The organism is Streptomyces sp. NPDC020958, from assembly GCF_055562175.1.
In genome coordinates, this window is the sequence record NZ_JBVHFU010000009.1 from 115,344 (window position 1) to 173,014 (window position 57,671).

The window sequence follows — 57,671 nt, forward strand, 5'->3', positions numbered from 1 at the left end:
CCAGGTGTCACGACTTAGCATCGCTGAGCCGTATCGGGTCACGCACAGCAATCGGAATGCACTGTGCAGTTACTCACAGCGAATTCACGGAACTTCCCCGGACGGCCGACGGGCGGCACCCGTCACCAGCGGTGCAAGATGAATGAAAGGTTGCGGGTACATATGCGGTGGACGGCGCTCACCTTGCACAGCGGTTACCGGAAGTGGGACCATTTCCAGGTTCCCTGATGCCCCGAGGTAGGTCACCTGTGTCCCAGCGCATAGCCAAGCCCCGAACCACCGCAGTGATCCTGGCCGGTGGCACCGGCCAGCGGGTGGGTCTGTCGATCCCCAAGCAGCTGCTGAAGATCGCCGGCAAGGCAGTCATCGAGCACACCCTGGCCACCTTCGAGAAGGCCGACTCGATCGACGACATCATCGTGCTGATGGCCCCGGGCTACGTCGCGGACATCGAGAAGATCGTGGCGAAGGCCGGCTTCACCAAGGTCAAGAAGGTCATCGAGGGCGGCAACACGCGGAACGAGACCACCGAGCGCGCCATCGAGGCCCTCGGCGAGGGACTGGCCGCCGGAGAGGACCTCAACGTCCTCTTCCACGACGCCGTGCGCCCCCTGCTGTCGCAGCGCGTCATCGACGACTGCGTGGCCGCGCTGGACCGCTACCAGGCCGTCGACGTCGCCATCCCCTCCGCCGACACCATCATCGTCACGCGCACGCACGGCGAGGACGGCGAGTTCATCACCGAGATCCCGGACCGCTCCCGGCTGCGCCGCGGCCAGACCCCGCAGGCGTTCAAGCTGTCCACGATCAAGCGGGCCTACGAGGTCGCCGCCGGCGACCCCAACTTCCAGGCCACCGACGACTGCTCCGTCGTGCTCAAGTACCTGCCGGACGTGCCGATCCACGTCGTCGCCGGCGACGAGTACAACATGAAGGTCACCCAGCCCGTCGACGTCTTCATCGCCGACAAGCTCTTCCAGCTCGCCTCCACCGCCGCCCCCGTGCAGAACGGCGAAGACGCCTACCGCGAACTGCTCACCGGCAAGACCGTCGTGATCTTCGGCGGTTCGTACGGCATCGGCAAGGACATCGCCGAACTCGCCGAGTCCTACGGCGCCACCGTCTACGCCCTCGGCCGCTCCACCACCGGCACCCACGTGGAGAACCCGGAAGAGGTCGACGACGCCCTGTCCAAGGCCTACGCCGAGACCGGCCGCATCGACTACGTCGTCAACACCGCGGGCGTCCTGCGCATCGGCAAGCTCGCCGAGACCGACAACGCCACCATCGAAGAGGCCCTGAAGGTCAACTACCTGGCCCCCGTGCAGATCGCCCGCTCCAGCTACAAGTACCTCGCCGAGACCAACGGTCAGCTGCTCCTCTACACCTCCAGCAGCTACACCCGCGGCCGCGCCGAGTACAGCCTCTACTCCTCGACCAAGGCCGCCATGGTGAACCTCACCCAGGCCCTGTCCGACGAGTGGGCCGGTGACTCCATCCGGGTCAACTGCATCAACCCCGAGCGCACCGCCACCCCCATGCGCACCAAGGCCTTCGGCCAGGAACCGGCGGGCTCCCTGCTCTCCTCCGAAGCCGTCGCCCGCACCTCCCTCGACGTGCTGCTCTCCGAACTCACCGGCCACGTCATCGACGTCCGCCAGCAGGACCCGACGGCCGCCGCCGGCCAGGCCTCCGGCTTCGAACAGGCGCTGGCCAGTGTCCTGGACCGGCAGGACGGCGTGGCATAATCAACTTCCAATAGTTATCTGTAATTCAGGCCTCTGTGGTTGCGTGTTCCTAGAGCATTCACAGGGGCCTGAACCGTAAAAACTTCAGATCGACTACCACGCCAGATCGTCCGCAAGGTCAAATACAGGCCTTTTTGTCAGCAAAAGGTTCTCCGTGATATCCACCGCTATTCGCGTCGCCCGGGTGGGCAGCGCGGCCGAGCTGGCCGCGGCGGCACTCATGATGCTGGGCTTCCCGGTGCTCATGATCGCCGCGCTCGTCCCGAGCGTCTACGCCTTCGCGGCCGCGGCCGCCGTCACGTACCTGGCGGACCACTACCTGCACCGCAAGGGCAGCTACCTCATCAGCCGTCTGAGCAAGGTCCGGGCCGGCCTGTCGATCCGCTTCCTGATCCGGCAGCTGCTGCTGATCCTGCTGCTGGCCCGCATGGACCTCTCGAACGGTCTGATCTTCTACGGCGCCATCGCCTGCTTCATCGCCTTCTACGGCCTGCAGGCCCCGCACGGCGCCCTGGTCCAGCTGATCCGCAACCGACGCCGGATGCCGGTCGCCACCCGCAACGTCGACCTCAAATCCCGCATCCGCATCCCGGACGCCCCGCCGCAGGGCCTGCTGGACCGCTCCGCCGAGAAGATGCTCCACGTCGACCTCGCGGCCGTCGTCGGCCTGCTGATCTCGGCAGTCACCAAAAGCGCCGTCGCCGCAGGCATCGGCGTCGGCCTCACCCTCGGCCTCGGCTCCCTGTACGTGCTGGTACTGATGCCCTACGTACGCGGCCGCAAGACCCCGCCGGACGCCGACACCGTCCTGGCCGCCGTCGACGACTGGCTCGGCGAGTACAAGCCCGAGACCGTCCTGTACTTCTCCGGCTCCAAGGACTCCGCCTACCAGGTCAACATGTGGCTGGAGACCATGGAGCAGCTGGACTCCCGCCCGCTGATCCTGCTGCGCGAACGGGTCATCCTGCAGAGCCTCGCCCCGACCACGGTCCCCGTCATCTGCGTGCCCGGCGGTGTGCACCTGATGAACATGGACCTGGCCACGGTCCGCGTCGCCCTCTACGCGGCCAACGTCGGCAAGAACATCCACCTGCTGCGCGTCCCCACGATGAAGCACGTCTTCATCGGCCACGGCGACAGTGACAAGCTGGCCAGCGTCAACCCGTTCAGCAAGGTGTACGACGAGGTGTGGACCGCGGGCCGCGCGGGCCGCGACCGCTACGCCATCGCCGACGTCGGGGTCCGCGACGAGGACATCGTCGAGGTCGGCCGTCCGCAACTGGCCCCCATCCAGCACTGGCAGGGCGTACCCGACGGCCGGATCCCCACCGTTCTCTACGCGCCCACCTGGGAAGGCTGGGACGGCAACCCCGGCAACACCTCCCTCGTGCTCGCCGGCGAGAACATCGTGAAGAAGCTGGTCAAGGCGGACCCGCCGGTCCGCGTCCTGTACAAGCCGCACCCCTTCACCGGCACGGTCAGCCCCGAGGCGGGCGCCGCCCACCGGCGGGTCACCGCCCTCATCGAGAAGGCCGCCGCCCAGCGCGCCACCGACCCTCGCTTCACCACCGACCCGGCCGCCCAGGCGGCGGCCCGGGCCGAGCTCACCCGTATCGAGGCCCGCCTGGTCGAGCTGACCGGCACGGGCGACGAGAAGCGCGACGAGGCCGAGGCCAGCCGGGACGACGTCGTCGACCTGAAGAAGCACGAAGAGGTCGCCCGGCTGCGCGCCGAGTGGAACGACGCTCTGTGGCGTTCCTTCCCCACACACCAGCACCGGGTGATCACGGGCGCCGAACCGCGCCTGTACGACTGCTTCAACGTCTCCGACGCCATGGTCTCCGACATCTCCAGCGTGGTCTCCGACTTCATCGCGAGCGGCAAGCCGTACGCCGTCACCGACTCCGCCGGCGTCGGAGTGGAGGAGTTCAAGCAGGCCAACACCGCGGTGCGGGCCGCCGTGATCCTGTCCAACAGTGCCAAGGAACTCAGCGCCCTGCTCGACGCCGTCCGCGATCCCTCCGCCGATCCGCTGGCCGCGGACCGCGAAGAACTCAAGCGCTACCTGCTGGGCCCCGACGAGCCGACCTCCATCGAGCAGTTCAACGACGCGGTGGCCGCCCTCGCCCGCAAGGCCGAGACCCGCAACCTGGGCCAGCAGGCCCGCATCGCGGCCGGTGACGCGGAAGCGGCCGACATCGCCGAGGCGCTGCCGGGAGACACACTGAAGGCCGCCAGCGAGGCGGAAGGCACCACCACCGCCGGCTGACACACTCACCCGCGCGCCACACACCGAACGGGCTCGGTCCCGGGGACTCCTCTCCGGGACCGAGCCCGTTCGGCATTCCCCAAAATCGTCTTCTTACCTTTGCTTAGTGATTCCGGGTGTGTCTTCTTACCAGCGCTTCGCGGTATCCGATGAGTGGCTCTTACTGCGCATCCGTACTGTCCGACGTAACCCGCCGTACACCGTCCGGCCGCATTCCTGCCATGTGAGCTGGGTCACTCAAGGGATGTTCCTGGGCAACCAGTCGCGTCGATCAGCCATCTAGAACGTTGCGACTGAGTCGACGCCGGGGGAACGCACCATTGACTAGGGAGAAACGTGACCGTCGTTGCGCAGCCTGATGTGACCGTCATCATCGGGGCGTACGAAGCGATGCCGTACCTCGTCGAATGCCTGGCTTCCGTGGAGCGTCAGACCCTCGACCCGGCACGCATGGAGGTCATCGCCGTCGACGACGGATCGGCCGACGGCACGGGGGAGTGCCTGGAGGAGTTCGCGGCCCGCGCCCCCATGCCCGTGACCGTGATCCGCCAGGAGAACTCCGGCGGCCCCAGCGGCCCCCGCAACGTCGGCCTCGCCAGGGCCACCGGCCGCTACGTGTTCTTCCTGGACGCCGACGACCGCCTCGGCGACGAGGCCCTTGAGCGCATGGTCGCCATGGCGGACAAGAACGGCACCGACGTCGTCCTCGGCAAGGTCGAGGGAATCAACCGCAAACCCCCCGCGTCGATGTGGGGCAAGACCCTCGACCGTACCGACGTCTTCTCCTCCAACATCAAGTTCACGCTCAGCGCCCAGAAACTCTTCCGCCGCGCGCTCCTGGAACGGCACGGCATGCGTTTCGACGAGTCCCTGTGGACCGGCGAGGACGCGCTGTTCACCATGGAGGCCTATCTCCGCGCCGACGGCGTCTCCGTCGTCGCCGACTACCCCTGCTACTACCTGGTCGGCCGCGACGACGGGAAACACGTCACCAAGAGCGGCAGCTACACCCTGCGCTTCGACTCCGCGCGCGCCCTGATGAAACTGATCGCCGACATGGTTCCGGCAGGACCGCGTCGCGACACCCTCATGGTCCGGCCGTTCCTGGTCACCCTGCTCCCTCAGTTCGGCCCCAAGTTCCTCAAGGACGACGACGAGGTGCGGCGGCACAAGATGGAGTTGGCCGGGCCGCTGATGGACGCCCACTGGAACCCGGAAGTCGCCCGCCGGCTCAGAGTGCACGAACGGCTGAGACTTCACCTGGTCGCCGAACGGCGCCCCGATCTCCTTCCCGACGTCATCGAGTTCGTCCGCGCCAAGAAGCAGCCCGATGCCGTCCTGGAGAAGCGCGGTACCGCCGTCTACCTGGCCTACCCGTACTTCCGCTCGAAGTCGGTCGGTGTCCCCGACCGGATCTACCTCGCGGAACCCCGGGAGGCCCGCTCCGTCGAGGGCTACCGCGAGGACGCCGCCAACACCTTCCTGCGGCGTGCCATGCGCAAGGTCCGGCGATCGCTGCCCGCACGGGGAGTCAAGGCCGCCGCCGCCTGACCGGGATCCGGGGCACCCGGACCCGCCGCCCTACAGGCCCGACCCCAGCGCCCGGCGGATCGGCCGGCCCACGGCCCGCCGGGCCCGCCGGTAGACCGACGCCGGCTGCGCGCCGACGGACTTGATCCTGGCCCCGGAACGCGCCAGTTCCTTCTGCAGACGGGCGTTGTCCAGCGACAGTTCGTCGATCCGGGTGTGCAGCCAGCCGAACCGCGAGGTGAGCGAGGCCGGGTCCGCGTCGTTCCAGGGGCGCACGCTCGCGGGGAACGTCAGCGCGCCCATCCGTTCCTCAAAGGCCACCCCGCTGTCGCCGTGTGTGAACGTGTTCTGCAGCCCGTTCCTGTCCAGGAACCCGGTGAACCGGTCGAAACGCTCCCGGTGGCCGCCGAGCAGGCCGCCGAAGTCGGCCTCCGCGTACAGCTTCGCCGGGTCCGCCGAGGCCGGGTCCTTGACCGCCTGATCCAGCCGCCGGTGCGGAATTTCGAAGTACCGGCACAGCTCCAGCGTCCGCGAGTCACCGCACAGCACGGTGGCCGGCGTGCCCGCGAGCAGCGCCGCGATGTTGCCGTGGATGCGCGAACCGAAGGAGAAGTCGAAGGAACGCAGGTCATTGATCCAGGTGACCGGATCGACGTAGACCCGGACCTTGTCCTCGCGGTACATCGGATGGTCCGGGTGGGTCGGCATCGCGGTCACCGCGGCGTTCGGGTCCGACAGGTCCCGCCAGTGCAACTGGCGGGCGTCGCTGAGGTTCTGGCCGATGAAGCACAGATTCGGGTAGTCCTGGTGGGTGCGCGTGATGATCCGGTCCAGCCCCTGGGTGCGTACGGCACTGTGCGAACCGTTGATCGCGATCCGGGAGCGGGGCGTCAACTCCGGTGCTCGCTTGTGCACGGACAGCCGATCGCCGTACATGAACATCGAGGGGCAGCCGATGATCTCGACGTCCTTGAAGCCCATCTTCTTCAGGTACTGCTCGGTGAACTCGCCGCGCACACCGATCGACGCGCTGCGCTCCAGCACCGCGGAACAGAACTCCCGCACGGTCGGCTCCATGCGCTTGAGCCGTTCCGGGTTGTAGCTGACTCCGGTCTGGGCTCCCACTCCGAGGACGACGACCGGTATGCGCAACTTCGAGATCAGCCGGGTCATCCGCTTCAACGAGCCTTCGAAGGACGGGCGGAAGGCGTTGGCGAGCGGGATGACGAACGCGTCGTACTCGTCGTTGATGCGTCCGGCTGCGGAGACGTCGGAGGGTATGCCGTTCGAGACGACTTCGGTGTCCGGCGTCGTAAGGATCTTGTGCGCGGCGTCGCTGAAGATCAGGTTGCCCGAGTTGGTGGCGATGACGTCCCGGTGCAGGGCCTCCTCGAGGGTGACGACGTCGTAGGGGTTCTTGCCCGACCTGAGCAGGATGCGCTTCACGCTGCGAACTTTAGATGACACAAACTTCAAATTAACTTTGCGTTCTCTTCGATTTCTATAAGGAGTCAAGGCAACCTTTTTGCCGTGAGCGGAACGTGATCGGCCGGTTACCGACGACCTGTTCGTGTCGCTGTCCGTGTCGCTGTCCGTGGCGCTGTCCGGAGGCTGGACGGAAGCGTCCCGCGCAGATCCGCTTCGCGTAGATTGCTGCCAGACGCGAGGAAGTGGGGACGGGACGTGGCAAGGGCAAGGCAGGCCGTGGGCGAGGCCCGCAGGATCGTCGTCAAGGTGGGGTCCTCCTCGCTCACCACCGCCTCCGGCGGCCTGGACGCCGACCGCGTCGACGCACTCGTCGACGTCCTCGCCAAGAGCCGCGGTGGCGGGGAGCGGGAGATCGTCCTCGTCTCCTCCGGCGCGATCGCCGCCGGTCTCGCCCCGCTGGGTCTGCGCCGCCGCCCCCGGGACCTGGCCCGCCAGCAGGCGGCCGCCAGCGTCGGCCAGGGCCTGCTCGTCGCCCGCTACACCGCCTCCTTCGCCCGCTACGGCGTCCGGGTCGGCCAAGTGCTGCTCACCTCCGACGACATGAGCCGGCGCGCCCACCACCGCAACGCCTCGCGCACCCTGGACAAGCTGCTCGCGATGGGCGCCTTCCCGATCGTCAACGAGAACGACACCGTCGCCACCGACGAGATCCGCTTCGGCGACAACGACCGCCTCGCCGCCCTCGTCGCCCACCTCGTCCACGCGGACCTCCTGGTCCTCCTCTCCGACGTCGACGGCGTCTACGACGGCGACCCCAGCAGGCCCGGCACGGCGCGGATAGCGGAGGTGAAGGGACCGAAGGACCTCGCCGGCGTCGAGATCGGCAGCGCCGGAAAGGCCGGTGTCGGCACCGGCGGCATGGTCACCAAGGTCGAAGCTGCCCGTATCGCCGCGGCCGCCGGCATCCCCGTCGTCCTCACCAGCGCCGTGCACGCCGCCGAGGCGCTCCTCGGCGGTGACACCGGCACCTACTTCCATCCCGCTGGCAAACGGTCCGCAGACCGCCTCCTGTGGCTTCAGCACGCCTCCACCCCGCAGGGCTCGCTCACCCTCGACGACGGCGCCGTACACGCGGTGGTCCAGGGCCGCAAGTCGCTGCTGCCCGCGGGGATCGCCGCCGTCGACGGCGACTTCAGCGCCGGTGACCCGGTCGAACTGCGCGACACCGCCGGGCGGCCGGTGGCACGCGGACTCGTCAGCTTCGACGCCAAGGAGATCCCCCAGCTGATCGGGCGATCGACCAGGGAGCTGGCACGCGAACTGGGCCCGGCGTACGAACGGGAGGTCGTACACAGGGACGACCTGGTGATCCTGCACCCGTAAAAGCGGGCACGGCGAGGGCCCCCGGTGGGGGACGTTCCGTAAAACCGCCACACGAACCCTTGCGGCCTGCTCAACTTTGTCTCAGGACCACGTTCCGCACGAGGACAGCTGAAGGAGGCCGTCGTGAGACGAGTGCGCCCTGGGGCTGCGGCCTCCCGCGGAGCTCTGACGAGCGTCGCGGCCGGGGACACCTACGAGGAGCCGAAGGACCTGCCCCGGCTGTGGCACGTCACCCTCGGCGTCCGCGGTGCCGAGGTCCCCCTGCCGGAACTGCGCCGCGGACTCGAACAACTGGCCCACGACCACCCGTTCCTGCTCACCAGCCGCTACGCCTGCGACCACGCCGAGATCCGCTACTGGGAAGAGGCCCGGGACCTCCACGACGCCGCCGCCGTCGCGCTGCGCCTGTGGGGCGAACACCGGCAGACCGCCGGACTGCCCGCCTGGGAGATCGTCGGCCTGGAGGTCATCGACCGGGCCACCTACCACCAGCGCATCGCCGAGGGTTACGGCCCGCCCCCGGCGACACCGGTCGGTATCCACCCGTTCTGACGCCCCCCGTCCCGGCCGGTATCACCCGTCAAGGACCACGTCTCGCGAGGTGGGATGACGCGTGAACGGCCGGCCGGGGCGCACTACCCTTCCTTCATGACCACGCTTTCGCCGTACGACGCCATGTCCCCGGTCACCCAGGCCGCCTACCGCGCTAAGGCCGCAGCCGCCGACCTCGCGCCGCTGCCGCGCGCGGTGAAGGACGACGCGCTGCTCGCCATCGCGGACGCCCTGGAGGTTCGTACGAGCGAAATCGTCGAGGCCAACGCCAAGGACGTCGCCAAGGCCCGCGAGAACGGCACCAGCGAAGCCGTCGTCGACCGTCTCACGCTCACCCCCGAGCGGGTCCGCGCCATCGCCTCCGATGTCCGCGACGTGGCGAAGCTGCCCGACCCCGTCGGCGAGGTCGTCCGCGGCTCCACCCTCCCCAACGGCATCGACCTGCGCCAGGTCCGCGTCCCCCTCGGTGTCGTCGGCATCATCTACGAGGCCCGCCCGAACGTCACGGTCGACGCCGCAGCCCTCTGCCTGAAGTCCGGCAACGCCGTCCTGCTGCGCGGCTCCGCCTCCGCCTTCGAGTCCAACACGGCACTGGTGAGGGTCCTGCGGGACGCCGTCGGCGGCGCCGGGCTGCCGGCCGACGCCGTCCAGCTGGTGCCCGGCGAGAGCCGCGAGTCCGTCCACGAGCTGATGCGGGCCCGCGGCCTCGTCGACGTCCTCATCCCGCGCGGCGGGGCCTCCCTCATCCAGACCGTCGTCATGGAGTCCAAGGTCCCCGTCATCGAGACCGGCACCGGCAACTGCCACGTCTACGTCGACGCCCACGCCGACATCGACATGGCCATCGACATCCTGATCAACTCCAAGGCGCAGCGGGTCAGCGTCTGCAACGCCGCCGAGACCCTCCTCGTCCACCAGGACATCGCCCCCGAGTTCCTGCCCCGCGCCCTGGACGCCCTCGCCGAGGCCGGTGTCACCGTCCACGCCGACGAACGCGTCCTGGCCTACGCCAAGGACTCCAAGGCGACCGTCGTCGAGGCCGTCCCGGAGGACTGGGAGACCGAGTACCTGTCCTACGACATCGCCGCCGCCGTCGTCGACTCCCTCGACAGGGCCGTCGAGCACATCAGGCTGTGGACCTCCGGGCACACCGAGGCCATCGTCACCACCTCGCAGCAGGCCGCCCGCCGCTTCACCCAGCTGGTCGACTCCACGACCGTCGCCGTGAACGCCTCCACCCGGTTCACCGACGGCGGCCAGTTCGGCTTCGGCGCCGAGATCGGCATCTCCACCCAGAAGCTGCACGCCCGCGGCCCCATGGGGCTGCCCGAGCTGACCAGCACCAAGTACATCGTCACCGGCGACGGCCACATCCGCCGCTGACAGCGGTACCGCAGCCGCCGCCGGCACCCGTACGGCCCAACCGGGCGTCGTACGGCGCACCGGCGCGCGCCAGGGCGTGCGGCGCCCTGGGGGGCGTGGGACGCCGGAGTGAGAGGCGTCTCACAGGACCTATGAATTTCCATACCGTCTGCCCAAATTGACCCCCCAGGTCTACTCTGGATCCGTGCCGGAGGACGTGGGGGGCACGCCGTTCTCTGACGGCTGGGATCCCGACGACGACCATGACCACGGAATGTCGGACGAGGAATTCGACACCGTGGTCTTCGACGAGGCCTTCGTGAAGGCGGCCGTGATCCACGAGCCGACCGCGGTCGAACGCCTCCTTGCCGCCGCCCAGGCCAGAGCCGAGGCATCCGAGGCCGAGGCCCGCCGCGCCCACGGCGGAAGCGAACGCTACGACGACGGCTACGGACCCGACGGACCCGACTTCGGCTCCGGCGGCGAGCTCGACGGCCCTGACGGCACCGACGTACGCGGAGACCGGTACGGGGCCACCGGGACATACGGCAAACACGTCCGCTGGCACCGTCCCGTCGCCTGGCTGCTCGCCCTCGTCATGGGCATAGGCATGGTCGCGCTCGCCTTCGCCGCGGTCTACCGCAGCGCCTCCTCGGGCGGCAACCGCGACCAGCTGCCCAGACCCTCCTCCACCGGTCTGGAACAGGGCACCGCAGCGGCCCCCTCGATGTCCGCCGACTACTCCCCGCCCGCACAGCAGGCGGTCTCCGCGGTCCCGCGCACCCCCTGACGGGGTTTGTCCTTCGTGGTGAGAACCTGTCAGAACTTGTCGTGCAGCGGCGCGTTTACCTGAGGTCCCTGGGACCTACTCTGAAAGTATGGGCGGGCCAGGAGACCCACCGGAGGGGACACCCGAGGGCGGCCCCGTGGGTGGAGAGGACGAGTACCGATCCGTCGTCTTCGACGAGTCGTTCGTCCGCGCTGCCCGCCTCCAGGAGTCCTCCGCACGCGAACGCATGGCCGACCACGCGCCCGCCGTACGCCGCCGCCCCCCGCTGCGCCGGGGCCTCACCCGGCAGGCCGTGCTCCTCTTCGTGCTGATCCTCGTCGCCTTCGGCACCGCGATCTACATGGGTGTCCGCCACCCCTACGGCACCCAGGAGGCCCAGCAGCCCGCCGAACCGCTGCGGATGACCTTCATCCCGCTCTCCCCGCAGGGCAAGGTGCCCGGCGCCGCCGACGCCGAGTCCCTGTTCGCACACAGCCCCGCCGCACATTACGAGACCGGCGCCGAAGGGATACCGCTGCCGGCCGCCCGCAGCACCGCGCACTTCTCCGACAGCCAGGTCGTCACCGCCCTGACCACGGTCAAGGACTACCTCGTCCGCTCCTCGCTCTACCCCGAGGTCCTCGACAGCAGCCAGGTGCGGCCCGCACGGGCACTGCTCGACCCCGGCCAGCTCGACCAGTTCGACCAGAGCTTCGACCACCCCGCCGCGGACGGGCGGCACGCCCCCACCGGATGGCTGATCCGCTTCGACCCCACCCGCGCCGAACTCGCCGACCCGAGGATCCGAGTCCGGGGCAACCTGTCGGCCACCGAGACCGACTCGGCCACCCTCGAGGTCACCGCCGACCACACCTTCGTCTACGCGCTGCGCCCCACCGGCGCGCCGGCGGGCTCCCCGGTCTCGCTGTTCACCGTCCGCCGCGAGCTGACCTTCCGCTTCGACCGCGACGACCTGCGCCTGCACCAGACCCAGCTGGTCGTCTCCTACGTCCAGGCGGGCCCGCTGTCCTGCGCCGAGGACGCCACCGACCACCTGCGTCCCCTCCTGGCCGGCGAGACGGCCAGGGCGGGCGGCCCGGCAGGCACGAACCCGTTCGCCACGGACAGCGCGACAGCCCTGTGCGGGACGCTGTCCGCCGCGGCGGAACCGAAGATCTAGGAACCGGAGGTCCAGGAACCGGAGGTCCAGGACCCCGAGAGCCTGACCGAGCCGAACCCGCGACCCGCTACTCCTCGTCCTGCGGCGGTGCGCCCTTCGGCGGGGGCGGGCTCGTGAAACCGTCGAAGCCCCGCCTGACCCGGCCGCCGAGGCCCCCCGCCCCGCCCGCGATGTCCGAGACCAGCTTCATCAGCGGGTCCTTGGACGCCTTCACGTCGCTCGCGTAGCTCGCCGCGGACTCCTTGAACGAGTCGCCGACCGAGGTGTCCTTGTCCTCGGTGCGCCGCGGATAGTGACCGTCCATGATCCGCTGGTAGTCCCGGGACCCGGCCCACTTCTGCAGCTCGGCCGCGCGGACCGTGGTGAAGGGGTGCGAGCGCGGCAGCACATTGAGGATCTTCAGCACCGAGTCGCGCAGGTCACCGCCCGCCTCGTACTCCTCGGCCTGCTGCAGGAACGCGTCCACGTTCATCTCGTGCAGGTGGTTGCCGCCCGCAATCTTCATCAGGCCCCGCATCGAAGCCCGCAGGTCCTGCCCCACCAGCAGGCCCGCGCGGTCCGCGGACAGCTCCGACTTGCGGAACCACTCCCGCAGCGCCGTCACGATCGCCAGGATCGCGAGATTGCCCAGCGGGATCCAGGCGACCTTCACCGCCAGGCTGGTCAGGAACAGCAGGACCGTCCGGTACACGGAGTGCCCGGACAGGGCGTGCCCCACCTCGTGGCCGACGACCGCCCGCATCTCCTCCTCGTCGAGGAGTTCGACGAGCCCCGTGGTCACCACGATGATCGGTTCGTCCAGGCCGATGCACATCGCGTTCGGCTGCGGATCCTGCGTGACGTACATCGGCGGGACCTTCTCCAGGTCCAGGATGTGACACGCGTCCCGCAGCATGTCGTTCAGGTGGGCGAACTGCTGGTCGGAGACCCGCACCGAGTCGGACAGGAACAGCAGCCGCAGGCTCCGCTCCGGAAGCAGCCCGCTGAGCGCCTTGAAGACGGTGTCGAAACCGCTCAGCTTGCGCAGCGCCACCAGTGCCGAACGGTCGGCCGGATGCTCGTACGCGCGCGAGGAGATCCCGGCGAACCGTCTGCGCTGCCTGCTCGGCACCCGCTCGTGCCCCTGCCCGTGGTGCTCGTGGCCGTCGTCGGACATGTCATCCCCCATGCGCGTGAGTGTGTCCTGTGTGCCCCCGAAGCAGGGCCCAGCCTAGGCGGCGATACCGTGGACGGGCAGCACAGCCGAAGGAGTCCTCATGGAGCACCACCCCCCGGCCGCCTGGCTCACCCAGGCCGCGAGCGCCGCCCAGCACCAGGGCTCGGGCGATCTGCTCCGGGTCGTCCTCGTCGTCATGTTCGTCGGCTGCGCGCTGACCGCCTGGTTCCTGCTGCGCGGGTACAGACAGAAGGACGACTGAGCCGCCGGAATCGTTCCCCGCGCGCGGGGACGCACAGGTCGGCCCAACGGAGGAGTCGGCGTGATCGCCGCGACACCGCCCGCATACGATGGGCCGACATCTTTATCCCGCCCACACGCGATAGGTCCTGCCGCAGATGATGAATCTCCACAGCGCCGCTGCCCAGTTGGTCACCGTTGCCGCCGAGGGCGAGGGAGGCGGCAACCACGAGAGCCTCAACCCGCTCGTCACCGGTGGCAGCGCGTTCATCATCCTGCTGCTCCTGCTGTGGATCACCACCCGCTTCAACCGCGACCGCTGAGCGGGCCCGCCGCATCCGGCACCCGTCCTCGGGACGGGGCCCACGGGCCGGGCCGGTAGGGTCTGCACGCATGGGAGAGCAGGACATGCCTACCGGTCCGGCGAACGACGTGACCGAGCACGCCGACGACACGGTGACCCCCCTCCGGTACACACCGGCGGGCCTGGCGGACACCGGCAAGCGCCGCCTCGGCGTCATGGGCGGAACGTTCGACCCGATCCACCACGGGCACCTCGTGGCGGCCAGCGAGGTCGCCGCCCAGTTCCACCTGGACGAGGTGGTGTTCGTGCCCACCGGGCAGCCGTGGCAGAAGACCCACCGCGCGGTCTCGCCCGCCGAGGACCGCTACCTGATGACGGTCATCGCCACCGCCGAGAACCCCCAGTTCTCCGTCAGCCGCATCGACATCGACCGCGGCGGTGCCACCTACACCGTCGACACCCTGCGCGACCTGCGCGCCCTCAACCCCGACACCGACCTCTTCTTCATCACCGGTGCCGACGCCCTCGGCCAGATCCTCACCTGGCGGGACTCGGAGGAACTCTTCTCCCTCGCGCACTTCATCGGCTGCACCCGGCCGGGCCACCACCTGACCGACCACGGCCTTCCCGAGGGAGGTGTGTCGCTGGTGGAGGTTCCCGCGCTCGCCATCTCCTCCACAGACTGCCGTGCGAGAGTCGCCAAGGGCGACCCCATCTGGTACATGGTGCCGGACGGAGTCGTGCGCTACATCGACAAGCGCGAGCTGTACCGCGGCGAGTGAGCCGAGAGGGGCACCGGTGAACGACCGATACGACGCGGGCTACGGAAGCGACCAGTACGAACTCGTCGGCTACGACGAGTACGGGCAGCCGGTGTACCGCCCGATCCCGGCGCAACACCAGCAACAGCAGACCTACGACCCGTACGCCGGGCAGGGCTACGGCTACGACCCGTACCCCGACGCCGGCCGGCACCCCGCCTCCCCGTACGGCACCGGGCAGCAGACGCCGACGTACGACACCGGGCAGCAGGCTCCCGTCCACGACACCGCGCAGCAGCCGCCGTCGCCCGGGTACGACCCGTACGACGCCGCCGGCCCGACCGGCCACCACCTCTACGGGCAGACGGCCACCGGCGGCCGGCAGCCGCGCGTCGCCGAGCAGACCGCGCACATCCCGCAGCAGGCCGGACCGGCCGAGGAACCCGCCGAGCCCCGGCAGGGCGAGCGGGACTACCGCACCGAGCAGTTCGCGTTCGTCGAAGAGCCCGACGGCGACTCCGAGGACGTCATCGACTGGCTGAACTTCACGGAGAACCGCACCGAGCGCCGCGAGGAGGCCAAGCGGCGCGCCCGCAGCCGGACGATCGCCCTGGTCGTCGTCCTCGCCCTGGTCGCCGTCGGCGGCGTCGGCTACCTCTGGTACGCCGGAAAACTCCCCGGCCTGTCCTCCTCCGCCGCCAAGGGCGGTACGACGACCTCCGCGGCCGCACAGAAACGCGACGTGGTCGTCGTCCACCTGCACAACACCGGTGGCGGCGGCACCTCGACCGCGCTGCTCGTCGACAACACCACCACCAAACAGGGCAGCACCGTCCTGCTGCCCAACTCCCTCGCGCTGACCGCCGACGACGGCACCACCACGACCCTCGCCAAGTCCGTCGACGACGACGGCTCCTCCGGCACCCGTGACCAGCTCGACACCGTCCTCGGCACGAACATCGAGGGCACCTGGCGCCTGGACACGCCCTACCTGCAGAACCTCGTCGAACTCGTCGGCAACATCGACATCGACACCGACACCGACGTCCCCGACCCGGACGCCAAGAAGAAGGGCGAGGAACCCCTCGTCAAAAAGGGCAAAGACCAGACCCTCGGCGGCAAGGCCGCCGTCGCCTACGCCACCTACCGCGGCTCCGGCGAGGCCCAGAACGCCCAGCTGGAACGGTTCGGGCAGGTCATGCAGGGCGTCCTGCGCAAGCTGTCCTCCGACCCGGCGGCCGCCACGGTCACCGTGCAGACCCTGGCGCAGATCCTGGACCCCTCGCTGACCGACAAGGACCTCGGCACCTTCCTCGCCAAGCTCGCCGACCTCGCCAAGGGCGGCGACTACAAGACCGCCCTGCTCCCCGTCCGCAACGACGGCACCCTCAGTGCCCAGACCAGCTCCAGCGTCGTCAAGGACATCCTCGGCGGCACCGCCAAGAGCCCCAGCGCGGGCTCGGCCGTCCGCGTCTCCGTCCAGAACGCCACCGGCGTCAAGGACAACACCGAGAAGGCCCGTGTGGTCCTCGTCAACGGCGGCTACACCTTCCTGGAAGGCGGTACGGCCTCCGGCACCCGTGCGACCTCCCAGGTGCTGTACTCCGGCGCCGCCGACAAGGAGAACGCCACCGAGGTCGCCAAGACCCTCGGCCTCGACGCGAAGGACGTGGCCAAGGGCGCCGTCGGCGCGGGCGCCGACGTCTCGGTCGTCCTCGGCCAGGACTACAAACCGTCCTCCTCCTGAGGCAGCCGGCCACCGCACCCCACGTGACACGGTAATCACGTGGGGTGCGCCCGGCGGTCCGTGAGACCCTTGTGGTCAAACGACCGCCGACGGAAAGCCACGCAGTGACCGCCACCGACCGTTCCCTCGAGCTCATCACCACCGCCGCCCAGGCGGCCGCCGACAAGCTCGCCCACGACGTCATCGCCTACGACGTCAGCGACGTCCTGTCGATCACGGACGCCTTCCTGCTGGCCTCCGCACCCAACGACCGCCAGGTCAAGTCGATCGTCGACGAGATCGAGGAGCGCCTCCAGAAGGAACTCGGCGCCAAGCCGGTGCGCCGCGAGGGCGACCGTGAGTCCCGCTGGATCCTGCTCGACTACGTCGACATCGTCGTCCACGTCCAGCACAGTGAGGAGCGCGTCTTCTACGCCCTGGAGCGGCTGTGGAAGGACTGCCCCGAGATCGAGCTGCCCGCCGACGCCAAGGCGACCCGCGGCAAGGCCGCCGAGCACGCCAGGCTGCAGGCCGCCGACGACGCCGGCGAGTCGGCCGGGGAGTGGTGATGAGCGCCACCGGCGAGGTCACCGACCGCAAGGGCCGTGGCCGCCGCATCATCCTGTGGCGGCACGGCCAGACCGCCTGGAACGTCGAGCGCCGCTTCCAGGGCTCCACCGACGTCGAGCTCACCGAGACCGGCATCGGCCAGGCCCGGCGCGCGGCCCGCCTGCTCGCCTCCCTGGGCCCCGACGCGATCGTCTCCTCCGACCTGAAACGGGCCTATGAGACGGCCGCCCAGCTCGCCGACCTCACCGGCCTCGACGTGGTCCGCGACGAGGCGCTGCGCGAGACCTACGCGGGCGTGTGGCAGGGCCTCACCCACGAGGAGATCATCGCCCGCCACGGTGACGAGTACGCCGCGTGGAAACGCGGCGAGCCGGTCCGCCGCGGCGGCGGCGAACTGGAGACCGAGGTCGCCGACCGGGCCGCCCCCGTCGTACTCAGGCACGCCGAGAAGCTGCCCGAGGACGGCACGCTCGTGGTCGTCAGCCACGGTGGCACCATCCGCACCACCATCGGGCGTCTCCTCGGCCTGGACGCCCCGCACTGGGAGAGCCTCGGCGGCCTCACCAACTGCTGCTGGTCCGTGCTGGGCGAAGGCGCCCGCGGCTGGCGGCTGCTGGAGCACAACGCGGGCACCCTTCCCGAGCCCGTCCTCGGCGACGACGACTGACCGCCCAGGGGCCGCCGGCCGAGGATCCTCCGGTCGCCCGGCCCGTCCCGGAGCCCGGATTTCACTTTCCGGCAGGTCGCAGGCTAAAGTTCTTCTTGTTCGCCCCGCCAAGCGGAAAGACGGGAAGAACGCAAGGGGCTATAGCTCAGTTGGTAGAGCGCCTGCATGGCATGCAGGAGGTCAGGAGTTCAATTCTCCTTAGCTCCACAGATCGGTGATGAGAATCCCGTCCTCTTCAGAGGGCGGGATTCTCTTTGTTCCGCTTCCCTATGATCTCGGCGGCCGCCTCGTCCGTCACCGCAAACAGCCGCTGCCTGCGTTCCCGCAACAACGCGACCCTCTCCCGCGTCTGTTCGTCCTCGGGCGTGTAGACCACGATCCGGGACTCCGGCATCCCGTCGATCGACAGCGACTGCGACGTCATCCGCACCTCACCCACCGCCTCATGACGGAACGTCTTCACCCGCGGTCCCGGCCGGGCCACCACCCCGCTCGCCCACATCCGGGCGAAGTCCGCACTGGCCCGGGACAGCGCCCGTATGAAGTCCTCCCAGGCGGGCTCGCCCACATGTCTGCCGTAGCTGGATCGCAGCGTCGCCACCATCCTCGGCAGTTCACGCTCCCGGTGCACCACCGGGCAGGCGTCCTCCGGCACCGTGAACAACGTCCACAACACGTTCGGCACACCGATCCGCACCGTCTGCGGTACCAGGAACATATCCCGGTACGCCGCGTTCGTGGCCAGCACGTCGTAGCGCGAGGTGTACACCACCGCCATCAGCGGATCCAGAGCATCGATGATGCCCTGCACCTCCGCGCCGACCGACCGGGACAGCCCCTCCGGCGCCGGAGCGTAGGCCACCTCCGCCAGGCGGTACAGATGCTCCCGCTCCGGCGCGTCCAGCCGCAGTGTGCGCGCCACCGCGTCCAGCACCTGCGGCGAGGCGTTGATCGGCCGCCCCTGCTCCAGCCACGTGTACCAGGTCACCCCCACTCCGGAGAGCTGTGCGACCTCCTCCCGGCGCAGTCCCGGAGTGCGCCGCCGCAGCCCCGGCGGCATACCGACGTCCGCCGGTGTCACCCGCGCCCGCCTGGTGCGCAGGAACGCGGCCAGCTCCGGCCTGCGCCGGTGTCCTGCCGTCCCCATCGTCACGTCCCCCGTCGTCATGCCCTCCATCGTGGGCGCGGTCCCCGTCCCGTGCCAGGTGCTGCCAGTACCAGCATCGGCGGGCTCTCGGCACCCGTACCGGCCGCCCGCCACGCTCGAACGCATGACGACGACATCCCGGACGGGGCCAGGCCCCGCACCCGCTTCGACCCCTGAGAAAAGTGAATCACCCGGCACCGACAACCGGCCCCGGCTGCTCCTCCCGGTCGTCCTCACGGCCCAGTTCATGGCCGTGCTGGACGTCTTCATCGTGAACGTCGCGGCCCCCACCATGGGTTTCGAACTCCACGCCTCAGGCTCCGACTTGCAACTGGTCGTGGCGGGCTACGCCATCACCTACGCGGTGCTGCTGATCACCGGAGCCCGGCTCGGCGACCGGCTCGGCCACGGCCGGGTCCACCTCGTCGGCCTCGCCCTGTTCACGGCGGCGTCGCTGGCCTGCGGCCTGGCCCAGGGCGCCGTCGAACTGATCGTGTTCCGGCTGGTGCAGGGCGCCGGTTCGGCGGTCATGATCCCGCAGGTCCTCAGCATCATCCAGCGCGCCTGCACCGGCGAGGCCCGCGTCCGGGCGCTCGGCGCCTACTCGGCGGTCCTCGCGGTCGGCGCCGCCGCCGGCCAGATCGTCGGCGGTGTCCTGGTGGGGGCCGATCTGTTCGGCGCGGGCTGGCGGCCGGTGTTCCTCGTCAACGTGCCCGTCGGCGCCGTACTCCTCGTTGTCGGCAGGCGTGTGCTGCCGTCCGGTGCCGGATCGACGGCGCGGCCGACCCGCGGCCTCGACCTGCCCGGCCTGGTCCTGCTCGGGTCGGCCGTCTCGCTGCTGACCGTACCGTTGGTGCTCGGACAGGAGGAGGACTGGCCGCTGTGGTCCTGGCTGTCCCTCGCCGCCGCAGTCCTCCTGTTCACGCTGTTCTGCGGCTACGAGTCGAGACTGGCCCGGCGTGGCGGCGCCCCGCTGATAGCACCCCGGGTGCTGCGCCACCCCGGCATGCGTCTTGCCGTACTGCGCATCCTCGCCGTGATGGCCGTCAACGCGGGATTCCTGTTCACGCTCACCCTGCATGTCCAGAACGGCCTCGGCTACAGCGCGCAGCGCGCCGGTCTCACCTTCACGCCGACCGCCGTCGTCTTCGGCGCGGTCGCCCTCACCTGGCGCAGGTGGCCCGCCGCCTGGCAGCGGGCGCTGACCCCGGCGGGGTTCGCGCTCACCGCACTGGGCACGGCCGGCGTCGGAATGGCTTTCCGCGGGGGCGGCGACGGGGGCGCATGGCTCTTTCTGGCGTACGCCGGAGTGGGAGCGGGGCTCGCGCTCGCCTTCAGCCCCACCCTCACGGGTGCGCTCGCCACCGTGCGCCCCGAGGACGCGGCGGACGCCAGCGGCCTTCTGGCGACCGTCACCCAGCTCGGTCAGCTCATCGGGGTCGCCGCGTTCGGCACACTGTTCTTGAACCGGCTTGAGTCACTCGGGGTCCCGCGGGCGTATACCTCTGCGGAGGCGTTGTCAGCCTGCGCATGGACGCTCGCCGCGACGGCGGTCGCGGGCGCCGTGTCCGGACTGGTACTGAGGCGTCGCTGACCGTATTGGTCCGGCCGTGGCAGAATCAAACGGCCGGAAGGGGACGCGGCCCGACGGGAGGAGTAGCGATGCCTGCGAGCATCCTTGAGGAGGGCGGCCACCTCCTCGGTGCGGCGTTGATACGGGACACGATCACCCGGCTGCTCTGCCCTTCCTGCGGTTCCGCCCATGTGGCCCAAGTACTTGGCGACAACGGCGGGATCTCCTACGTGTGCACGGCCTGCGGCCACAGCTGGAGCTGATCGATGGGTGCACACAGGCGGAAGTGCGACTGGTGCGGGAGCGGGACCCCGATCGTCCGCGACATGGAGCCGATCAACCCCGACTACCAGTACTGGTGCGAGGAATGCGCGCGGGCGCTGATCATAAAAGGCGACCCGATCGAGACCTACCGTGAGCTGGAGGGCGAGCCGATCTACGGCCGTCTCCTCGAGGAGCACTGCACGCTCAAGAGGTTCTACTCCTTCGTCACGGCCTGAGCCGGGCCCGGCCGCGGCAACGTTGCCACGCGAGGGCGAGGAACAGCGCGCCGATGACCGGATAGAGCGCCGACAGTGCCAAGTCGACGGCGTCCTGGTGCAGTTCGGGCCGCCCGTGACCGTGCGGCACCCACCACAGTGCGTACGAGCAGAAGACCAGCGTCGACCCCGCGGCCACCGCCCGGTGCCCGCGCGTCCACAACAGCAACACCACGGGCACGCACCACACCCAGTGGTGCGACCACGACACGGGACTGATCATCAGCGCGGTCACCGCGCACACGGCCACCGCCCAGGCCCGCCCGCCCCGCAATTCCGCCCCGACCGCCACCGCCAGCCCCAGAACGGCCGTGACAGCCGCCGCGGCCGCCCAGAGGGCTCCCGGCTCGGCGCTGTGCAGCAAGCGCGCCAGAACGCCGCGCAGAGCCTGATTCGCGGTCTCCTCGGCCCGCCCCACCCGCCCCGTCCGGAAAACCATCCCGGTCCAGAACCGCCACGAGTCGTACGGCAGGACGGCCGCCGCCATCAGGGTCGCCCCCGCGAAGGCGCCGGCCGCCCCCCGCGCGGGCCGCAGCCACGGCCCCCCGTCCCGGCCTCCGCAACGCGCCACCAGCCCCGTGGCGAGCAGGAACACCGCGAACAGGGCCGGTGTCAGCTTGACCGCGGCAGCGAGCCCGACACCCACCCCCGCCCAGCGGTCCGGCCGTTCGGCGGGACGGCGTGACAGATCCCACAGGACCAGCACCGCCAGCAGCAGGTTGATCTGCCCGTAGCGCACGGTCGTCCACACCGGTTCGCACCACACCGCGCCCGCCGCGACCCAAAGGACGCACTCCACGCGCGCGTGCCCGACGAGCCGCAGCGACAGCCCGACGAAGGCCAGCAGGAGGACGAGATTCCCGGCCGTCGCCAGCGCGCGCACGCTCGGCACGTCCAGCAGCGTCAGCGGGGTGAACAGCAACGCCGCGAACGGCGGATAGGTGGAGGGGAGATGAGCCGCCGTCGCACGCAGCGCGTAGAGATCGCCGCCCGCGCGGACGGTCGCTCCCTCCGCCCGGTAGACCATCAGGTCGATCATCGAGACGTGCGCGGCCCGCTGCGCCGCCCAGAACACCGTGAACGACAACAGGCACGCCGCCAGCGGCGCCGACACCCGGCGCCGGGCCTCGGAGAACGCGATCACGGTCACGAAGCATGACACTAGCGCCCGTATCCGTACAGAACGGAAACGATTTGGTGATGCACCCCCTCGACCGTGTAATGTTGGCGTCGCCGCCAGGGAAACCGGGCGGACCAAAACAAGGGGCTATAGCTCAGTTGGTAGAGCGCCTGCATGGCATGCAGGAGGTCAGGAGTTCAATTCTCCTTAGCTCCACAGAAATCGAAGGCGGACCATCCGGACGGATGGTCCGCCTTCGGCGTTGTCTGGGTTCTCGGGAAACCCGCCCCGGCAAAGGAGGAGGGGCCCACCCGTCCCGGGTGGGCCCCTCCTCACTGCACGCGCCGATGAGTCCGCGGTCAGCGCCCCAGCGCGCGGCGGCCGCGGCCCTGCGACAGGACCGGCAGGTTCTTCGCCGGCGCCTGGGAGCGCGTGTCCTCCTCGAGGCGCAGGGCGAGCGCCGGGCAGCGGCGCACCGCACGGATCGCCTTGGCCTCCGCGAACCGCGGCACCTTCGCCTGGGCGACCGTCGGGAAACCGTCCGCGCCGAGTTCGAAGACCTCCGGGAGGATGTCCGCGCACAGGCCGTGGCCCCGGCACAGCGTCCAGTCGACGTAGATCTTCTGACGGCTGCCGCCACCGTTGTCGTCGGGCTCTCCGCCGCCGGGGATGCCGGTGGGCATCTTGCCGTCCTCGAAGAGCGGCAGAACGCCCTCAACGGGCCGCCCGCAGCCGTTGCCGAGGACATGCGCGGCCAGGTCGTCGGTGAACGCCTTGATCGTCGACTCGAGGAACATCGCGGAACCGTCCGGGTGCGAGCAGGCTCCGCGCCGCTTCACGTTCTTCGCGACCTGCTTCAGTGCCTCCAGGGCGGCCGGTCCGCCGCCGTTGAGGATGTCCTCCATGCCCCGCGCGGCCGCCGGCAGACCCAGGTAGCAGGGACCGCACTGGCCCGCGCTCTCCTCCGCCAGCCACTGGGCGACCCGCAGCGACTCGCCCAGCGGGCACGTCTCCTGTGTGATCGGCAAAATCGCGCCGGCGCCCAGCGCGCCCCCCACCGCGTCGAGCGAGTTACGGGAGACGATCGCCTCGTTGACCGTGGCCGCGTCGATCCACTTGCCGTGGTAACCCCCGGTGAGCACACCCTGCGGCACCGGTGGGGCACCGGCCAGCTGCAGCACGTAGCGCAGCGGCACACCCGTGGGCACCTCGATCACCATGGGACGGGCGACAGCACCGGAAACCGTCAGCATGACGGTGCCCGGCTCGTCGTACAGGCCGGTGTTGCCGTACCGCTCCGGGCCGATACGGGCGGCGATCGCCAGCTGCGCGAACGTCTCCGCGTTCGACAGCAGCGTCGGCGCGCCGCCGACGCCGTTCTGCGAGGCGCTGGTCTTGCGGCCGGGAGGGATCGCCGGGCCGCCGTCGATGGAGCGGATCAGTGACGCCGCCGCGCCGGTGACCATGCGGACCGGATTGCGCTGGACGAACGCCTTCAGAGCCGAACGGCGGCCGTTGCTCAGGCCGCGTTCGGCGAGTGCCTGCTCCATGGAGCGCTGGGTGGACTCCCGGGTGACGCCGATGACGAGCGTGCGTGCCCCCAGGGCCTCGGCACACAGCAGCGCGCCGTCCAGGATCAGGTGCGGAGCTCGGTTGATCAGCACCGTGTCCTTGCGGCAGGCCGGCTCGTCCTCGCTGCCGTTGACGACGACGACCGGCCGCACACCGCGCTTGATCGCCGCTTCGGCGACCGAGCGCAGTTTCTTGTGGAAAGGGAAGCCCGCGCCGCCGCGGCCCTTCAGGTTGATGCGTTCGGAGAGCTGCGCGAGCTGCTCCCCGCCCAACGGCTCTAGCGGCCCGTGCACCTTGAGGTGCATGGGCAGATCGAGTCTTTCGACAAGGTCGAAACCCGACGTGAGCTGCGGAAGACCGACCACGCGGACTTCTGGGACGTCGGGCAGGGCCTCGTTCACCTATAGCCTCCGGAAGGCGTGTTCCAAGGTTCGCCCGAACCCGGTGCGTCGAAGGACGAGCCGGGTGCTGGTTCGTTGGCGGGACCGCTGTTGTATGTGTCATTCGAGTTGTACGTCCCATAGCGGGCGTTCGTCTCACCCGTGTCGTACACATCACGTCCAGCGGTTCCGCCGGTGCCTGAATTGCCATAGACCGGGATGTTGTATCCGGTGTCCTGGAGCGGGTCGTACGCCGACGGCGGCGCCTCGCCGACCGGCGGCGGGGAAGGGATCGGCCAGCTGCCCGAGGTGCTCGAGGGGCCGTCCATGCGAGGGACGGGCTGGGTGGACTGGAGGTCCAGCCGCTCCATGCGTGCGGTCTGGCCGGCCGCGAAGGGCGACTGCTGCTGCCCGGGCGCGTTCGTGGCCCGGTAGGCGGCCGCGAAGCCGGAGGCCGGCTCGGGGATGGGGGCGGCGGAGGGGAACAGCGGGTTCGACTGCGTGGACATGGTGTCGGCGCGCCCGGCCCTGGGTTCGCGCTCGCGCGTGTTCTCGTAGCCGGGCAGCCCGGACTCGCTCATCCGGGCGCGGCTCGCGTCGAGATCGTTCATGCGGGACCGGTCCGAGTCCCCGAGGAGCGTGACGAGCCGGTCGGCGAAACGGCGCTTGAACGGGCGGGGGGCGGCGCGCAGGACGAGGGCCGCCATGATTCCGGCCAGGCACAGCTCGTAGGACACCATGAAGAACGTCTTTGCCGGGCGTCCCGCGAAGAGGCCGTGGAGCAGGGCGAAGCACAGGGCCGGGTAGGCCAGCATGTGCATCGCGCGCCAGCGGGCGGCCACCACGGCGGGGGCGGCGAACTGGTTGCGCAGCGCGCCGGTGATGCCCACGAAAATCATCAGGTAGGCGGCCAGGGAGCCCATGCCGACGAGGGTGGCGCTGCCCGGGTTCGCGCCGCCGCCTCCGGTGATCAGCCAGCCGAAGGGGATCAGGGCCGCGATCCAGTCGGCGTGGTCCAGCGCGATCTTCACCCCGATGTGCACGAGGAGGAACGCGATCGAGCCCACCGCGGTGACGCGGTGGATGGCCTGGGCCACGATCCGCTGGCGGATGTTGAGGAGGATGCGGTCCTGGGCCACCAGGCCCCAGATGCACGAGCAGGTGAGGCAGACGAGCGCCAGGACGCCCGCACCGAAGTTCAGGAACTGCTGCAGCCAGTCGCCTCCCAGCAGGACGACGATGGGTATCAGCAGCAGGACGACAGCGGACGCCACCCCGTAGGCCGAGCGGCCTGGCTTGGGAAGCGAGCTGTTACTACGACGAGGGTTCATGGGGGCAACTCCGAGCAGTTCGGGAAAGCGGTCCCGGTGCCGCAGCCTAAGTGGCGCCATACCGATCAGTACGAGGTTTGAGTTATTGCGTTGTTACCGAAGAGCGATGCCGTCCGTGGGCTGTCCCTTAGTGGACGGTACGCGAAGTAATTTTTGAACCTGGTTCAACTCTCGTCCCGATGGTCGCCTTAGACGCACGTGTCAACCATTGATACGTAAGCGCGTCGCGGCTTGCTCAAGGGCTGCGGTACCCTGACGCCATGCGTGCCGTACGCCTTCTGCTTAGCGGGCCGCGCTGATCAGTCCCGACCGCCGCACGAAGCGGCTGGCCGGCATCGGCGCGGCGTCCCCTCCTGTGCGAGGGGATTTTTCGTTTCTAGAAAGTTCGCAGCCGCAGGCAGAGACGACCGATGGAGCTTTGAGGATCATGAGCGAGACGAACCCCGCTGCCACCGCCACGTCGGCGGAGGTCGCGCCGCACCGCTACACGGCCGCTCTGGCGGCCGAGATCGAGGCACGCTGGCAGGACTTCTGGGACGCCGACGGCACCTACGCGGCCCCCAACCCCAAGGGTGACCTGGCCGGCGACCCCGAGCTGGTCGCCAGGCCCAAGAAGTTCATCATGGACATGTTCCCGTATCCGTCCGGTGCGGGCCTGCACGTCGGCCACCCCCTGGGCTACATCGCCACGGACGTCTTCGCCCGCTTCCAGCGGATGAACGGCCACAACGTCCTGCACACGCTGGGCTTCGACGCCTTCGGCCTGCCCGCCGAGCAGTACGCGGTGCAGACCGGCACCCACCCGCGGGTGTCCACCGAGGCCAACATCGAGAACATGAAGGCCCAGCTGCGCCGGCTGGGCCTGGGCCACGACAAGCGCCGGTCCTTCGCCACGATCGACCCGGACTACTACAAGTGGACCCAGTGGATCTTCCTGCAGATCTTCAACTCCTGGTACGACGACGAAGCCGAAAAGGCCCGCCCGATCTCCGAACTGATCGCCCAGTTCGAGTCCGGTGAGCGTGCCGTACCGGGCCACACGCGCGCGTGGAACGAGCTGACCGCCGCCGAGCGTGGTGACGTCCTGGGCGAGTTCCGCCTGGCCTACGCCTCCGACGCACCGGTCAACTGGTGCCCCGGCCTGGGCACTGTGCTGGCCAACGAGGAGGTCACCGCCGACGGTCGCTCCGAGCGCGGCAACTTCCCCGTCTTCAAGGCCAAGCTGCGCCAGTGGAACATGCGCATCACCGCCTACGCCGACCGGCTGCTGGACGATCTGGACGAGCTGGACTGGCCCGAGGCGATCAAGCTGCAGCAGCGCAACTGGATCGGCCGCAGCGAAGGCGCCCGGGTCGACTTCCCGATCGACGGCGAGAAGATCACCGTCTTCACCACGCGCCCGGACACCCTGTTCGGCGCCACTTACATGGTGCTGGCCCCCGAGCACCCGCTGGTCGACAGGTTCACTCCGGCCGCCTGGCCCGAAGGCACCCACGAGGCGTGGACCGGCGGGTACGCCACACCGGCCGAGGCCGTCGCCGCGTACCGCGCGCAGGCCGCGTCGAAGTCCGACGTCGAGCGCCAGGCCGAGGCCAAGGACAAGACCGGCGTCTTCACCGGCGAGTACGCCACCAACCCGGTCAACGGCGAGCGGGTCCCCGTCTTCATCGCCGACTACGTCCTGATGGGCTACGGCACCGGCGCGATCATGGCGGTCCCGGCCGGCGACCAGCGCGACTTCGAGTTCGCCCGCGCCTTCGAGCTGCCGATCGTCTGCATCGTCGAACCGACCGACGGCCGTGGCACCGACACCTCGACGTGGGAGGACGCCTTCGCCTCCTACGACGCGAAGATCATCAACTCGTCGAACGACGAGATCCAGCTGGACGGTCTGCCGGTCCCCGAGGCCAAGGCCCGCATCACCGAGTGGCTGGCCCGCAAGGGCATCGGTGAAGGCACCGTCAACTTCCGGCTGCGCGACTGGCTGTTCAGCCGCCAGCGGTACTGGGGCGAGCCGTTCCCGATCGTCTACGACGAGGACGGCGTCGCCCACGCGCTGCCCGAGTCGATGCTGCCGCTGGAACTGCCGGAGGTCGAGGACTACTCGCCGCGCACCTTCGACCCCGAGGACGCCGACACCCAGCCCGAGACGCCGCTGTCACGCAACGCGGAGTGGGTCAACGTCACCCTGGACCTGGGCGACGGACCGAAGAAGTACCGCCGCGAGACCAACACCATGCCCAACTGGGCCGGTTCCTGCTGGTACGAGCTGCGCTACCTGGATCCGCACAACAGCGAGCAGCTGGTCGACCCGCAGGTCGAGCAGTACTGGATGGGGCCCCGCGAAGGCATGCCGCACGGCGGTGTCGACCTGTACGTCGGCGGTGCCGAGCACGCCGTGCTGCACCTGCTGTACGCCCGTTTCTGGTCGAAGGTCCTGTACGACCTGGGTCACGTCTCGTCGGCCGAGCCGTTCCACAAGTTGTTCAACCAGGGCATGATCCAGGCCTACGTCTACCGTGACAGCCGTGGCTTCCCGGTGCCCGCCGCCGAGGTCGAGGAACAGGACGGCGCCTACTACTACCAGGGCGAGAAGGTCAGCCGGCTGCTGGGCAAGATGGGCAAGTCCCTGAAGAACGCGGTGACCCCGGACGAGATCTGCGCCGAGTATGGCGCCGACACCCTGCGCCTGTACGAGATGGCGATGGGGCCGCTGGACGTCTCCCGGCCGTGGGACACGCGTGCGGTCGTCGGCCAGTTCCGGCTGCTGCAGCGGCTGTGGCGCAACATCGTCGACGAGGCCACCGGTGAGGTCACCGTCACCGACACCGAGCCCGACGAGGAGACGCTGCGCGCCCTGCACAAGGCGATCGACGGCGTCCGCCAGGACCTGGAAGGGCTGCGTTTCAACACCGCCATCGCCAAGATCACCGAACTGAACAACCACCTGACCAAGGCGGGCGGCGCGGTGCCGCGTACGGTCGCCGAGCCGCTGGTACTGCTGATCGCTCCCCTGGCCCCGCACATCGCCGAGGAGCTGTGGCGCAAGCTGGGCCGCACCGACTCGGTCGTGCACCAGGACTTCCCGGTCGCCGACCCGAACTACGTCGTCGACGAGACCGTGACCTGCGTCGTGCAGATCAAGGGCAAGGTCAAGGCCCGCCTGGAGGTGTCGCCGGCCATCTCCGAGGAGGAACTGGAGAAGGCGGCGCTGGCCGACGAGACGGTCGTGAAGGCGCTGGGCGGTGCCGGGATCCGCAAGGTGATCGTGCGCGCGCCGAAGCTGGTCAACATCGTCACGGGCTGACGTACCGGGCCGCCTCCGGGTGGTCCCCTACGGGCAGGTTCGGGGTCTTTCTGGAACTCCGGGCCTGCCCTTTGCGTTTAACGTTGAGGAGCGCGGCCGTCCCCGCCGGGCTCGGAGACGGTCGGGGCGATCGGGAGCGAGGAGGAGCATCGTGGAAGCAGTGATCGCAGTATTCGCCGTGCTGTTCCTGCTCTTCGTCGCCGGCGGGGCGTACATCACCTTCAAGGCGGTCGGCGCGGCCAGACGCGGTGTGGACCGCACGATCACGCAGGCCCGGCGCACAGTCGAGGACCACACACTGCGCGCCAAATCCATGGTCCAGATCGGCCCGGCGGCCGAGATCGCCCAGCTCCGGCTCACCCTGCGCACCTCGATGCGGGCCACCCAGGACGCGTTGGACGCCGGCGTCACCGAGGACGAGTCACTGAAGGAGTCCCTCGGCCTCTTCCAGCGGCTCAGCGCACACGGGCACGAACTGGACGGCGAACTCAGGCGCCTGGAGACCGAGCCGGACCGGGCCACACTCGCCACGAGGCTGCCCGAACTGCGTCGGCGTGCAAAGCGTGTCACCGAGTCCGCGGACGCGTTGCGCTGGGCGGCCCGCGACCGGGCCCGCCGGTTCGCCGACGACGATCTGGACACCCTGAGCACGCAGATCGGTGTCGAGGCGGACGCCCTGCGCCACTGGACCCGGCCCGCCTCCGGCCCCGAGACCCCGCCGTGGCCCGAGGCGGCCCAGGGGCAGCAGGACCGTCAGACCTGGCCGGAGGCCCCCCGGCCCGGCGCGGCCGAGGGGCAGGCACCGTCCGCGATCACTCCGCCAGGCCCGCCGCGGGTGTTTCCGTGGCAGAAGAAGCCCCGGCCGGAGAGCACCACTTGACGCGGCCGGTCCCGTCCCGGGCGACCGGGGGCGGGCTGCCGCACCCGGGCTACGCCAGGTAACCTCCAGCTCATGTCCCGCCATGTCGCGATCGTCACCGATTCAACGGCCTACCTGCCGCCGCGGACGATGGAGCGCCACGGCATCACCGCGGTTCCCCTGACCGTGGTCCTCGGCGACCGGGCGCTCGAAGAAGGCACCGAGATCTCGACCCGGTCCCTGGCCCAGGCGCTGCAGAAACGGCGCTCCGTCACCACGTCCCGGCCCAGCCCCGAGGTGTTCGCCGAGACCTACCGGAAGGTCGCGGAGTCCGGGGCCACCGGCATCGTCTCGCTGCACCTGTCCGCCGAACTGTCGGGCACCTTCGACGCGGCGGTCGTCGCGGCCCGCGAAGCGCCCGTCCCGGTACGGGTGGTGGACACCGGGATGGTCGCGATGGCGCTCGGTTTCTGCGCGCTCGCGGCGGCCGAGGCAGCCGAGACGGGCGGCACCGTGGACGAGGCCGTCACGGCGGCGGAGAAGCGGGCCGCGGGCACCTCCGCGTACTTCTACGTCGACACCCTCGACTATCTGCGTCGCGGCGGCCGCATCGGCGCCGCCCAGGCCCTGCTGGGCTCCGCGCTCGCCGTGAAACCCCTGCTCCAGCTGGACGGCGGCCGGATCGAACTCCTGGAGAAGGTACGGACGGCGTCCCGTGCCATCGCCCGCCTCGAGGAACTCGCGGCCGAGCGCGCCGACGGCGCAGAAGTGGACATCGCCGTCCACCATCTCGCGGCCCCCGACCGCGCCGCCGCTCTGGCCGACCGGCTGCGGGCACGGGTACCCGGGCTGGCCGACCTGCACGTGAGCGAGGTCGGAGCGGTCATCGGGGCGCACACCGGGCCCGGGCTGCTCGGGGCGGTCGTGTCCGCGCGCTGACCTGCGACGCGGGGCAGCAGCCTCGTCACGATCACTCGTCCGGGTGGCGAAGTTATCCACAACCGGCGCGCGGTCCACGGAAATCGAGCAAGATCACCGCGGATCGGCGGAAAGCCCGATCCTCGTCGCATGGCACTTCGATCACGCTCACACGAGACACACGCGACCAGCGGCCCGGGCCGGGGCCCCACCTCCGACGGCCGCACCCGGCATCGCCGGTCCCCGGTCCGGGCCGGTGCCCGCCACCGTCCGGCCCCGGCGGACGAACTGCGCCGCCGGGCGGAACTCCTCTTCGGCGAAGGAGGAGTCACCGGGCCGAAACCGGGTCAAGCACCTCCCGTGGCGGGGACGGTGGCCGGCACCGGTTCCGCCGCCGGACTGACCGCGGCGACGACCGCACTGCGCACGGCCACCACCGGGGTGCGCACAGCGGCGGCGGCGCTGTCGACGGCGGCGGCACTGATGTCGTCCGCCCGCACCCTCGCCGACGAGACCAGGACCCGGCGCCGGCCGGCTCTTCCCGGGCTGCGGACCCGGCTGGGGGTAGCCGTCCGGGAACGGGTGCCGGTGTGGCTGCAGACACGCATCGCCATGGAACGCCGGAGCGCCGTAGCCCTCGGGGTGGTGCTCGTCGTGGCCGGGGCCCTGGCGGTGCAGCACTTCTGGACCGGCCGGACGGAGTCCGTGAGCGCTCCTGAGGTGGTGCGCGCCCAGGCGCCGTACGAGAAGGACGAGCAGGCCGGGAAGGCTGGGAAGGCCGGGAGGAACAATGGGCAGAACGCCCCGGCCGCCGGTGCCGGTGCGGCCGCGGTGGCTGGTGGGACCGGTGGGACCGGGAGGACGGGCGGGGCCGGCGGTGGCGAGATCGTCGTGGACGTCACCGGGAAGGTCCGGGAGCCGGGGGTCCACACGCTGCCGGCCGGGTCCCGGGTGGCCGACGCGCTGCGGGCAGCAGGCGGGGTGCGGCCCGGTGCGGACACCGACGGGCTCAATCGTGCGCGTTTCCTCGTGGACGGTGAACAGATCGTCGTCGGGGGGCCTGCCCCACCGGCCGGTGCAGGGCAGGCGGGCCAGGCCGGGCAGGTGGCAGGAGGCGCCGTGGCAGGAGCCGGTCCGTCGGCGCCGGTCTCCCTGAACACGGCGACCGTGGAGCAGCTCGACGCCCTTCCGGGTGTCGGCCCGGTGCTGGCCCAGCACATCGTCGAGTACCGCACCCAGCACGTCGGTTTCCGCTCGGTCGACGAACTCCGTCAGGTCAAGGGCATCGGTGACCGTCGCTTCTCGGACCTGCGGGACCTGGTACGGCCATGAGCCGGACGACCGACGGCACCCCGCCGGGATCCGTGACCGGTCGCCGGGCCGCGCACGACGGCTCGGACCGGCGACCGGGGATCGCGCACCCTCGGCAGGAGGGAAGCGCCGACCTGCGGCTCGTGCCGCCCGCCCTGGCCGTATGGGCGACGGCGGCGCTGACGCTGGACGCGTCGCCGGGGTGGACGGCTGCGATCGTCGTCGGCTGCGTGGTGGCCGGGCTGACCCTGGTGTGGCGCAGCCGGGCCGGGGAGCGACCCGGGAACGCGGTGGGGAGCCCCCCAACCACCTCCTCCGTCGGCCCTCCGGCCACCCCCGCCATCACCCGCCGCGCCAACCCCGTGCCGTCGCGGCCGACTTGGCGGCGGGCCTCCGTCGGTGCCCTGCTGCTCTGCGTCGCCGGGGCGGCAGCCTCCGCGGGGCTGCACGGGGCGGACGTGCGCCGGGGGCCGGTGCCGCAACTGGCCCGCGGGTACGCGACGGTGACCGCGGAGGTGGAACTCACCGGTGACCCCTGGGTCAGCAGGCCGCGGGTGCGGGGAGATCACGCCACGTCGGCCGCCGTGCTGGTGCGCGCAGAGGTGAGGCGGGTGGAGCGGGGCGACGGGACGGCGCAGACGACGCGTTCACCGGTACTGGTGGTCGTCGATCCGGGCGTGCCGGCGCCGGGCGGTGGCGGTCGGGCGCGGTGGCTCGGGTTGCTCCCCTCCACGCGGTTGCGGATGACCGCGCGGCTGGCGGCGCCCACGGCCGGCGGGGACCGGGTGGCGGCGATGCTGCGAGTGCGGGAGCGTCCTGCCCCGGTGGTGGTGGGTGGTCCGAGTGGACCGCAGCGGCTGGCCGGACGGCTGCGGGCCGGGCTGCGGGAGGCGACCGCCGGGCTCCCCGAGGACGCGCGGGCGCTGCTGCCGGGACTGGTCGTCGGAGACACCTCCCGGATCACCCCCGAACTGGACGAGGCTTTCGAGGCGACCGATCTCGCCCACACCCTGGCCGTGTCGGGCAGCAACCTCACCATCCTGCTCGCCCTGCTCATCGGACCTCCGGGGCTGGCCCAGCAGGTCGAGCGCCGTGGGCTCGCCCCGCGACTCGGGCTGTCGCTGCGGGCGACCGCGCTGTTCGCCTCGGCGCTCACTCTCGGGTTCGTCGTCGTGTGCCGACCCGATCCCAGTGTGCTGCGGGCGGCGGCGTGCGGAGCCGTCGCCCTGCTGGCCCTGGCGACCGGCCGTCGCAGGTCCCTGATGCCGGCGCTGGCGACGGCGGTCCTGCTGTTGGTGCTGTACGACCCGTGGCTGGCCCGGAGTTACGGCTTCCTGCTGTCCGTGCTGGCCACCGGATCGCTCCTGGTGCTGGCACCGGGATGGGGCGAGGCGTTGCGGCGGCGCGGGGTGCCGGAGCGGCTGGCCGAGGGCCTGGCCGCGGCAGCCGCCGCGCAGGCGGTGTGCGGGCCGGTGGTCGCGGTGCTGTCGGCGCGGGTGAGCCTGGTGGCGGTGCCCTGCAACCTGCTGGCCGAGATCGCGGTCGCGCCGGCGACGGTGCTGGGGTTCGCGGCGCTCGCGGCCGCGCCGGTGGCGATGCCGGTGGCCAGGGTGCTGGCCTGGTGCGCGGGCTGGCCCGCCGGCTGGATCGCCGGGATCGCCCGGGCGGGGGCGGTGTTGCCGGGGGCGGGAGCGGACTGGCCGGGGAGCTGGGCGGGGGCGTTTGGGCTGGCCGGGGTCACGGTGGCCGTCGTGCTGCTGGGGCGGCGCTTGCTGCGGCACCCGTGGTGGTGCGGGGCGCTGGGGGTGCTGCTGGCCCTGCTGGTGGTCCGGCCGGCGCCGTTGGCGCGAGTGGTCACGGGCTGGCCGCCGCCCGGCTGGCGGCTGGCGATGTGCGACGTGGGACAGGGCGACGCGACCGTGCTCGCGGCCGGCGCGGGCACCGGGGTGGTCGTCGACGCCGGGCCCGATCCGAAACTGGTCGACCACTGTCTGCGGGAACTGGGCATCACCCGGGTGCCGCTGGTCGTCCTCACCCACTTCCACGCCGATCACGTGGCGGGGCTGCCGGGGGTGCTGCGGGGGCGTGCGGTCGCGCAGATCGAGACGACCGGGTTCGCGGAGCCCGCCGACCAGGTGGAGTTCGTCGTCCGGGAGGCGGCCGCGCATCATGTTCCCATCACGCGGGCGGTCGCGGGGGAGCGGCGCAGGACGGGGCCGTTGGACTGGCAGGTGCTGTGGCCGCCCCCGAATCCGGCACCGGAACCGGAAGGCCCGAACGACGCCAGTGTCGCCCTGCTGGTCCGCTCGGCCGGGCTGCGGATGCTGCTGCTCGGTGATCTCGAACCGGCGGCCCAGCAGGAACTGCTGAGATCGCCGTCGGCCGACGAACTGGGCCGGGTGGATGTGCTGAAGGTGGCCCACCACGGGTCGGCGTACCAGGATCCGCAGTTGATGCGCCTGGTGGCGCCGAGGGTCGCGCTCATCTCCTGCGGGGTGGACAACCCGTACGGGCACCCGGCACCGGGCACGGTGGCGGAGCTGGAGCACCTGGGGGCGGTGGTGCTGCGGACCGACCGGGACGGGGCGCTCGCGGTGACCGGGGGCGGCGGTGGTGGTGGTGGAGGGCAGGCGGGCGAGCTGAGAGTGGCGCGAGACTGAGGGCATGAACTCGGTTGACTCCGCGCGGATCGACGCCTACCTCCACCGCCTCGGGGCCGCCCGCCCGGCCCGGCCCACCGCCGAGGCGCTGCGCGAGCTGCATCTGCGGCACCTGCTGGCGGTGCCCTTCGAGAACCTGTCGATCCACCTCGGCGAGGAGATCGGGCTGGAGGAGGACAGGCTGCTGGACAAGGTGGTGGGGGCGGGCCGGGCCGGGTTCTGCTACGAGCTCAACGGCGCCTTCGCCGTCTTGCTCACCGGACTGGGGTTCGGGGTGACGCCGCTGGCGGGGCGGGTGTACGGGGAGGAGGGGCGGCTGGGTATCCCGTACGACCATCTCGCGTTGCGGGTGCGGACGGTGGACGGCGGACAATGGCTGGCGGATGTCGGGTTCGGGGCGCACAGCCACTACCCGCTGGCGTTCGCGGAGCGGGGCGAACAGGCCGATCCCGGCGGGGTGTTCCGGATCACGGTGGCCGGGCCGGACGCGGCCGGGGTGAGCGGGGCGGGCCGCACGGCGGGCGGAGGCGCGGGCGTGTCGCGGGACGGGACGTCCGGAGATCTGGACGTGTTGCGGGACGGCCGGCCGCAGTACCGGCTGGAGGTCAGGCCGCGGGTACTCGGGGATTTCACGGCCGGGGCGTGGTGGCACAGTACCTCCCCGGCGTCGCACTTCACGCAGTCGCTGGTCTGTTCCCGGGTCACCGAGGACGGTGGACGGGTGACGCTGAGCGGCCGGAAGTTGACGGTGACGGCGGCCGACGGGACGCGTGAGGTGCGGGAGTTGGGTCCGGACGACGAGGTGCTCGGGGTGTACCGGGAGCGGTTCGGGATCGCGTTGGACCGTGTGCCGACCGTGCGGAACCCGCCGGGGGAAGACCGGAACGGCTAATTCGCCCTTCGGGGGATGACACGTCTCTACTGCCGCTTAGCGTGCTACTCGTGGGTGGTTCCGGCGGATGTGCTGCATTCCCGTTATGTGCTCCCGTGTTGCCTCGAAAGCCGCATAAGTGATCGAATGTTCCTTCGGTAACGGATGGTGGCGAGGCGTACAGGGGTGGCGTGGATGTTCGGCCGCTTGATGGGAAACCGAACGAACCGGGTGCAGCGGACGAGCCCCCTCGCGGCGGTGCAGACTCCGCCGGACGCCGGGGTGTTGAGCTGCCGGGTGGTGGACCCGGTCAACGAACCGGTGACGAACGCGGAGTTCGCGGTCAGCGACACCACCGGGCGCACGGTGGTCAGCGGCGGTGCCGACCCCTACGGGTCATTCGTGACGACCGTGCCCGCGGGGGAGTACCGGCTGGCGGTGTCCGCCGAGGGGTTCGCGCCCTACCGGGCCACCGCGCAGGTCGGCGAGAACTGCCTCGCCTCGCTCGGTGACGTGACCCTTCAGGTCGCCGCGCCGCCGGAGCTGCCGACGCCGGGTGACTGGGAGATCGAGCCCGCGCATTCCTCGATCGGCTTCACCGCCCGGCACATCGGACTGGCCCGGATCCACGGGCGGTTCAACTCGTTCGCGGGTGCGGTGCGGATCGCCGAGCAGATGGAGCGGTCCGCGATGCACGTGGTGATCGACGCCGCCACCATCGACACGGGCGTCCGGATGCGGGACGACCACCTGAGGTCGGCCGACTTCCTGGACGCGCAGCGCTTTCCGACACTGGAGTTCTACAGCGAGCGGTTCGTGCACAGGGGCGGCGCCAGGTGGGGGGTCACCGGGGCGCTGTCCCTGCGCGGTGTGACGCGGACGGTCACCCTCGACACCGAATACCTCGGCATGGGCAACGGCATGGAGGGCGAGGTGCGGGCGGCCTGCCGGGCCACGACCGAACTGCACCGGGACGACTTCACCGTGAGCTGGCAGACCATGCTGGCGCGCGGGATCGCCGTCGTCGGGCCGAGCATCCGGGTCGATCTGGACGTGCAGATCGTGCCCAGGGTCTGAACCGCTCGTCGGGATCGTGCCCAGGGTCTGAACCGCTCGTCGGGATCGTGCCCAGGGTCTGAACCGCTCGTCGGGATCGTGCCCAGGGGCTGACCGCCCGTCCGGATCGTGCCCAGCGGCTGACCGCCCGTCCGGATCGTCGTGGTGCGCGGCGGTGCCCGACAATGAGGCCGTGAGCGATGTGAGACATGTGCTGGTGCTGCCCGACCGGGACGCGGCGGAGGAGGCGGCCGAGGCGCTCGGCGAGCGGTTCGGGGTCGCCGAGGAGCCTCGGCTGGTGCGGGACGCGCTGGCGGGGGAGGACGACGCGGAGGACGCGCAGTGGCTGGTGCTGCTGCGGGACGAGGACAGGCGGCTGGATCCGGCGGCGCTGGACGAGTTCGCGGGGGAGTGGGAGGGCTGGCGGGAGGAGCCGTGAGCTGCCGCTGCCCTGGAAGATGCCGCTGACGGGCGTCCGGCCGCGTGGCCGCGTTGTCAGTGCGCCGTGGGATGCTTGGCGCGATGGCCAAGAAGACTGCTGATGACGATCCGCTCGCCCCGGTGACCCTCGCCGTGGGGCAGGAGGACCTGCTGCTCGACCGTGCCGTGCAGCAGGTGGTGGCCGCCGCCCGGGCCGCCGACGCCGACACCGACGTACGGGACCTGACCCCGGACCAGTTGCAGCCCGGCACCCTCGCGGAGCTGACCAGCCCGTCGCTGTTCGCGGAACGCAAGGTCGTGGTCGTACGCAACGCACAGGATCTGTCCGCCGACACGGTCAAGGACGTGAAGGCGTATCTGGGGGCGCCCGCCGAGGAGATCACGCTCGTGCTGCTGCACGCGGGCGGGGCCAAGGGCAAGGGGCTGCTGGACGCGGCGCGCAAGGCGGGGGCGCGGGAGGTCGCGTGCCCGAAGATGACCAAGCCGGCCGATCGGCTGGCGTTCGTCAGGGGCGAGTTCAGGGCGCTCGGGCGGTCCGCCACGCCCGAGGCGTGTCAGGCGCTCGTCGACGCCATCGGCAGTGATCTGCGGGAGCTGGCGTCCGCCGCGTCCCAGCTCACCGCGGACGTCGAGGGCACCGTCGACGAGGCAGTCGTCGGGCGGTACTACACCGGGCGGGCCGAGGCGTCCAGCTTCACCGTCGCCGACCGGGCCGTGGAGGGGCGTACGGCGGAGGCGCTGGAGGCGTTGCGCTGGTCGCTGGCGACCGGGGTCGCACCGGTGATGATCACGAGCGCGCTCGCGCAGGGCGTGCGGGCGATCGGGAAGCTGTCCGGGGCCAGGGGCGGCCGGCCCGCCGATCTCGCGCGGGAGCTCGGGATGCCGCCGTGGAAGATCGACCGGGTGCGGCAGCAGATGCGTGGCTGGACGCCGGACGGGGTCGCGGCCGCGCTGCGGGCCGTCGCCGAGGCGGACGCGGGAGTGAAGGGCGGCGGGGACGATCCCGAGTACGCCCTGGAGAAGGCCGTGGTGACCATCGCGCGGGCGGCCCGGTCCCGAGGGCGCGGCTGAGGGCTGTCGCGAGAGTCCCGCCGGGAGCGCACATGACGAAGGCCCCGTCCGCCGCCCTGGGGAAGGGCGGGGGCGGGGCCTTGTCACACAGCTGTCGAGTCCGTTCCCGCGTGGCGAACGCAGGCCGCGAACAGACTCTGGGTGCCGGTCGGGAGCGGATGAGAGAGGGCCCGCTCTGGGTCCTTCCGGCGGTCAGATCAGGGAAGAGGTTCAGCCCTGGAGGGAAGCGACCTTGGAAGCAAGCGCCGACTTCTTGTTGGCGGCCTGGTTCTTGTGGATGACGCCCTTGGAGACGGCCTTGTCGAGCTGACGCGCGGCAGCGCGCTGGAGCTCGGTGGCCTTCTGGACGTCGCCCGCGGCGGCGGCCTCACGGGCCTTGCGGATCGCGGTCTTCAGAGACGACTTGACGGCCTTGTTGCGCAGCCGGGCCTTCTCGTTGGTCTTGATCCGCTTGATCTGGGACTTGATGTTCGCCACGAATGAGCCTTTTCAGGTTCTGGTACGGGCCAGGAGTTCTCCGCGTGCCGAAGGCATGGAAGAGTCCGGATCCCCTACCGGGTGTTTTCTGATTGACGTGCCTCGTGCTGAGAGGACATGAGACACAGCTGCCCAGACTAGCAGTGGGGCGGCGGCCAGCCCAAACCGCCCCCCGGTCGCTCTCCATGGGACCATGGAGGCTACGTATAGATCCGACCCGAGGCATAAGGCGCCTCAAGAGACAGGACCCTGCGTGCCCGCGACCCCTAACAATGTGCCCGAGCCGAGCCGTACCGACCCGGCTCTGATCCGCAATTTCTGCATCATCGCGCACATCGACCACGGCAAGTCCACGCTCGCCGACCGGATGCTCCAGCTGACCGGTGTGGTCGAGCAGCGGCAGATGCGTGCTCAGTACCTCGACCGGATGGACATCGAGCGCGAGCGCGGCATCACGATCAAGTCCCAGGCGGTGCGTCTGCCCTGGGCCCCCACCGAGGGCCCGGACCAGGGCAACACGCACATCCTCAACATGATCGACACCCCGGGTCACGTCGACTTCACCTACGAGGTGTCGCGGTCGCTGGCGGCCTGCGAGGGGACCATCCTCCTCGTCGACGCCGCCCAGGGCATCGAGGCGCAGACCCTCGCCAACCTCTACCTGGCGATGGAGAACGACCTCACGATCATCCCTGTGCTCAACAAGATCGACCTGCCGGCCGCGCAGCCGGAGAAGTTCGCCGAGGAACTGGCGAACCTGGTCGGCTGCGAGCCGGACGACGTGCTGCGGGTCTCCGCGAAGACCGGTGTCGGCGTCGATGCGCTGCTCAACAAGGTCGTCAAGGAGATCCCGGCGCCGGTCGGCGTCGCCGACGCGCCCGCCCGCGCCATGATCTTCGACTCGGTCTACGACTCCTACCGCGGTGTCGTGACGTATGTCCGCGTCATCGACGGCCAGCTCAACAAGCGCGAGCGCATCAAGATGATGTCGACCGGCGCCACGCACGAGCTGCTGGAGATCGGGACCAACTCGCCGGAGATGCTGGCCGCGGACGGCCTGGGCGTCGGTGAGGTCGGTTACCTGATCACCGGCGTGAAGGACGTCCGGCAGTCCAAGGTCGGTGACACCGTCACCAGCCAGAACAAGGGCGCCACGGAGGCCCTGGGCGGCTACAAGGACCCGAAGCCCATGGTCTTCTCCGGTCTGTATCCGCTCGACGGCTCCGACTATCCGGAGCTGCGTGAGGCACTGGACAAGCTTCAGCTCAACGACGCCGCTCTCGTCTACGAACCGGAGACCTCCGCCGCCCTCGGCTTCGGCTTCCGCGTGGGCTTCCTCGGCCTGCTGCACCTGGACGTGATCCGGGAGCGGCTGGAGCGCGAGTTCGGTCTCGACCTCATCGCCACCGCGCCCAACGTGGTCTACCGCGTGGTCATGGAGGACCGGACCGAGTACACGGTCACCAACCCGAGCGAGTTCCCCGAGGGGAAGATCAACGAGGTGTACGAGCCCGTCGTACGGGCCACGATCCTCGCGCCGACCGAGTTCATCGGTTCGATCATGGAACTGTGCCAGACCCGGCGCGGCACCCTGCTCGGCATGGACTACCTGTCCGAGGACCGGGTCGAGATCCGGTACACCCTGCCTCTCGCGGAGATCGTCTTCGACTTCTTCGACCAGTTGAAGTCGAAGACGCGCGGTTACGCGTCGCTGGACTACGAGCCGACCGGTGAGCAGACCTCAAGCCTGGTCAAGGTCGACATCCTGCTGCACGGCGACAAGGTCGACGCGTTCTCGGCGATCACGCACAAGGACGCTGCCTACGCGTACGGTGTGCGGCTCGTCGCCAAGCTGCGCGAACTCATTCCGCGGCAGGCCTTCGAGGTGCCGATCCAGGCCGCCATCGGCTCCCGGGTCATCGCCCGCGAGACCATCCGCGCCATCCGCAAGGACGTCCTCGCCAAGTGCTACGGCGGTGACATCTCGCGTAAGCGCAAGCTGCTGGAGAAGCAGAAGGAAGGCAAGAAGCGGATGAAGATGGTGGGTTCCGTGGAGGTTCCCCAGGAGGCCTTCATCGCCGTCCTCAGCAGCGATGACAGCGCGGGTTCGGCCAAGAGCAAGAAGTAACCGCGGGTAACGATCGGTCGCGTCCGCAAAACAGGCGCAACAGGGGTCCGCCGTACGAAAGTATGGCGGGCCCCTACGCGCGCGTAGGGTCGCTCTGCGTGGAAGATGCGGGGAAACAGACAGGCCGAGGCCTCTTACGCACAGCCCGGCCGCGGCTTACTCTGATCCCTGCTCGTTAGTTACTCGCGAGTTAAACAACCAGCGCCAGCCCCACCGTGAGCAAACCCAGCCGCACTGAGCCAGCCGCACCGTCGCGGGTCCCGGAGGATGTCGTGAGCGACACACAGACACTGATCGAGAACCGACCGCCGTCCGTGGCGGCCCTCTTCCTTGATCGGGTGGCGGCCACACCGGACGCCGAGGCCTACCGCTACCCGGTACCCGCGGCCTCCGGCCAGGGCCCCGACGACTGGAAGTCGCTCAGCTGGGCGCAGGCCGCCGAACGCGTCTACGCCATCGCGGCCGGTCTCATCGAACTGGGCATCCAGCCCGAGCAGCGGGTCGCGCTCGCCTCCTCCACCCGCGTCGAGTGGATCCTCGCCGACCTCGGCATCCTGTGCGCCGGCGCCGCCACCACGACCGTCTATCCGCAGACCAACGCCGAGGAGTCGGCGTTCATCCTCTCCGACTCCGGGAGCCGGGTGCTGATCGCGGAGGACGCGGCGCAGCTCGCCAAGGCCGTCGAGAAGCGCGCCGAGCTGCCCGAGCTCACGCAGGTCGTCGTCATCGACCCGGCCGGCGTCGAGACCGGTGACTGGGTGATCACCCTGCCCGAACTGGAGGCGCGCGGCGCCGAGTACCTGCAGACGCACCCCGAGCTGATCAAGGAGCGGGTCGGCGCGATCACCAAGGACCAGCTGGCCACGCTCATCTACACCTCCGGCACCACCGGCCGCCCCAAGGGTGTGCGGCTGCCGCAGGACAACTGGTCGTACATGGCGAAGGCGATCGCCGCGACCGGGCTGATCGGCAGCGAGGACGTGCAGTACCTGTGGCTGCCGCTCGCCCACGTCTTCGGCAAGGTGCTCACCTCCGGGCAGATCGAGGTCGGTCACGTCACCGCCGTCGACGGCCGCGTCGACAAGATCATCGAGAATCTCCCGGTCGTGCAGCCGACGTACATGGCTGCCGTGCCCCGCATCTTCGAGAAGGTCTACAACGGCGTCGCGGCGAAGGCCCGCGCCGGTGGTGCGGCCAAGTACAAGATCTTCCAGTGGGCGGCCGAGGTCGCCCGCGAGTACGCCAAGGTCACCCAGGACAACTTCCGCCGCACCGGCGCCGCGACCGCGCCCTTCGGCCTGGCCGCCAAGCACAAGGTCGCCGACGGCCTGGTCTACTCCAAGCTGCGCGAGGCGTTCGGCGGACGGCTGCGGGCCTGTGTCTCCGGTTCCGCCGCGCTCGCGCCCGAGATCGGCTACTTCTTCGCCGGCGCCGGCGTGCACATCCTGGAGGGCTACGGCCTCACGGAGTCCTCGGCGGCGTCCTTCGTCAACCCCGGCGAGGCCTACCGCACCGGCACGGTCGGCAAGCCGCTGCCCGGCTGCGAGGTGCGGATCGCCGACGACGGCGAGATCCTGCTGCGCGGCCCCGGCATCATGCAGGGCTACCACGGGCTGCCCGAGAAGACCGCCGAGGTCCTGGAGAGCGACGGCTGGTTCCACACCGGTGACATCGGTGAGCTGTCGCCCGACGGCTATCTGCGGATCACCGACCGCAAGAAGGACCTCATCAAAACGTCCGGCGGCAAGTACATCGCGCCTGCCGAGGTCGAGGGACAGTTCAAGGCGGTCTGCCCCTACGTCTCCAACATCCTGGTGCACGGCGCCGACCGGAACTTCTGCACCGCGCTGATCGCCCTCGACGAGGCCGCGATCCTTGAATGGGCGAAGGAAAACGGCCTGGACGGCAAGCCCTATGCCGAGGTCGTGGCCGCGCCGGTCACCGTCGAGATGGTCGACGGATACGTCAGGCAGCTCAACGAAGGTCTCCAGAAGTGGCAGACCATCAAGAAGTTCCGGCTGCTTCCGCGGGATCTCGATGTGGAACACGGGGAGATCACGCCGAGTCTGAAGCTGAAGAGGCCGGTCGTGGAGCGGGAGTACAAGCACCTCATCGACGAGATGTACGCAGGGACCCGGGAGGCCTAGGCCCTGGGGTTTCGTGGGCGGACCCTGGTCCGAAGGGAAGGGGCGCGTGGGGAGCGGTCGTGCGGTTCCCCCCCGCGCCCCTCCGCGTCCTTTGCATCCGCGTCAGTGCGATCTGGTCCCGCTCAACAGTCGCCGAAGTTTCCCGGCTTCTTCTCTCAGCACCGCTACATCGACGGGTTCCTCGGACAACCGGGCCTCCATGACCGCCAGCCGCCTGCTCAACTCGCCGAAATCGGCCTGTTCCCGCGCCAGCAGTGCCTCCAGTTGCTGGTTCTTGCGGTGCAGTTCCAGGAAGACGTTCACCTTCGCCCGCAGCACCCACGGGTCGAACGGCTTCGTCAGGTAGTCCGCCGCGCCCGTCGCATAGCCGCGGAACGCGTACCCCGCCTCCTCCTCCGCTCCCGTCAGGAAGATGATCGGGACGTCCTTCGTCCGGTCGAGGCGTTTGATGTTCGCGGCTGTCTCGAAGCCGTCCATGCCCGGCATGTGGATGTCGAGCAGGATCACGGCGAAACGACGGAGCAGAAGAGCGTTCATCGCCTCCTCGCCGGACCGCGCCCGGACCATCGGCTCGTTCAACGAGCCGAGGACGGCTTCCAGCGCGGTCAGGTTGTCCTCCATGTCGTCGACCAGGAGGATGCCGGCCCGCTCGTCAGCGATCATTGCTCCGTCCGTTCGGTCGTCGGCCGCCCTGTCGCCTCCCGTGCCGTCGGGGCGTTCGTCCGGGCGGTCAGGGCCTGCCGGCTCCCGCCTCACGCGCCGCGTTTCGGTGCCGAGGCGGGCGCCGGGCCGTGAGTGCCCCGCGCGGCGGTCGGCGCGGGGAGCGGAGGGCGCGGTGGTGATGCTCGGAGTTGTTCCGGTTTCTGTCCGTCTTCGAGCACACGCGTAGCACTGTTCTCACTCATGGCGGCCCACTTCGGTAACTCGGTGCTTATGGGCGCAGTCAGTCTGTCACTCTGTCCGCATCCGTCGGGATGTATTCGTCCGAACTGCTCGGGGAGCTGGACATGGGGGCCATACCCACGCAACGGGAGACCGTCTCCCGGGTCCGCGAGGCGCCTGCGCGCGACGAGGCGCCCGCCGCCGAGGAAGCGCACGACAGCGCGGTCCCGCGCGCGCAAAGGTGCGCGACCCTGCCCGGAAGCCCCCTCGCGCCCGGTTCCGCCCGCGCACTGGTGCGCGCCTCCCTGGACGAGTGGAGCGACTGCGGACTGCTCGGCCGGGAACAGCAGCGGGTCGCCGAGGACGCCATGGTCGTCGTCAGTGAACTCGTCACCAACGCCGTGGTGCACGCGGGCACCGACGTCGAGATCGACTGGTGGCTGGAGCAGTCCGTCCTCGACGCGCGTGACCCGCGCGAACGCAGCGAAGAGATCGCGTTCGTCGTCGAGGTGACCGATCACCATCCCTCCCGGGCGCCCCGCGACCACCCGGGCGAGACACCGTACGAGACGCCGGAGTACGGGCGCGGGCTGCGGCTGGTCGCCACGCTCGCCGAGTCCTGGGGGGTGACGTACCGCACCGGTGCGAAGTCCGTGTGGGCGCGGCTGACCGGCCGCGGCGGCACCCTGCCCGACGAGCAGGAGCTGAGGGTCGCCGAGATCCTCGCCCCCGAGCCCCCCGCGCCCCCCGCGCCCCCCGAGCCGTCGGCCGCGCCCGACCGGAGCTGCCCGCACCGCCCGGAGCGGGACCGCGACTGGCTGAACCGGGGTGCCCTGACCTTCCTCGCGGAGGCCTCCGACCTGCTCGCCGGGCAGCTCGACGAGAACCTGGTGGCCGCCCTCACCGGCCAGCTGATCGTGCCCAGGCTCGCCGACTGGTGCGCGGTGTGGCTGGAGGACGAGGCGACCGTACGCGGCGGCTGGAACGACCCGACCGGCGCCGGCGGGCCGCGGCTGGCCCGTGTCTGGCACGGCAGCGAGAACCGCATCGAGGAGCTGCGCCGGGCCCTGGAGAAGGACCCGCCGGGCGTCACGGAGGGCCTGCGGGCGGGGCCCGAGCCCTACCCCTGGCCAGGCGCGGCGCTCGGCCCGCGGGACGCCCACGGCGCGGCGCTCGCCTACCGGCTGATCGCGGGCGGGCGGCCGCTCGGCACGCTCGTCATCGGACGCTCGGGACCGGACGGCTTCCCCGACGAGATCACCGGTCTGGTCGAGGACTTCGGCCGCCGGGTCGCCCTGGCCATCGGCGCGGCCCGCCAGTACGCCCGGCAGGCCACCATCAGCGCCGTCCTGCAGCGGGGGCTGCTGCCCGGTGCGGTCGCCGAGATCCCGGGCGTCGCCAGTGCGCTCGTCTACGAGCCCTGCGACAAGGGCGGCCCCAGCGGCGACTTCTACGACCTCTTCCCGGCGAGTGACGGCCGCTGGTGCTTCGCCGTGGGCGACGTCCAGGGCAAGGGTCCCGAGGCGGCCGTCGTCATCGGCCTGGCGCGGCCCTGGCTGCGTCTGCTCGCCCGCGAGGGCTACCGGGTCGCCGACGTCCTGGACCGGCTCAACCAGCTGCTCCTCGACGACGCCACCGAGGCCGCCGACGCCGCCGCGCGGGCCCTGGTCGCCGCCGGTGGCCACCTGCCGCCCGGCGACGGCCCGCAGACCCGGTTCCTGTCGCTGCTGTACGGCGAACTGATCCCTCTCGAAGGCGGCGGGGTGCGCTGCACCCTGGCCTCCGCCGGGCATCCGCTGCCGCTGCTGCTCGGCCCCGACGGCCGGGTGCGTACCGCCGCCCGGCCGCAGACGCTGCTCGGCGTCGTCGAGGACGAGACCTACACCAGCGAGACGATCGAGCTCGCGCCGGGCGACAGCCTGCTGTGCGTGACGGACGGGGTCACGGAGCGCCGCTCCGGTTCCCGGCAGTTCGACGACGGGGACGGGCTCGCCCGGGCGCTGGCCGGCTGCGCGGGGCTGAGCGCCGAGCTGATCGCCGAGCGGATCAGGCGGCTCGTCCACGAGTTCGGTGGCGGCCAGCCCGAGGACGACCTGGCGCTGCTGGTGCTCCAGGCGGAGTGACGGCGCGGTGACCGGCACCGTACGGGGACGCGTGCGTGCGCGGGCATCCGTACGCGGCGAGTGCGGGACAGCGCGCGTGCGCGGGCATCCGCACGCGGTGAGTACGGGACAATGGGGGACATGCCTTCCGTACTTCCCGACGGCGAGCCGGTCCCGGACGACGGCGCGCTCCCGGCGGCCGCGCTGGCCGGCGCCGCCGCCCGCCCCCTCGGGTTCTACCTGCACGTCCCCTACTGCGCGACCCGCTGCGGCTACTGCGACTTCAACACCTACACGGCGACCGAGCTGCGCGGCACCGGTGGGGTGCTCGCCTCCCGCGACAACTACGCGGACACGGTGGCCGACGAGGTCAGGCTGGCCAGGAAGGTCCTGGGGGACGACCCGCGGGAGGTGCGGACCGTGTTCGTCGGGGGCGGTACGCCGACGTTGCTGGCCGCCGGTGATCTGGTGCGGATGCTGGACGCGATCCGGGACGAGTTCGGGCTCGCTGCGGACGCGGAGGTCACCACGGAGGCGAACCCGGAGTCCGTCGACCCGGCGTATCTGGCGGCCCTGCGGGAGGGCGGCTTCAACCGGATCTCCTTCGGCATGCAGAGCGCGCGGCAGCACGTCCTGCGGGTGCTGGACCGTACGCACACGCCCGGCCGCCCCGAGGCGTGCGTGGCCGAGGCCCGGGCGGCCGGGTTCGAGCACGTCAACCTGGATCTGATCTACGGCACGCCCGGTGAGTCCGACGACGACTGGCGGGCCTCCCTGGACGCGGCGATCGGGGCCGGCCCGGACCATGTGTCGGCGTACGCGCTGATCGTCGAGGAGGGCACGCAGCTGGCGCGGCGGATCCGCCGGGGCGAGGTGCCGATGACCGACGACGACGTGCACGCCGATCGGTACCTGATCGCCGAGTCGGTGCTGTCCGGGGCGGGTTTCGACTGGTACGAGGTGTCCAACTGGGCGACCTCGGAGGCGGGCCGCTGCCTGCACAACGAGCTGTACTGGCGGGGCGCCGACTGGTGGGGTGCCGGGCCGGGCGCGCACTCGCACGTGGGCGGGGTGCGCTGGTGGAACGTCAAGCACCCGGGGGCGTACGCGGCGGCGCTGGCGTCGGGTCGGTCGCCGGGCGCCGGACGCGAGGTCCTGTCGGACGAGGACCGGCGGGTGGAGCGGATCCTGCTGGAGCTGCGGCTGCGGGAAGGGGTGCCGCTGGGGCTGCTCAAGGAGGAGGGGCTGAAGGCCGCGCGGCGGGCGCTGGGGGAGGGCTTGCTGGCGGACGGCCCCTTCGAGGAGGGGCGGGCCGTGCTGACGTTGCGGGGGCGGCTGCTGGCGGATGCGGTGGTGCGGGACCTGGTGGACTGAGGGGTCACCCCCGCGACAGCGGGGAGCACGACCTGCTCGGCCGTGCGGACGAACTGATCGGCGGACCACCTCCGCGTGGGCGGAGAGCCGTCCACCGGTTCCGGTGGATCAACGGCTCGGCGGACGTCAGGGCACGGTCACGTGGTCGATGAGACGCTCGACACATCCCAGCAGTTCCGGCTCCAGGTCCTTGTAGGAGTTCACGCGCGCGAGGATCGCCTGCCACACCGCGCCCGTGTTGTCCGAGGGCCAGCCCAGCGCCCGGCACACGCCTGTCTTCCAGTCCTGGCCGTGCGGGACGCGGGGCCAGGCGTCGATCCCCAGGGACGCCGGTTTCACCGCCTCCCAGATGTCGATGTAGGGGTGGCCGACCACCAGGGCGTGGTCCCCGGTCACCGACTGGGCGATGTGCCACTCCTTCGTGCCCGGCACCAGGTGGTCCACGAGCACGCCCAGCCGGGCGTCCGGGCCCGGTGCGAACTCGGCCACGATCGACGGCAGGTCGTCGACGCCTCCCAGGTACTCCACGACCACGCCCTCGATGCGCAGGTCGTCGCCCCACACCTTCTCGACGAGTTCCGCGTCGTGGCGGCCTTCCACGTAGATGCGGCCCGCGCGGGCGACACGCGCGCGTGCGCCGGGGACCGCGACCGAGCCGGAGGCGGTACGGGTGGGGCGGGCCGGACCCGCGGAGGCGGGCCGTACGAGGGTGACCACCCGGCCCTCCAGGAGGAAGCCGCGCGGCTCCAGCGGGAAGACGCGGTGCTTGCCGAAGCGGTCCTCCAGGGTGACCGTGCCCGCCTCGCAGCGGATCACCGCGCCGCAGAAGCCCGTGCCGGGTTCCTCCACCACCAGGCCGGGTTCGGCGGCCACCTCGGGCACCGGCTTCGGCTTCTTCCACGGCGGGGTCAGGTCGGCGGAGTACTGGCGCATTCGGATGACGATAGGAGAAGCGGGTGGGGTGTGCCTACGACACGCCGAAACGCGCCGCCAGGGCGTCGCGCTGGGCCCGTACGAACGCCGCGTCGACCACCGCTCCGTGACCGGGGACGTACCGGGCGCGGTCACCGCCGAGGGCCAGCAGCCGGTCCAGGGCGGCGGGCCACCGCGACGGTACGGCGTCGGGGCCGGCCTGCGGGTCGCCGGACTCCTCCACCAGGTCGCCGCAGAACACCACCTCGGGGTCGCCGGGGACGAGGACCACGAGGTCGTGGGCGGTGTGGCCGGGACCCACGTTGGCGAGCAGGACCTGGCGGCCGCCGCCGAGGTCGAGGGTCCACTCGCCGGAGACCAGGTGGCGGGGGACGGGGAGGGCGTCCGCCGCCTCCTCGGCCTCCGGGGCCGGCAGGCCGTTGCCTACCGCGTCCAGGCGCAGCCCGTCACGGTCGTGGGCGAGGACGGTCTGCGCGCCCACCGCCGCGTACAGGTCCGTGCCCGCGAACGCCGCCGCCCCGAGGACGTGATCGAAGTGGGCGTGGGTGAGCGCGAGATGGGTCACACGGTGGTCGGCGAGCGCCTGCGCCTGGGTGCGCAACCGGGCGCCCTCCGCGAGGCTCGACCCGGCGTCCACCATGAGGGCCGTGCCCGCCCCGAGGACCAGCCCCGCCGTGCAGTCCCAGCCGGGCAGCCGGCACCGGCCGACCCCGTCGGCCAGGCGCTCCCAGCCCAGCTCTTCCCAAGTCACCGTCATACCGCGACGCTAGCCGCAGAACGCGGCGGGTCCGTACCGTCCCCGTACCGACCTTGCCCAGTCGGTACCCGACGGCCGTACACTGGGCCGGGGACGCTGGCACTCGGGCTCGCAGAGTGCCAGACGAAAGACCCGAAAGGCCGCGGGGACGACTTTCTGGAGGTGTGGCGCGAAGATGCTGAGTGAACGCAGGCTCCAGGTGTTGCGCGCCATCGTCCAGGACTACGTCGGCACCGAGGAGCCGGTGGGTTCGAAGGCGCTGACCGAACGGCACAACCTCGGTGTCTCGCCGGCGACCGTCCGCAACGACATGGCCGCCCTGGAGGACGAGGGGTACATCGCCCAGCCGCACACCAGCGCGGGGCGGATCCCCACCGACAAGGGCTACCGGCTGTTCGTCGACAAGCTGGCCGGTGTCAAGCCGATGACCGCGCCCGAGCGGCGGGCCATCCAGAGCTTCCTCGACGGCGCCGTCGACCTCGACGACGTCGTGGCCCGCACGGTCCGGCTGCTGGCCCAGCTGACGCGGCAGGTGGCCGTGGTGCAGTACCCCTCGCTGACGCGGTCGACGGTGCGGCACGTGGAACTGCTCGCGCTCGCCCCCGCGCGGCTGATGCTGGTGCTGATCACCGACACCGGGCGGGTCGAGCAGCGGTTGGTCGACTGTCCGGCGCCGTTCGGGGAGGCGTCCCTGGCGGATCTGCGGGCGCGGCTGAACAGCCGGGTCGCGGGCCGCCGGTTCTCGGACGTGCCCCGGCTGGTGGAGGACCTGCCGGACGCCTTCGAGGCCGAGGACCGCGGTACGGTCTCGGCGGTGCTCTCCACCCTGCTGGAGACGCTCGTCGAGGAGAACGAGGAGCGGCTGGTGATCGGCGGTACCGCCAATCTCACCCGCTTCGGGCATGACTTTCCCCTCATGATCCGGCCCGTCCTGGAGGCTCTGGAGGAGCATGTCGTGCTCCTCAAACTCATGGGCGAGGCGGGGGATTCGGGCATGACCGTGCGCATCGGTCACGAGAACGCCCACGAGGGACTCAACTCCACGTCCGTGGTGTCGGTCGGTTACGGTTCGGGCGGCGAGGCACTCGCCAAGCTCGGCGTGGTCGGACCGACCCGCATGGATTACCCGGGAACGATGGGAGCGGTACGAGCGGTGGCACGGTACGTCGGACAGATCCTGGCGGAGTCGTAAGTGGCCACGGACTACTACGCCGTTCTCGGCGTGCGCCGCGACGCGTCGCAGGAAGAGATCAAGAAGGCCTTCCGTCGGCTCGCGCGCGAGCTGCACCCGGACGTCAACCCGGATCCGAAGACCCAGGAGCGGTTCAAGGAGATCAACGCCGCCTACGAGGTGCTCTCCGACCCGCAGAAGAAGCAGGTCTACGACCTCGGCGGGGACCCGCTGTCGCAGAGCGGCGGCGGGGGCGCGGGCGGCTTCGGCGCCGGCGGGTTCGGGAACTTCTCGGACATCATGGACGCCTTCTTCGGTACGGCGTCGCAGCGGGGGCCGAGGTCGCGGACGCGGCGCGGCCAGGACGCGATGATCCGGATCGAGGTCGAGCTCGACGAGGCGGCCTTCGGCACGACCAAGGACATCCAGGTCGACACGGCGGTCGTCTGCAACACCTGCAACGGTGAGGGCGCGGCGCCGGGCACCACCGCCCAGACGTGTGACATGTGCCGGGGCCGCGGTGAGGTCTCGCAGGTGACGCGGTCGTTCCTGGGTCAGGTCATGACCTCGCGGCCGTGTCCGCAGTGCCAGGGCTTCGGGACGGTCGTGCCGACGCCGTGCCCCGAGTGCGCCGGTGACGGACGGGTGCGGTCGCGGCGGACGCTGACCGTGAAGATCCCGGCGGGTGTCGACAACGGCACGCGGATCCAGCTCGCCGGTGAGGGCGAGGTCGGCCCCGGCGGCGGTCCCGCCGGTGACCTGTACGTCGAGATCCACGAGCTGCCGCACTCCACGTTCCAGCGGCGCGGCGACGACCTGCACTGCACGGTGACCATCCCGATGACGGCGGCTTCCCTCGGTACGAAGGTGCCGCTGGAGACGCTGGACGGGATGGAGGAGGTCGACATCCGGCCGGGCACCCAGTCGGGGCAGTCGATCCCGCTGCACGGGCGCGGGGTCACGCACCTGCGGGGCGGCGGCCGGGGCGACCTGATCGTCCACGTGGAGGTGACGACTCCCACCAAGCTCGACCCGGAGCAGGAGAGGCTGCTGCGGGAGCTGGCGAAGCTGCGCGGGGAGGAACGGCCGACGGGGCAGTTCCAGCCCGGGCAGCAGGGACTGTTCAGCCGGCTGAAGGACGCGTTCAACGGGCGCTGACGGGCCGCGGCATTCCCCTGGCATGTGCCAGGGTGGCGGCACATTCCTGGCATGTGCCAAAGCGGCGGCCGATTCGGTCTTGTCCGGAGGACGTGACAACATGCCGTCATGTCCTCCGCGCTGACCGATCTCTGCCGCTTTCCGATCGTGCAGGCCCCCATGGCGGGCGGGGCCTCGGGTCCGCAGCTCGCCGCCGCCGTGTCCGAGGCGGGCGGACTGGGGTTCCTGGCCGCCGGGTACAAGACCGCCGACGGGATGTACCAGGAGATCAAGCAACTGCGGGGACTGACCGGCCGCCCCTTCGGCGTGAACCTCTTCGTGCCGCAGCCGGAGTACGCGGAGTCCGGGGCCGTGGACCTCTACGCGCACCAGCTGGCCGGTGAGGCCGCCTGGTACCGGACCGAGCTCGGTGACCCGGACAGCGGCCGGGACGACGGGTACGACGCGAAACTCGCCGTCCTCCTCGACAACCCGGTGGCCGTGGCCTCCTTCCACTTCGGCGTGCCGAGCCGGGAGGCCCTGGACTCACTGCGCCGGGCCGGCACCTTCACCCTGGTCACCGCGACCACGGCCGAGGAGGCCCTCGCCGTCGAGCGGGCCGGCGCGGACGCGGTGATCGCGCAGGGTGTCGAGGCCGGTGGTCACCAGGGCACCCACCGGGACGTCCCCGAGAACGACGGCTCCGGGATCGGGCTGCTCGCGCTGGTCGCCCAGATCCGGGACACCGTGAGCCTGCCCGTGGTCGCCGCGGGCGGGATCATGCGCGGCAGCCAGATCGCGGCCGTGCTCGCGGCGGGCGCGAGCGCCGCCCAGCTGGGCACGGCCTTCCTGGCCACCCCCGAGTCCGGCGCCCCCGACGTGCACAAGCGGGCGCTGACCGACCCGCTGTTCACGCGCACCGAGCTGACCCGGGCGTTCTCCGGGCGGCCCGCCCGCGGCCTGGTCAACCGTTTCCTGCGTGAGCACGGCCCGTACGCGCCCGCCGCCTACCCGGAGGTCCACCACCTCACCGCCCCGCTGCGCAAGGCCGCCGCCCGGGCCGGGGACGCGCAGGGCATGGCGCTGTGGGCGGGGCAGGGCCACCGGCTGGCCCGGGAGCTGCCGGCCGGTCGGCTCGTGGAGACCCTCGCCGAGGAACTCGCGGCCGCGTCGACAGCGTTGTCGACCAAGGAGGAGGGGCGATGACAGCGCCCGTGTTCGTCGTCGAGCGGTTCCCCGCGGACTCCGCGGAGGGCGGCGGCCAGTACGTCCTGGACGGCCCCGAGGGGCGGCACGCGGTCTCCGTGAAGCGGCTGGAGGCCGGCGAGGAGGTCGTGCTCACCGACGGCGCCGGACGCCACGCCGTCTGCGAGGTGGTCGCCGCCGAGGGCAAGGACCGGCTCGTGGTGCGCCTGGGCGCGGTGACCGAGGAACCCGCGCCCGCGCCCCGGATCACCGTGGTGCAGGCGCTGCCCAAGGGCGACCGCGGGGAGGTCGCCGTGGAGACCATGACCGAGGTCGGCGTGGACGCGATCGTGCCCTGGCAGGCCGCCCGGTGCATCACCCAGTGGAAGGGCGACCGGGGGCTCAGGTCGCTCGCCAAGTGGCGGGCGACCGCCCGCGAAGCCGGCAAGCAGTCCCGCCGGGTGCGCTTCCCCGAGGTCGCGGACACGGCGACCACCAAGCAGGTCGCGGCGCTGCTCGCGGGCGCCGCCCTCGCCGCCGTGCTCCACTCCGACTTCGAGCACGACAGTGCGCCGCTCGCCACCGCCGAACTGCCCGCCGTGGGCGAGATCGTGCTGGTCGTCGGGCCTGAAGGGGGCGTGGCCCGGGACGAGTTGGCGCTGTTCGAGGAGGCGGGTGCGCGGGCGTACACCCTGGGGCCTACGGTGATGCGTACGTCGACCGCCGGCACCGCGGCCGCGGCCCTGTTGCTGGGCCGCACCGGCCGGTGGTCCTGACCCGTACGACAGCCGCACCGCACCCGCACCACCTCCTGGGGGAACGCGCCGTGGAACTCGCCCAAGTCCGGCTCCTGGTCACCGACTTCGCCGCCTGCTACCGCTTCTACTCCGACGTGCTCGGGCTGAAGCCGCAGTCGGGGGCGAGCGAGGGGCCGTACGAGAAGTTCAGTCCGCACGCCGGGTCCGCGGGGATCGCCCTGCAGGACCGGGCGATGATGGCCGAGACACTGGGCGAACTGGGGGACGCGGCGACCGGGCACCGTTCGCTGGTGGTGCTGCGCGTCGACGACCTCGACGCCTACTGCGAGCAGATCACCTCACGCGGTGCGGTCCTGGTGCACGGGCCGGCGCCGATGACGCAGCGGATGCGGGTCGCCCACCTGAAGGACCCGGAGGGGAACCTGGTGGAGCTCCAGGAGTGGCTGCTGCTGCGCACCTGAAGGGTGACGGTCCCGAACAGGTGAGTGGCCGTAAGCCCCCTACCGCCAGGGCCGGGACGGTGGCAGGCTGCCCTCCATGGGGGCATTGAGGCGGATTTGGCGCCGGCCGCGCGGCAGCAGGGCGGCGGCCGTGGCGGGGCTCGCGGTGGTCGCCGCCGGCGTCCTGGCGGGCTGCCGGCCGAGCGACCTGAACACCGCGACCGTCGCGTACACCACCGACCAGACGGCCACCGCCGAGCTGAAACGGCAGCACGTCGACGTCAGTTGGCTCACCTGCACCGGCAGCTACGGCACGGCGGGCACGTCCGGCGCCTCCGGCTCGTCGGCGAGGACGCCCTCGGCGACCGAGGCCACCGTGGTCTCCGTCGACTGCAAGGGCAGGACCAAGGACGGGCGGGCGATCACCGTCACCGGCCGGGTCACCAAGGCGGTCAGCGGTGCCTGTGTGCGCGGCGACCTCGTCGCGAAGGTCGGCGGCAAGGAGTGGTTCCGGGTGAACGGCCTCGGAAACTGCGACGCCACCCCCGGCCCCGCGTACAGCACGTACCGGCCCCCCACCTACGGGCAGCGGCCCGGCCCCACCGTGACCGTGACGAGGACGATCTGGTGCCAGGGCGACCCCACGTGCTGGCCCGTGCAGGGCAAGTGATCGAAATCGGCCCCGGCGGGCGGGCCCGGGTGCATAGGCTGAGCGGGTGACTCAGGGTGCAGCGACGGGACCGCGGTCCTACCTCCGATTTCCCCACGTCCACGGCGAACTGGTCGCCTTCACCGCCGAGGACGACGTGTGGCTCGCGCCCCTCGACGGCGGCCGGGCCTGGCGGGTCAGCGCCGACAACATGCCGGTGGCCCTGCCGCGCATCTCGCCCGACGGCACCACGGTCGCCTGGACGTCCACCCGCGACGGTGCCCCCGAGATCCACGTCGCTCCGGTCGACGGCGGCCCCTCGACCCGCCTGACGCACTGGGGGAGTTCCCGTACCCAGGTGCGCGGCTGGACCGGCGACGGACGGGTCCTCGCGATCACCACCTACGGTCAGTCCAGCCTCCGGCGCAGCTGGGCCCACGCGGTCCCGCTCGACGGCGGACCGTCCACCGTCCTTCCGTACGGCCCGGTCGGGCACGTGGCCCACGGGCCCGCCACCGTGCTGCTGTCCGCGCCGATGGGCCGCGAGGCGGCCTGGTGGAAGCGGTACCGGGGCGGTACGGCCGGGAAGCTGTGGATCGACCGGGAGGGCGACGGCGAGTTCGTCCGGCTGCACGCCGAACTCGACGGGAACCTGGAGTGCCCCGAATGGGTCGGCGACCGGATCGCGTTCCTCTCCGACCACGAGGGCACCGGGGCGCTGTACTCCTCCCTGGCCGACGGCTCCGACCTGCGCCGGCACACTTTCCTCGACGGCTTCTACGCCCGGCACGCGGCGAGCGACGGCACCCGGGTCGTCTACGCCTCGGCCGGTGAACTCTGGCTCCTGGACGACCTGGAGGGCGCCGAGCCGCGCCCGCTGGACGTCCGGCTCGGCGGGCAGCGGGTGGACCGGCAGCCGTACCCGCTCGACGCGGCCCGCTGGTTCGGTTCCGCCTCGCCCGACCACACCGGGCGCGGCAGCGCCGTCCTGGTGCGCGGCGGCGTGCACTGGGTGACCCACCGGTCCGGTCCGGCGCGCGCCCTCGCCGCCCGGCCCGGGGTGCGGGCCCGGCTGCCCGTCACCTTCCGCGTGGACGCGGAGGAATGGGTGGTGTGGGTGACGGACGCCGAGGGCGAGGACGCCCTGGAGTTCGCGCCCGCCACCGGTCCGGCCCCCGGCTCCACCCCGCGCCGGCTCGCCGTCGGACAGCTCGGCCGGGTCCTGGACCTGGCCGTCGCCCCCGACGGCGGCCGGGTCGCGGTCGCCGCGCACGACGGGCGGCTGCTCCTCGTCGAACGCGAGACGGGCGAGGTCCGCGAGGTCGACCGCAGCGAGGACGGCGACGTGTCCGGGCTGGCGTTCTCCCCCGACTCCGGCTGGCTCGCCTGGTCCCACCCCGGCGCGGGCGGGCTCTGCCAGCTCCGCATCGCCCACACCACCGACCTCACCGTCACCGAGGCCACCCCGCTGCGGTTCCGGGACTACGACCCCGTCTTCACCCGCGACGGCAAACACCTCGCCTTCCTCTCCACCCGCTCCTTCGACCCGGTCTACGACGAGCACGTCTTCGACCTGGCCTTCGTGGTCGGCGACCGCCCGCACCTGATCACCCTCGCGGCCACCACCCCCTCGCCGTTCGGCCCGCAGCGCCACGGCCGCCCCTTCGAGACCCCCGACAAGGACGAGACCCCGGACGCCGAGGGCACCCCCGCCACCCGGATCGATCTGGAGGGCCTCGCCGACCGGATCGTGCCGTTCCCGGTGGAGGCCGGCCGCTACTCCGGGCTGCGCGCCGCCAAGGACGGTGTCCTGTGGCTGCGCCACCCGGTGCGCGGTGTCCTCGGCGCCTCCCGCGCCCACCCCGAGGACCCGGCGCCCAGGACCGAGCTGGAGCGCTACGACCTCGCCCAGCAGCGCATCGAGTACCTCGCCTCCGACGCCGACCGCTTCGAGGTCAGCGGCGACGGCAAACGCGTCCTGCTCCGGGCCGACGGCAAGCTCAAGGTCGTACCCAGCGACCGCCGCGCCTCGGGCGACGACGACAGCGACACCAACGTCACCGTCGACCTGACGCGGATCCGGGCGAGCGTCGACCCGGCCGCCGAGTGGCGGCAGATGTTCGACGAGACCGGCCGCATCATGCGCGACCAGTTCTGGCGGCCCGACCTCGGCGGCGTCGACTGGACCGGCGTCCTCGACCGCTACCGTCCGCTCGTCGACCGGTGCGCCACCCACGACGACCTGGTGGACCTGCTCTGGGAGGTGCAGGGCGAACTCGGCACCTCGCACGCCTACGTCACCCCGCGCGGCGGCTACGGCGGCGGCGCCCGCCAGGGCCTGCTCGGCGCCGACATCTCCCGGCACGAGGACGGCACCTGGCGCATCGACCGGATCCTGCCCACCGAGACCTCCGACCCCGGCGCCCGTTCCCCGCTGGCGGCACCCGGCGCCGCGGTGCGCCCCGGCGACGCGATCGTGGCCGTCGCCGGCCGCCCCGTCGACCCGGTGACCGGCCCCGGTCCGCTCCTCGTCGGCACCGCGGGCAAGGCGATCGAACTGACCGTGTCCCCGGCCGGCGGCGGCGACCTGCGTCACCCCGTGGTCGTACCCGTCTCCGACGAGGAGCCGCTGCGCTACCACGCCTGGGTCGCCGACCGCCGCGCCCACGTCCACGCCTCGTCCGGTGGCCGCCTCGGCTACCTCCACGTCCCCGACATGCAGGCGCCCGGCTGGGCCCAGATCCACCGCGACCTGAGCGTGGAGATGGCCCGCGAGGGCATCGTCGTGGACGTCCGCGAGAACCGCGGCGGGCACACCTCCCAGCTCGTGGTGGAGAAACTGGCCCGCCGCATCGTCGGCTGGGACCTGCCGCGCGGCATGCGCCCGCAGAGCTACCCGCGGGACGCGCCGCGCGGCCCGGTCGTGGTCGTCGCCAACGAGTTCTCCGGCTCGGACGGCGACATCGTCAACGCGGCGATCAAGGCCCTGGGGATCGGCCCGGTGGTCGGCACCCGCACCTGGGGCGGCGTCATCGGCATCGACAGCCGCTACCGCCTGGTCGACGGCACCCTGGTCACCCAGCCGAAGTACGCGTTCTGGCTGGAGGGTTACGGCTGGGGAGTGGAGAACCACGGCGTCGACCCGGACGTGGAGGTCGTCCAGACCCCCCAGGACTGGGCCGCGGGCCGGGACCCCCAACTGGACGAGGCCGTCCGCCTCGCACTGGAAGCATTGGAGAACAGCCCCGCGAAAGCACCGCCGGTGCTGCCGGCGTAAAGGGGGGCGCTGGGGGTACCCCCGGCCGAAGGCTGGGGGAGGAACTGCGCGACAAGCCCCCACCGGACCCGCGCCCTGACGACGATACGATGCCCCGGAAACCCGAAACCGATCACCGGGCGAGGAGAAAACATGCCAGGGGAACCCCAGGACGACTGCCTCTTCTGCAAGATCGTCGCGGGCCACGTCCCCGCGACGATCGTCCGGGAGACGGACACCACCGTCGCCTTCCGGGACATCAACCCCCAGGCTCCCACCCACGTCCTGGTGATCCCCAAGGTCCACTACAAGAACGCGGCCGAACTCGCCGAAGGCGAACCCACGATCGCCGCCGACATACTGCGCGAGGCCCAGGCCGTCGCCGACGACGAGAAGCTGGACAGCTACCGCGTCGTCTTCAACACCGGCAGCGGCGCCGGCCAGACCGTCTGGCACACCCACGCCCACGTCCTC

At 71.1% G+C, this 57,671-nt stretch carries 48 protein-coding genes and 2 tRNA genes (1 of these 50 only partly in view); 40 read left to right on the plus strand and 10 right to left on the minus strand.

Annotation, left to right across the window (positions count from 1 at the left end):
• The first annotated feature begins 248 nt into the window (after window positions 1–248).
• From ACZ3KP_RS25105 to ACZ3KP_RS25115, 3 genes are all read left to right on the plus strand, one after another.
• Window positions 249–1,748: a D-ribitol-5-phosphate cytidylyltransferase gene (locus ACZ3KP_RS25105; protein WP_467501817.1), complete on the plus strand. Its 1,500-nt coding sequence runs from the start codon at window positions 249–251 to the stop codon at window positions 1,746–1,748.
• A gap of 154 nt (window positions 1,749–1,902) precedes the next feature.
• Window positions 1,903–4,017 carry a hypothetical protein gene (locus ACZ3KP_RS25110; RefSeq protein WP_467501818.1) on the plus strand — a complete coding sequence of 705 codons (2,115 nt, stop codon included), beginning with the start codon at window positions 1,903–1,905 and terminating at the stop codon, window positions 4,015–4,017.
• Between the two features lie 336 nt (window positions 4,018–4,353).
• Complete coding sequence (locus ACZ3KP_RS25115; RefSeq protein ID WP_467501819.1) at window positions 4,354–5,568, plus strand: glycosyltransferase family 2 protein; 1,215 nt, start codon at window positions 4,354–4,356, stop codon at window positions 5,566–5,568.
• A 30-nt stretch (window positions 5,569–5,598) separates the two neighbouring features.
• On the opposite strand, the gene ACZ3KP_RS25120 is transcribed toward ACZ3KP_RS25115, so the two are convergent.
• On the minus strand, window positions 5,599–6,993 hold the full coding sequence (locus ACZ3KP_RS25120) for a polysaccharide pyruvyl transferase family protein (protein WP_467501820.1): 1,395 nt from the start codon (window positions 6,991–6,993) through the stop codon (window positions 5,599–5,601).
• Window positions 6,994–7,251: 258 nt separating this feature from the next.
• Between ACZ3KP_RS25120 and proB the strand changes: the two genes are divergently transcribed.
• The 5 genes from proB (at window position 7,252) to ACZ3KP_RS25145 (ending at window position 12,221) form a co-directional block, all read left to right on the plus strand.
• The gene (gene proB / locus ACZ3KP_RS25125) at window positions 7,252–8,358 is read left to right on the plus strand and encodes a glutamate 5-kinase (protein WP_467502025.1); all 1,107 of its coding nucleotides are present in this window, start codon (window positions 7,252–7,254) and stop codon (window positions 8,356–8,358) included.
• A 123-nt stretch (window positions 8,359–8,481) separates the two neighbouring features.
• Window positions 8,482–8,910, plus strand: a complete 429-nt coding sequence (locus tag ACZ3KP_RS25130) for a hypothetical protein (RefSeq protein WP_132886803.1) — start codon at window positions 8,482–8,484, stop codon at window positions 8,908–8,910.
• Between the two features lie 96 nt (window positions 8,911–9,006).
• On the plus strand, window positions 9,007–10,293 hold the full coding sequence (locus tag ACZ3KP_RS25135; protein WP_366888902.1) for a glutamate-5-semialdehyde dehydrogenase: 1,287 nt from the start codon (window positions 9,007–9,009) through the stop codon (window positions 10,291–10,293).
• 184 nt (window positions 10,294–10,477) lie between these two features.
• Window positions 10,478–11,062 (plus strand): SCO2584 family spore wall biosynthesis protein, encoded by a 585-nt coding sequence (locus tag ACZ3KP_RS25140; protein WP_467501821.1) that lies wholly within the window; start codon window positions 10,478–10,480, stop codon window positions 11,060–11,062.
• An 88-nt stretch (window positions 11,063–11,150) separates the two neighbouring features.
• Entirely contained in the window at window positions 11,151–12,221 is a 1,071-nt protein-coding gene (locus tag ACZ3KP_RS25145; RefSeq protein WP_467501822.1) for an SCO2583 family membrane protein, read from the plus strand.
• Window positions 12,222–12,288: 67 nt separating this feature from the next.
• Here the strand turns inward: ACZ3KP_RS25145 and ACZ3KP_RS25150 are convergent, their stop codons facing one another.
• Window positions 12,289–13,377, minus strand: a complete 1,089-nt coding sequence (locus ACZ3KP_RS25150; RefSeq protein WP_467502027.1) for a M48 family metallopeptidase — start codon at window positions 13,375–13,377, stop codon at window positions 12,289–12,291.
• A 100-nt stretch (window positions 13,378–13,477) separates the two neighbouring features.
• Here ACZ3KP_RS25150 and ACZ3KP_RS25155 point away from each other — a divergent pair, with 100 nt between their 5' ends.
• From ACZ3KP_RS25155 to ACZ3KP_RS25185, 7 genes are all read left to right on the plus strand, one after another.
• Complete coding sequence (locus ACZ3KP_RS25155; protein ID WP_165939241.1) at window positions 13,478–13,639, plus strand: hypothetical protein; 162 nt, start codon at window positions 13,478–13,480, stop codon at window positions 13,637–13,639.
• A gap of 136 nt (window positions 13,640–13,775) precedes the next feature.
• Entirely contained in the window at window positions 13,776–13,940 is a 165-nt protein-coding gene (locus ACZ3KP_RS25160) for a hypothetical protein (RefSeq protein ID WP_165939217.1), read from the plus strand.
• Window positions 13,941–14,010: 70 nt separating this feature from the next.
• Window positions 14,011–14,703, plus strand: coding sequence for a nicotinate-nucleotide adenylyltransferase (nadD, locus tag ACZ3KP_RS25165; RefSeq protein WP_467501823.1), 693 nt, complete (start codon window positions 14,011–14,013; stop codon window positions 14,701–14,703).
• A gap of 16 nt (window positions 14,704–14,719) precedes the next feature.
• Window positions 14,720–16,429, plus strand: a complete 1,710-nt coding sequence (locus ACZ3KP_RS25170) for a LytR C-terminal domain-containing protein (RefSeq protein WP_467501824.1) — start codon at window positions 14,720–14,722, stop codon at window positions 16,427–16,429.
• A gap of 104 nt (window positions 16,430–16,533) precedes the next feature.
• A complete protein-coding gene (gene rsfS, locus ACZ3KP_RS25175; RefSeq protein ID WP_467501825.1) occupies window positions 16,534–16,977 on the plus strand; it encodes a ribosome silencing factor in 444 nt (147 codons plus the stop codon).
• On the plus strand, window positions 16,977–17,645 hold the full coding sequence (locus ACZ3KP_RS25180; protein WP_358972867.1) for a histidine phosphatase family protein: 669 nt from the start codon (window positions 16,977–16,979) through the stop codon (window positions 17,643–17,645). The genes rsfS and ACZ3KP_RS25180 overlap by 1 nt, the downstream gene beginning before the upstream one ends.
• 134 nt (window positions 17,646–17,779) lie before the next feature.
• Window positions 17,780–17,852 (plus strand) — tRNA-Ala (locus ACZ3KP_RS25185).
• A gap of 28 nt (window positions 17,853–17,880) precedes the next feature.
• On the opposite strand, the gene ACZ3KP_RS25190 is transcribed toward ACZ3KP_RS25185, so the two are convergent.
• Window positions 17,881–18,822: a helix-turn-helix transcriptional regulator gene (locus tag ACZ3KP_RS25190; protein ID WP_467501826.1), complete on the minus strand. Its 942-nt coding sequence runs from the start codon at window positions 18,820–18,822 to the stop codon at window positions 17,881–17,883.
• A gap of 94 nt (window positions 18,823–18,916) precedes the next feature.
• Between ACZ3KP_RS25190 and ACZ3KP_RS25195 the strand changes: the two genes are divergently transcribed.
• The 3 genes from ACZ3KP_RS25195 (at window position 18,917) to ACZ3KP_RS25205 (ending at window position 20,865) form a co-directional block, all read left to right on the plus strand.
• Entirely contained in the window at window positions 18,917–20,386 is a 1,470-nt protein-coding gene (locus tag ACZ3KP_RS25195) for an MFS transporter (RefSeq protein ID WP_467501827.1), read from the plus strand.
• Window positions 20,387–20,454: 68 nt separating this feature from the next.
• On the plus strand, window positions 20,455–20,628 hold the full coding sequence (locus ACZ3KP_RS25200) for a hypothetical protein (protein WP_107408581.1): 174 nt from the start codon (window positions 20,455–20,457) through the stop codon (window positions 20,626–20,628).
• 3 nt (window positions 20,629–20,631) lie between these two features.
• Window positions 20,632–20,865 carry a hypothetical protein gene (locus ACZ3KP_RS25205; protein ID WP_006136074.1) on the plus strand — a complete coding sequence of 78 codons (234 nt, stop codon included), beginning with the start codon at window positions 20,632–20,634 and terminating at the stop codon, window positions 20,863–20,865.
• Here the strand turns inward: ACZ3KP_RS25205 and ACZ3KP_RS25210 are convergent.
• Window positions 20,855–22,054: a glycosyltransferase 87 family protein gene (locus tag ACZ3KP_RS25210; RefSeq protein ID WP_467501828.1), complete on the minus strand. Its 1,200-nt coding sequence runs from the start codon at window positions 22,052–22,054 to the stop codon at window positions 20,855–20,857. The two genes, ACZ3KP_RS25205 and ACZ3KP_RS25210, sit on opposite strands and share 11 nt — an antisense overlap.
• A 113-nt stretch (window positions 22,055–22,167) precedes the next feature.
• Here ACZ3KP_RS25210 and ACZ3KP_RS25215 point away from each other — a divergent pair.
• A tRNA-Ala gene (locus tag ACZ3KP_RS25215) sits at window positions 22,168–22,240 on the plus strand.
• 143 nt (window positions 22,241–22,383) lie between these two features.
• Here ACZ3KP_RS25215 and ACZ3KP_RS25220 read toward each other — a convergent pair.
• On the minus strand, window positions 22,384–23,997 hold the full coding sequence (locus ACZ3KP_RS25220; RefSeq protein ID WP_132886795.1) for an NADH-ubiquinone oxidoreductase-F iron-sulfur binding region domain-containing protein: 1,614 nt from the start codon (window positions 23,995–23,997) through the stop codon (window positions 22,384–22,386).
• Window positions 23,994–25,307, minus strand: a complete 1,314-nt coding sequence (locus ACZ3KP_RS25225; RefSeq protein WP_467501829.1) for a cytochrome b/b6 domain-containing protein — start codon at window positions 25,305–25,307, stop codon at window positions 23,994–23,996. The genes ACZ3KP_RS25220 and ACZ3KP_RS25225 overlap by 4 nt, the downstream gene beginning before the upstream one ends.
• A gap of 427 nt (window positions 25,308–25,734) precedes the next feature.
• On the opposite strand from ACZ3KP_RS25225, the gene leuS reads away from it, so the two are divergent.
• From leuS to holA, 9 genes are all read left to right on the plus strand, one after another.
• The gene (leuS, locus tag ACZ3KP_RS25230) at window positions 25,735–28,614 is read left to right on the plus strand and encodes a leucine--tRNA ligase (protein WP_467501830.1); all 2,880 of its coding nucleotides are present in this window, start codon (window positions 25,735–25,737) and stop codon (window positions 28,612–28,614) included.
• 151 nt (window positions 28,615–28,765) lie between these two features.
• Entirely contained in the window at window positions 28,766–29,494 is a 729-nt protein-coding gene (locus ACZ3KP_RS25235; RefSeq protein ID WP_467501831.1) for a hypothetical protein, read from the plus strand.
• A 72-nt stretch (window positions 29,495–29,566) separates the two neighbouring features.
• On the plus strand, window positions 29,567–30,412 hold the full coding sequence (locus ACZ3KP_RS25240; protein WP_358972881.1) for a DegV family protein: 846 nt from the start codon (window positions 29,567–29,569) through the stop codon (window positions 30,410–30,412).
• Between the two features lie 129 nt (window positions 30,413–30,541).
• Complete coding sequence (locus tag ACZ3KP_RS25245) at window positions 30,542–31,723, plus strand: ComEA family DNA-binding protein (RefSeq protein WP_467501832.1); 1,182 nt, start codon at window positions 30,542–30,544, stop codon at window positions 31,721–31,723.
• Window positions 31,720–34,362 carry a ComEC/Rec2 family competence protein gene (locus ACZ3KP_RS25250; RefSeq protein WP_467501833.1) on the plus strand — a complete coding sequence of 881 codons (2,643 nt, stop codon included), beginning with the start codon at window positions 31,720–31,722 and terminating at the stop codon, window positions 34,360–34,362. The genes ACZ3KP_RS25245 and ACZ3KP_RS25250 overlap by 4 nt, the downstream gene beginning before the upstream one ends.
• 4 nt (window positions 34,363–34,366) lie before the next feature.
• Window positions 34,367–35,254 carry an arylamine N-acetyltransferase family protein gene (locus ACZ3KP_RS25255; protein ID WP_467501834.1) on the plus strand — a complete coding sequence of 296 codons (888 nt, stop codon included), beginning with the start codon at window positions 34,367–34,369 and terminating at the stop codon, window positions 35,252–35,254.
• Between the two features lie 174 nt (window positions 35,255–35,428).
• Window positions 35,429–36,310 (plus strand): YceI family protein, encoded by an 882-nt coding sequence (locus ACZ3KP_RS25260; RefSeq protein ID WP_467501835.1) that lies wholly within the window; start codon window positions 35,429–35,431, stop codon window positions 36,308–36,310.
• Between the two features lie 172 nt (window positions 36,311–36,482).
• Window positions 36,483–36,728: a hypothetical protein gene (locus ACZ3KP_RS25265; protein ID WP_358972895.1), complete on the plus strand. Its 246-nt coding sequence runs from the start codon at window positions 36,483–36,485 to the stop codon at window positions 36,726–36,728.
• A gap of 83 nt (window positions 36,729–36,811) precedes the next feature.
• Window positions 36,812–37,801 (plus strand): DNA polymerase III subunit delta, encoded by a 990-nt coding sequence (gene holA / locus ACZ3KP_RS25270; RefSeq protein WP_358972897.1) that lies wholly within the window; start codon window positions 36,812–36,814, stop codon window positions 37,799–37,801.
• Window positions 37,802–38,011: 210 nt separating this feature from the next.
• On the opposite strand, the gene rpsT is transcribed toward holA, so the two are convergent.
• On the minus strand, window positions 38,012–38,278 hold the full coding sequence (rpsT, locus tag ACZ3KP_RS25275; protein WP_046733201.1) for a 30S ribosomal protein S20: 267 nt from the start codon (window positions 38,276–38,278) through the stop codon (window positions 38,012–38,014).
• Between the two features lie 253 nt (window positions 38,279–38,531).
• Between rpsT and lepA the strand changes: the two genes are divergently transcribed.
• Both lepA and ACZ3KP_RS25285 read left to right on the plus strand, forming a co-directional pair.
• Complete coding sequence (lepA, locus tag ACZ3KP_RS25280) at window positions 38,532–40,406, plus strand: translation elongation factor 4 (protein WP_467501836.1); 1,875 nt, start codon at window positions 38,532–38,534, stop codon at window positions 40,404–40,406.
• A gap of 272 nt (window positions 40,407–40,678) precedes the next feature.
• On the plus strand, window positions 40,679–42,553 hold the full coding sequence (locus ACZ3KP_RS25285; RefSeq protein WP_467501837.1) for an AMP-dependent synthetase/ligase: 1,875 nt from the start codon (window positions 40,679–40,681) through the stop codon (window positions 42,551–42,553).
• Between the two features lie 102 nt (window positions 42,554–42,655).
• On the opposite strand, the gene ACZ3KP_RS25290 is transcribed toward ACZ3KP_RS25285, so the two are convergent.
• Window positions 42,656–43,216 carry a response regulator gene (locus ACZ3KP_RS25290; protein ID WP_467501838.1) on the minus strand — a complete coding sequence of 187 codons (561 nt, stop codon included), beginning with the start codon at window positions 43,214–43,216 and terminating at the stop codon, window positions 42,656–42,658.
• A 344-nt stretch (window positions 43,217–43,560) separates the two neighbouring features.
• Here ACZ3KP_RS25290 and ACZ3KP_RS25295 point away from each other — a divergent pair, with 344 nt between their 5' ends.
• Together ACZ3KP_RS25295 and hemW are read left to right on the plus strand one after the other, a co-directional pair.
• Window positions 43,561–45,558 carry a SpoIIE family protein phosphatase gene (locus ACZ3KP_RS25295; RefSeq protein WP_467501839.1) on the plus strand — a complete coding sequence of 666 codons (1,998 nt, stop codon included), beginning with the start codon at window positions 43,561–43,563 and terminating at the stop codon, window positions 45,556–45,558.
• Between the two features lie 120 nt (window positions 45,559–45,678).
• The gene (hemW, locus tag ACZ3KP_RS25300) at window positions 45,679–46,911 is read left to right on the plus strand and encodes a radical SAM family heme chaperone HemW (protein WP_467501840.1); all 1,233 of its coding nucleotides are present in this window, start codon (window positions 45,679–45,681) and stop codon (window positions 46,909–46,911) included.
• Window positions 46,912–47,037: 126 nt separating this feature from the next.
• Here the strand turns inward: hemW and ACZ3KP_RS25305 are convergent, their stop codons facing one another.
• Both ACZ3KP_RS25305 and ACZ3KP_RS25310 read right to left on the minus strand, forming a co-directional pair.
• Complete coding sequence (locus ACZ3KP_RS25305; RefSeq protein ID WP_467501841.1) at window positions 47,038–47,844, minus strand: DUF3097 domain-containing protein; 807 nt, start codon at window positions 47,842–47,844, stop codon at window positions 47,038–47,040.
• A 34-nt stretch (window positions 47,845–47,878) separates the two neighbouring features.
• The gene (locus ACZ3KP_RS25310) at window positions 47,879–48,601 is read right to left on the minus strand and encodes an MBL fold metallo-hydrolase (RefSeq protein ID WP_467501842.1); all 723 of its coding nucleotides are present in this window, start codon (window positions 48,599–48,601) and stop codon (window positions 47,879–47,881) included.
• 175 nt (window positions 48,602–48,776) lie between these two features.
• On the opposite strand from ACZ3KP_RS25310, the gene hrcA reads away from it, so the two are divergent.
• The 8 genes from hrcA to ACZ3KP_RS25350 all read left to right on the plus strand — a co-directional run.
• Window positions 48,777–49,793, plus strand: a complete 1,017-nt coding sequence (gene hrcA, locus ACZ3KP_RS25315) for a heat-inducible transcriptional repressor HrcA (RefSeq protein ID WP_358972915.1) — start codon at window positions 48,777–48,779, stop codon at window positions 49,791–49,793.
• Window positions 49,794–50,930, plus strand: a complete 1,137-nt coding sequence (gene dnaJ / locus ACZ3KP_RS25320) for a molecular chaperone DnaJ (RefSeq protein ID WP_133021964.1) — start codon at window positions 49,794–49,796, stop codon at window positions 50,928–50,930.
• A gap of 108 nt (window positions 50,931–51,038) precedes the next feature.
• Entirely contained in the window at window positions 51,039–52,115 is a 1,077-nt protein-coding gene (locus ACZ3KP_RS25325) for a nitronate monooxygenase (RefSeq protein ID WP_467501843.1), read from the plus strand.
• Window positions 52,112–52,870, plus strand: coding sequence for a 16S rRNA (uracil(1498)-N(3))-methyltransferase (locus tag ACZ3KP_RS25330; RefSeq protein WP_467501844.1), 759 nt, complete (start codon window positions 52,112–52,114; stop codon window positions 52,868–52,870). Before ACZ3KP_RS25325 ends, ACZ3KP_RS25330 begins: the two co-directional genes overlap by 4 nt.
• A gap of 50 nt (window positions 52,871–52,920) precedes the next feature.
• Window positions 52,921–53,313, plus strand: coding sequence for a VOC family protein (locus tag ACZ3KP_RS25335; protein ID WP_467501845.1), 393 nt, complete (start codon window positions 52,921–52,923; stop codon window positions 53,311–53,313).
• Between the two features lie 76 nt (window positions 53,314–53,389).
• Window positions 53,390–53,962 (plus strand): hypothetical protein, encoded by a 573-nt coding sequence (locus ACZ3KP_RS25340; RefSeq protein WP_358972926.1) that lies wholly within the window; start codon window positions 53,390–53,392, stop codon window positions 53,960–53,962.
• A 46-nt stretch (window positions 53,963–54,008) separates the two neighbouring features.
• A complete protein-coding gene (locus ACZ3KP_RS25345; protein ID WP_467501846.1) occupies window positions 54,009–57,218 on the plus strand; it encodes a S41 family peptidase in 3,210 nt (1,069 codons plus the stop codon).
• 132 nt (window positions 57,219–57,350) lie between these two features.
• On the plus strand, window positions 57,351–57,671 hold the 5' portion of the coding sequence (locus tag ACZ3KP_RS25350; RefSeq protein ID WP_467501847.1) for a histidine triad nucleotide-binding protein. Its footprint extends 33 nt past the window's final position; the window shows 321 of its 354 coding nt (coding positions 1–321); its start codon is at window positions 57,351–57,353; its stop codon lies off the right edge, out of view.

What these genes read in the sequence shown, in the direction of transcription:
- ACZ3KP_RS25330 (WP_467501844.1), top strand. Translation starts at nt 52,112, where the DNA reads ATGACAGCGCCCGTGTTCGTCGTCGAGCGGTTCCCCGCGGACTCCGCG.
- ACZ3KP_RS25225 (WP_467501829.1), bottom strand. Translation starts at nt 25,307, where the DNA reads ATGAACCCTCGTCGTAGTAACAGCTCGCTTCCCAAGCCAGGCCGCTCG.
- ACZ3KP_RS25145 (WP_467501822.1), top strand. Translation starts at nt 11,151, where the DNA reads ATGGGCGGGCCAGGAGACCCACCGGAGGGGACACCCGAGGGCGGCCCC.
- ACZ3KP_RS25190 (WP_467501826.1), bottom strand. Translation starts at nt 18,822, where the DNA reads ATGGAGGGCATGACGACGGGGGACGTGACGATGGGGACGGCAGGACAC.
- ACZ3KP_RS25340 (WP_358972926.1), top strand. Translation starts at nt 53,390, where the DNA reads ATGGGGGCATTGAGGCGGATTTGGCGCCGGCCGCGCGGCAGCAGGGCG.
- holA (WP_358972897.1), top strand. Translation starts at nt 36,812, where the DNA reads ATGGCCAAGAAGACTGCTGATGACGATCCGCTCGCCCCGGTGACCCTC.
- ACZ3KP_RS25305 (WP_467501841.1), bottom strand. Translation starts at nt 47,844, where the DNA reads ATGCGCCAGTACTCCGCCGACCTGACCCCGCCGTGGAAGAAGCCGAAG.
- hemW (WP_467501840.1), top strand. Translation starts at nt 45,679, where the DNA reads ATGCCTTCCGTACTTCCCGACGGCGAGCCGGTCCCGGACGACGGCGCG.
- ACZ3KP_RS25205 (WP_006136074.1), top strand. Translation starts at nt 20,632, where the DNA reads ATGGGTGCACACAGGCGGAAGTGCGACTGGTGCGGGAGCGGGACCCCG.
- ACZ3KP_RS25135 (WP_366888902.1), top strand. Translation starts at nt 9,007, where the DNA reads ATGACCACGCTTTCGCCGTACGACGCCATGTCCCCGGTCACCCAGGCC.
- ACZ3KP_RS25260 (WP_467501835.1), top strand. Translation starts at nt 35,429, where the DNA reads ATGTTCGGCCGCTTGATGGGAAACCGAACGAACCGGGTGCAGCGGACG.
- ACZ3KP_RS25255 (WP_467501834.1), top strand. Translation starts at nt 34,367, where the DNA reads ATGAACTCGGTTGACTCCGCGCGGATCGACGCCTACCTCCACCGCCTC.
- nadD (WP_467501823.1), top strand. Translation starts at nt 14,011, where the DNA reads ATGGGAGAGCAGGACATGCCTACCGGTCCGGCGAACGACGTGACCGAG.
- ACZ3KP_RS25245 (WP_467501832.1), top strand. Translation starts at nt 30,542, where the DNA reads ATGGCACTTCGATCACGCTCACACGAGACACACGCGACCAGCGGCCCG.
- ACZ3KP_RS25295 (WP_467501839.1), top strand. Translation starts at nt 43,561, where the DNA reads ATGGGGGCCATACCCACGCAACGGGAGACCGTCTCCCGGGTCCGCGAG.
- ACZ3KP_RS25250 (WP_467501833.1), top strand. Translation starts at nt 31,720, where the DNA reads ATGAGCCGGACGACCGACGGCACCCCGCCGGGATCCGTGACCGGTCGC.
- ACZ3KP_RS25325 (WP_467501843.1), top strand. Translation starts at nt 51,039, where the DNA reads ATGTCCTCCGCGCTGACCGATCTCTGCCGCTTTCCGATCGTGCAGGCC.
- ACZ3KP_RS25310 (WP_467501842.1), bottom strand. Translation starts at nt 48,601, where the DNA reads ATGACGGTGACTTGGGAAGAGCTGGGCTGGGAGCGCCTGGCCGACGGG.
- leuS (WP_467501830.1), top strand. Translation starts at nt 25,735, where the DNA reads ATGAGCGAGACGAACCCCGCTGCCACCGCCACGTCGGCGGAGGTCGCG.
- ACZ3KP_RS25180 (WP_358972867.1), top strand. Translation starts at nt 16,977, where the DNA reads ATGAGCGCCACCGGCGAGGTCACCGACCGCAAGGGCCGTGGCCGCCGC.
- ACZ3KP_RS25150 (WP_467502027.1), bottom strand. Translation starts at nt 13,377, where the DNA reads ATGTCCGACGACGGCCACGAGCACCACGGGCAGGGGCACGAGCGGGTG.
- ACZ3KP_RS25160 (WP_165939217.1), top strand. Translation starts at nt 13,776, where the DNA reads ATGATGAATCTCCACAGCGCCGCTGCCCAGTTGGTCACCGTTGCCGCC.
- ACZ3KP_RS25195 (WP_467501827.1), top strand. Translation starts at nt 18,917, where the DNA reads ATGACGACGACATCCCGGACGGGGCCAGGCCCCGCACCCGCTTCGACC.
- ACZ3KP_RS25290 (WP_467501838.1), bottom strand. Translation starts at nt 43,216, where the DNA reads ATGATCGCTGACGAGCGGGCCGGCATCCTCCTGGTCGACGACATGGAG.
- ACZ3KP_RS25155 (WP_165939241.1), top strand. Translation starts at nt 13,478, where the DNA reads ATGGAGCACCACCCCCCGGCCGCCTGGCTCACCCAGGCCGCGAGCGCC.
- ACZ3KP_RS25240 (WP_358972881.1), top strand. Translation starts at nt 29,567, where the DNA reads ATGTCCCGCCATGTCGCGATCGTCACCGATTCAACGGCCTACCTGCCG.
- hrcA (WP_358972915.1), top strand. Translation starts at nt 48,777, where the DNA reads ATGCTGAGTGAACGCAGGCTCCAGGTGTTGCGCGCCATCGTCCAGGAC.
- ACZ3KP_RS25200 (WP_107408581.1), top strand. Translation starts at nt 20,455, where the DNA reads ATGCCTGCGAGCATCCTTGAGGAGGGCGGCCACCTCCTCGGTGCGGCG.